At 65.1% G+C, this 41610-nt stretch carries 33 protein-coding genes (1 of these 33 cut by a window edge); 26 read left to right on the top strand and 7 right to left on the bottom strand.

Annotated features, from left to right (window positions below):
* The 12 genes from CH275_RS27770 to CH275_RS27825 all read left to right on the top strand — a co-directional run.
* Positions 1–6658, top strand: partial view of a non-ribosomal peptide synthetase gene (locus CH275_RS27770; protein WP_094681351.1) — the 3' portion only. It extends 962 nt beyond the left edge of the window; 6658 of the gene's 7620 nt are visible here — the last part of the coding sequence; the start codon falls outside the window, past its left edge; it ends in the stop codon at positions 6656–6658.
* An 80-nt stretch (positions 6659–6738) separates the two neighbouring features.
* Entirely contained in the window at positions 6739–7812 is a 1074-nt protein-coding gene (locus CH275_RS27775) for an ABC transporter substrate-binding protein (RefSeq protein ID WP_256991252.1), read from the top strand.
* A gap of 63 nt (positions 7813–7875) precedes the next feature.
* The gene (locus tag CH275_RS27780; RefSeq protein ID WP_143546900.1) at positions 7876–9768 is read left to right on the top strand and encodes a siderophore-interacting protein; all 1893 of its coding nucleotides are present in this window, start codon (positions 7876–7878) and stop codon (positions 9766–9768) included.
* A 104-nt stretch (positions 9769–9872) separates the two neighbouring features.
* Positions 9873–11216 (top strand): salicylate synthase, encoded by a 1344-nt coding sequence (locus tag CH275_RS27785; protein ID WP_094681353.1) that lies wholly within the window; start codon positions 9873–9875, stop codon positions 11214–11216.
* Positions 11216–11632: an aspartate 1-decarboxylase gene (panD, locus tag CH275_RS27790; RefSeq protein WP_094619425.1), complete on the top strand. Its 417-nt coding sequence runs from the start codon at positions 11216–11218 to the stop codon at positions 11630–11632. Before CH275_RS27785 ends, panD begins: the two co-directional genes overlap by 1 nt.
* Positions 11629–12900 (top strand): lysine N(6)-hydroxylase/L-ornithine N(5)-oxygenase family protein, encoded by a 1272-nt coding sequence (locus tag CH275_RS27795; RefSeq protein WP_094681354.1) that lies wholly within the window; start codon positions 11629–11631, stop codon positions 12898–12900. Before panD ends, CH275_RS27795 begins: the two co-directional genes overlap by 4 nt.
* 17 nt (positions 12901–12917) lie before the next feature.
* Complete coding sequence (locus tag CH275_RS27800; RefSeq protein WP_256991253.1) at positions 12918–13970, top strand: iron chelate uptake ABC transporter family permease subunit; 1053 nt, start codon at positions 12918–12920, stop codon at positions 13968–13970.
* Entirely contained in the window at positions 13967–15031 is a 1065-nt protein-coding gene (locus CH275_RS27805) for a FecCD family ABC transporter permease (RefSeq protein WP_094681355.1), read from the top strand. The genes CH275_RS27800 and CH275_RS27805 overlap by 4 nt, the downstream gene beginning before the upstream one ends.
* Positions 15028–15843: an ABC transporter ATP-binding protein gene (locus CH275_RS27810; protein ID WP_094681356.1), complete on the top strand. Its 816-nt coding sequence runs from the start codon at positions 15028–15030 to the stop codon at positions 15841–15843. Before CH275_RS27805 ends, CH275_RS27810 begins: the two co-directional genes overlap by 4 nt.
* Positions 15844–15915: 72 nt before the next feature.
* Entirely contained in the window at positions 15916–16956 is a 1041-nt protein-coding gene (locus CH275_RS27815; protein ID WP_094681357.1) for an ABC transporter substrate-binding protein, read from the top strand.
* 34 nt (positions 16957–16990) lie between these two features.
* The gene (locus CH275_RS27820; RefSeq protein ID WP_094681358.1) at positions 16991–18808 is read left to right on the top strand and encodes a siderophore-interacting protein; all 1818 of its coding nucleotides are present in this window, start codon (positions 16991–16993) and stop codon (positions 18806–18808) included.
* Positions 18809–18856: 48 nt separating this feature from the next.
* Entirely contained in the window at positions 18857–19750 is an 894-nt protein-coding gene (locus tag CH275_RS27825) for a siderophore-interacting protein (protein WP_094681359.1), read from the top strand.
* Between the two features lie 29 nt (positions 19751–19779).
* On the opposite strand, the gene CH275_RS27830 is transcribed toward CH275_RS27825, so the two are convergent.
* Positions 19780–20988: an FAD-dependent monooxygenase gene (locus CH275_RS27830; RefSeq protein ID WP_094681360.1), complete on the bottom strand. Its 1209-nt coding sequence runs from the start codon at positions 20986–20988 to the stop codon at positions 19780–19782.
* A 118-nt stretch (positions 20989–21106) separates the two neighbouring features.
* Here CH275_RS27830 and CH275_RS27835 point away from each other — a divergent pair, with 118 nt between their 5' ends.
* Genes CH275_RS27835 through CH275_RS27845 form a run of 3 tightly spaced genes read left to right on the top strand, consistent with a single transcriptional unit; the run spans position 21107 to position 24774 of the window.
* Positions 21107–22150, top strand: a complete 1044-nt coding sequence (locus CH275_RS27835) for an iron ABC transporter substrate-binding protein (protein ID WP_094681361.1) — start codon at positions 21107–21109, stop codon at positions 22148–22150.
* Between the two features lie 3 nt (positions 22151–22153).
* Positions 22154–23722, top strand: a complete 1569-nt coding sequence (locus CH275_RS27840) for an ABC transporter permease (RefSeq protein ID WP_256991254.1) — start codon at positions 22154–22156, stop codon at positions 23720–23722.
* Positions 23719–24774, top strand: coding sequence for an ABC transporter ATP-binding protein (locus CH275_RS27845; protein WP_094681362.1), 1056 nt, complete (start codon positions 23719–23721; stop codon positions 24772–24774). Before CH275_RS27840 ends, CH275_RS27845 begins: the two co-directional genes overlap by 4 nt.
* Here CH275_RS27845 and CH275_RS27850 read toward each other — a convergent pair.
* On the bottom strand, positions 24771–25337 hold the full coding sequence (locus tag CH275_RS27850; RefSeq protein ID WP_094681363.1) for a CG0192-related protein: 567 nt from the start codon (positions 25335–25337) through the stop codon (positions 24771–24773). The two genes, CH275_RS27845 and CH275_RS27850, sit on opposite strands and share 4 nt — an antisense overlap.
* Before the next feature lie 10 nt (positions 25338–25347).
* A complete protein-coding gene (locus CH275_RS27855) occupies positions 25348–26751 on the bottom strand; it encodes an MDR family MFS transporter (RefSeq protein ID WP_094681364.1) in 1404 nt (467 codons plus the stop codon).
* Between the two features lie 63 nt (positions 26752–26814).
* On the opposite strand from CH275_RS27855, the gene CH275_RS27860 reads away from it, so the two are divergent.
* Positions 26815–27699 (top strand): phosphoribosylaminoimidazolesuccinocarboxamide synthase, encoded by an 885-nt coding sequence (locus CH275_RS27860; RefSeq protein ID WP_094681411.1) that lies wholly within the window; start codon positions 26815–26817, stop codon positions 27697–27699.
* Positions 27696–29825 carry a S9 family peptidase gene (locus CH275_RS27865; RefSeq protein WP_094681365.1) on the top strand — a complete coding sequence of 710 codons (2130 nt, stop codon included), beginning with the start codon at positions 27696–27698 and terminating at the stop codon, positions 29823–29825. The genes CH275_RS27860 and CH275_RS27865 overlap by 4 nt, the downstream gene beginning before the upstream one ends.
* A gap of 48 nt (positions 29826–29873) precedes the next feature.
* Here the strand turns inward: CH275_RS27865 and CH275_RS27870 are convergent, their stop codons facing one another.
* Both CH275_RS27870 and CH275_RS27875 read right to left on the bottom strand, forming a co-directional pair.
* Complete coding sequence (locus CH275_RS27870; protein WP_094681366.1) at positions 29874–30548, bottom strand: response regulator; 675 nt, start codon at positions 30546–30548, stop codon at positions 29874–29876.
* The gene (locus CH275_RS27875) at positions 30545–32038 is read right to left on the bottom strand and encodes a sensor histidine kinase (protein ID WP_256991258.1); all 1494 of its coding nucleotides are present in this window, start codon (positions 32036–32038) and stop codon (positions 30545–30547) included. The genes CH275_RS27870 and CH275_RS27875 overlap by 4 nt, the downstream gene beginning before the upstream one ends.
* A 234-nt stretch (positions 32039–32272) precedes the next feature.
* On the opposite strand from CH275_RS27875, the gene CH275_RS27880 reads away from it, so the two are divergent.
* From CH275_RS27880 to CH275_RS27900, 5 genes are all read left to right on the top strand, one after another.
* A complete protein-coding gene (locus tag CH275_RS27880) occupies positions 32273–33667 on the top strand; it encodes a cation:dicarboxylate symporter family transporter (protein WP_094681367.1) in 1395 nt (464 codons plus the stop codon).
* A gap of 130 nt (positions 33668–33797) precedes the next feature.
* The gene (locus CH275_RS27885) at positions 33798–34307 is read left to right on the top strand and encodes a glutathione peroxidase (protein ID WP_373453752.1); all 510 of its coding nucleotides are present in this window, start codon (positions 33798–33800) and stop codon (positions 34305–34307) included.
* A 55-nt stretch (positions 34308–34362) separates the two neighbouring features.
* Positions 34363–35064 (top strand): DUF2334 domain-containing protein, encoded by a 702-nt coding sequence (locus CH275_RS27890; protein WP_094681369.1) that lies wholly within the window; start codon positions 34363–34365, stop codon positions 35062–35064.
* Between the two features lie 174 nt (positions 35065–35238).
* On the top strand, positions 35239–36042 hold the full coding sequence (gene thiM, locus CH275_RS27895; protein ID WP_094681370.1) for a hydroxyethylthiazole kinase: 804 nt from the start codon (positions 35239–35241) through the stop codon (positions 36040–36042).
* Positions 36043–36223: 181 nt separating this feature from the next.
* The gene (locus tag CH275_RS27900) at positions 36224–36892 is read left to right on the top strand and encodes an LppP/LprE family lipoprotein (protein WP_094681371.1); all 669 of its coding nucleotides are present in this window, start codon (positions 36224–36226) and stop codon (positions 36890–36892) included.
* On the opposite strand, the gene CH275_RS27905 is transcribed toward CH275_RS27900, so the two are convergent.
* A complete protein-coding gene (locus CH275_RS27905; protein WP_094681372.1) occupies positions 36889–37527 on the bottom strand; it encodes an MBL fold metallo-hydrolase in 639 nt (212 codons plus the stop codon). The two genes, CH275_RS27900 and CH275_RS27905, sit on opposite strands and share 4 nt — an antisense overlap.
* Before the next feature lie 100 nt (positions 37528–37627).
* On the opposite strand from CH275_RS27905, the gene purS reads away from it, so the two are divergent.
* From purS to CH275_RS27920, 3 genes are read left to right on the top strand one after another with little or no spacing between them, the layout of a single operon-like run.
* Entirely contained in the window at positions 37628–37879 is a 252-nt protein-coding gene (purS, locus tag CH275_RS27910) for a phosphoribosylformylglycinamidine synthase subunit PurS (RefSeq protein ID WP_094615475.1), read from the top strand.
* Complete coding sequence (gene purQ, locus CH275_RS27915) at positions 37876–38553, top strand: phosphoribosylformylglycinamidine synthase subunit PurQ (protein WP_094681373.1); 678 nt, start codon at positions 37876–37878, stop codon at positions 38551–38553. The genes purS and purQ overlap by 4 nt, the downstream gene beginning before the upstream one ends.
* Positions 38554–38589: 36 nt before the next feature.
* Positions 38590–38940, top strand: coding sequence for a VOC family protein (locus CH275_RS27920; protein WP_094681374.1), 351 nt, complete (start codon positions 38590–38592; stop codon positions 38938–38940).
* Positions 38941–39151: 211 nt separating this feature from the next.
* On the opposite strand, the gene CH275_RS27925 is transcribed toward CH275_RS27920, so the two are convergent.
* Positions 39152–40042, bottom strand: coding sequence for a hypothetical protein (locus CH275_RS27925; RefSeq protein ID WP_094681375.1), 891 nt, complete (start codon positions 40040–40042; stop codon positions 39152–39154).
* A 56-nt stretch (positions 40043–40098) separates the two neighbouring features.
* Here CH275_RS27925 and CH275_RS27930 point away from each other — a divergent pair, with 56 nt between their 5' ends.
* Entirely contained in the window at positions 40099–41439 is a 1341-nt protein-coding gene (locus CH275_RS27930; protein ID WP_094681376.1) for a M18 family aminopeptidase, read from the top strand.
* Positions 41440–41610: the final 171 nt, after the last annotated feature.

Below are 41610 nucleotides of genomic sequence, written 5' to 3' on the forward strand. Positions count from 1 at the left end.
GGACCACCGGTTCCTCGGCCTGGCCGAGATCGCCGGAACCGTCGGCGGCGGTGAACTGTTCGACACGATCGTCGTCTATCAGAACTATCCGGCACTACCCTCCGAAGCAAACGCGGCCGTCGACGAGGTCACGGTACTGGGTGCCCACATGAGTTTTCCGATGGCTCTGATCGTCGGGCCCGACCCCGCACTGTGGGCGTTCGTGCTGCACGACGACGCAGCCGTCGATCATGGTTCGGCCACGGTGTGCGCCGAGACCTTCGTCGCGATGCTGGACCGGCTGACGAGCCGTCCGGACGTCGATGTGCCGCAGCTCCTCTCGGCACCCGATGGTCAGGGACACAGCGTCGGGCCGGACCGGCAGGTGTCGACGCTGGAGGCGGCCCTCGCCGACAGGTTCGCCCAGTCGAGCGAGGACATCGCGCTGGTGGTCGGCCGTGAGACGGTCACCTACACCGAACTGCGGACTCGGGTGGCCGAGGTGTCGAGCCGGCTGCGCAGCCGGGCTATCGGCACCGAGAGCCGCGTCGCTATCGCTCTCGGCAGGGGCGTCGACATGGTGGCGGCGCTGCTGGCCACCATCGACGTGGGTGCGGTGTTCGTCCCCATCGACATTCGCTACCCGCGCGAGCGCATCGACCACGTGCTCGCAGACTCTCGCCACGACATTCTGTTGGTCGACGATGCCACCCCCACAGCGCTGACCGCCCTCGCGACCGCGACGAGAATCGATTCGAGTTCGGCGACCGGGGCGGAGGAAGGACCCTTCGCACGGACGATCCCGGGCGAGTGCGGGGCCTACCTGGTGTACACCTCGGGTTCGACCGGTACGCCCAAGGGCGTGCTGGGAACCAGAAGCGCGCTGGCCAATCGCCTGCACTGGGCGACACAGCGCTGGGGCGGTCCCACGAGTCGGATTGCCAAGAGCTCGCTGTCGTTCATCGACGGAGCAACCGAACTGCTGACCGGAATTCTCGCGGGCCAGCGCCTGGTCCTGGCGCAGGATCACGAGTATGCCGATGCGAGTGCCTTGGTCGAGCTCGTCGCGCGATTCGGGGCCGAGCAGATCACCGCCGTCGGGTCGCTCGCCGCAGCATTGGCGACGACCTCGCCGCAGGAATGCTCTTCGCTGACCAGTTGGATCCTCAGCGGAGAGCCGTTGACCGGCAACACGATCGATGCGATCGGATGCGCCACGCCCGAGGCGTCGGTGCACAACTCCTACGGTTCCTCCGAGGTGGCGGGCGACGTTGCCGTGCACAGGGTCGCAGGCCACCCGGCCGTCATCGGAACGGCGGTGGACAACACGGTCCTCGGCGTGCTCGACGAGCAGCTGCGACCGCGGAGAACAGGGATCGGCGGTGAGGTCTACGTCTCGGGGGTGCAGCTCGCCCGCGGATATTTCGGTAGACCGGCCGAGACCGCCGCACGGTTCGTCGCAGACCCGGGCGGGGACGGCGGCCGGATGTACCGCACCGGTGACCGCGCCCGCATACTCGACGACGGTGCCCTCGAATTCCTGGGACGTGCCGACCGGCAGGTCAAGGTCCGGGGCCATCGCGTCGAGCTGGGGGAGATCGAAAACCTCACTGTCGATATCGAATCCGTGGATGCGTGCGCAGTGGTCGCGGTGACCGACGACGGGGGCGCAACCATGCTCGTCGCTCACGTGACCCCCGGCGATGTCGATGTCGCCGTGGTGCGCGACGTCCTGCGGCGCAGGGTGCCCGAGTATCTGGTGCCTGCGTTCTGGGTAGCGATCGACCGCTTACCGAGTACTCCGAACGGCAAGACGGACCTGGTGACTCTGACGCAGCTCGGGATTCCCGAGAACGGACCGAGCCGGTCGCGAGCAGCTGCCACCGACGACGAGCGTTGTCTCGTCGACCTGTTCGCCGATGCGACTCGTGCGGGTGCCGACTCGATCGGGGTCGACGACGACTTCTTCGCCTTGGGCGGCGACAGCATCACCGCCATCACCATGGTTCATCACGCACGGGGTGCCGGATTGGTGATCACGACCGCCGACGTCTTCGAGTGCCGCACCGTCGCTGGACTGGTCGAACGAGCAAGACACACCGAAAGAAACAGCGCTGCAGCAGAACTGGAGAGCACTGCGCCGCTCCTGGACGAGCAGGACCTGACCGAGTTGCGCACACTCGGTATCGATACCGAGCTCGCACGTCCGGCGACTCCGCTGCAGCAAGGGCTGGCATTCCAGTCGGTCGCAGCAGGAGACGGACTGGAAGAAATCTATGTCATCGCCACCGAGTTCGAGGTACGAGGCGAGCTGCACGTCGGAAAACTCGAGGACGCGCTCGACGCACTGTTCGATCGTCACCCGGCTCTGCGCTCGCGTTTTCTCACCTTGAATTCCGGGACCACCGTCGCGGTCCGCGGCACGGAACGAGTACACGTGCGCAGGCACGCGGTCGACGATCCGGATTCGCCCTCGGCGCGCGCTCTGATCGACGAGGATCGACGCACCTTCGACATCGAGCACGGCCCCCTCGTGCGAGTTCTCCTGCTGGACTGCGGAGAACAGCTGCAGCGAGTGGTGCTGACGGTGCATCACCTTCTCGTCGACGGCTGGTCGATGGGGACCGTCGGCAGCGAGTTGTTCCTGCTCTACCGTGGCCGGGAGCTACCGGCTCCGGCGTCGTTCGACGATTATCTGCGATGGCTGTCGCGGCGAGACGGCTCGTCGATCGATGTGTGGCGTCGAGCGCTCGGTGCCGACGTGGTTCCGACCATCCTGGCCCCGACCGCGTCCCCGTCCGAGGAGCGATCCGAGGCCCGAGAAATCGAGATGCGGTGGAATGTGCAGGACACTGCCCGCCTGACCGCCTCCGCTCGTCGTCGATCGGTGACCGCGAGCGAATTGATCAACGCGGCATGGGCCGTGGTGCTCTCGGCGTTCACCGATTCCGGATCGGTGGTGTTCGGATCCACGGTGTCGGGACGCCCGACCGACCTGGACTGCGTCGGCAACATGGTGGGGCTGTTCATCAACACCATCCCGGTGCGCGTCGACATCGGGCCCGACGCCACCGTGTCGTCGGTTCTCGCGGGACTCCGGAATTTCTCCGTCGCCGTGGCCGCACATCATCACGTCGGTCTCGCAGAAGTACAGAAGGTCGTGGGAGGGGGAACGCTGTTCGACACCCTCGTGGTGTTCGAGAACTTCGCTGCCGCCGATACCTCCGGTGTCGATACCGAGAACTTCTCGGTCTCGGTCGCCGGGTTCCACACGGTGACGCACTACCCGCTGACGTTGACGGTGTTTCCGGGCGAAGAACTGCGGTTGGTGGTGGAATATCGAAGCGACGCAGTATCGGTCGAGCGTGCCCGTGCGGTGGCGTCGGCCATGACGGCGGTGCTTCGGACATTTACCGAGGCAGGGGATCCATTCATTGCGTCGGTGCCCCTCGTGGACGAGGCAACGGCGCGCCGGTTCACCGGCGAGCAGGCCGGCATCGCACGCAGCTATCCGTCCGCGACGTTGGTCGACCTCTTTTCCGAACAGGTGGCGCGGCAGCCGAATGCGATCGCCGTTCAGGACGCCGCCACGGCATTGACGTTTGCCGAATTGGACTGCCTGTCCAACAGAACCGCACGGTGGCTCATCGGATCAGGCGTGGGTGCCGAGGACCTCGTGGCCGTCGTGGCCCCGCGCACAGTGATCACGATGGCGGCGATCCTCGGCGTGATGAAGTCCGGGGCCGCATATCTGCCCATCGATCCGAACTGGCCGGCCGACCGCACCAGCCAGATTCTCGACGACGCACGGCCGGTGGTCACCGTCACCACGGATTCCGTTGCATCGCTTGCTGCTTCGCCCGCTGATTCGGTAGGAATCACCGATGCCGAACGACGGGCACCGTTGCATCCCGACCACCCCGTGTATTCGATCTACACCTCGGGCACGACAGGTGTGCCCAAGGGCGTTCTGGTCCCACACCGGGGCCTGACGAACCTGTACCACTCGCATCGCGAGAACGTGCACGAGCCGGCTGCCCGACGCGCGGGGAAGTCGACTCTGAACGTGGCGCACGCGTGGTCCATGGCCTTCGATGCGTCCTGGCAGCCACAGCTGTGGCTGTTCGGCGGCCACACACTGCATTTGATCGATCCCGAGACAGTTCTCGACCCGGTGGAACTGACTGCACGGTTGACTGCGCTGTCGGCAGACTTCATCGAGATCGTGCCGTCCTTGCTCGAGCAGATGATGAGATCGGGCTCGATCGACACACTCTCGACGGTCGGGGTCGGAGGGGAAGCGGTGTCTGCCGATCTGTGGAATCGGTTGCGGAGCAAGAAGACCCTTGCCGCCTACAACTTCTACGGGCCGACCGAAGCGACGGTCGATGCGGTGTACACCTCCACCGAACTGTCGAGTGATCCGGTGATAGGCCGGCCGGTGACCAACATGCGGGCCTATGTGCTGGACAGAAGTCTCCGACTGCTGCCGCCCGGGGTGTTCGGCGAGCTGTACCTCGCCGGGCCCGGCGTCGTGCGGGGGTACCGGAATGCGCCGGGGCGCACGGCACATCGATTCGTTGCCGATCCCTTCACGGCAGACGGCACGCGGTTGTACCGGACCGGGGACCTCGTCGCGTGGACCGACAACGGCACACTGCGGTACGGGGGCCGTTCGGACGATCAGGTGAAAATTCGCGGTCACCGCGTCGAAGTGGGCGAGGTCGAGGTAAGGCTGCGCGAGTTCGACGCCGTGGCCGACGCGCGGGTGGTGGTGCGAGGAGCCGAGAACGGCAATGCCGTGCTCGCCGGCTATGTGGTGGCAGAACAAGGACATTCGCTGGATGCCAATGTCGTTCGTGCCCGCCTGCGCGGTCTGCTGCCGTCGTACATGGTGCCGGCGTCGCTCACCGTGCTCGATGCGTTTCCCGTCCTGCCGAACGGAAAGCTCGATGCTTCTGCGTTGCCCGAACCCGAGCTCGCGACGCGCTCCGGTCGTCCCCCGAACACCGATGCGGAGCGGCAGATCGCCGCGGCCGCAGCCGCGGTGCTGCACGTGACCGAGGTCGGTGCCGACGACGACTTCTTCGACCTGGGCGGAGACAGCATCATGGCGATGGAGCTGGCCGCGAGGCTCCGGTCGGCAGGCCTTGCGGTGTCGCCGCGGCACATCGTGTCACTCCGGACACCGGAAAGCATTGCAGAAAAGATTGTTTCGGCAGGATCGCTGCCCGAGGTCGTCACGATCGATCCGTACGGAACCGTGCCGTCGACACCCATAGTGCGGTGGATGGACGCACTCGACGGGCCCATCGACGAGATCTCGCAGGCGGTGTTGCTGGAGGCTCCGGCGTCGCTCACCGAAGGCTCGCTGACGGAGCTGGTCTCGCTGCTGACCGCCCGTCATCCAATTCTGAATTCCTGCTTCGAACGCCGCCCCGGCACCGAGTCGATCTTCACGGTGTTGCCGGACGGTGCCGACGTGCGTCCGTGGATACGCATTGTCGATGTCGACGGACTGACGGAGTCCGAGCTGGCCGACCGTGTCGGTGTCGAATCACGAGCTGCGCGTACCCGATTGAACCCGGCCGACGCGAGGATGGTCGACATCGTGTGGCTGCGACACCGAACCGACCCCGAATCGTCCGGAGAGCTACTGATCACGCTGCACCACCTGGTCGTCGACGGCGTGAGCTGGCGGATCCTGTTGCCCGATCTGGTCGCGCTGTGGAATCGGACAGCCACCGAGCGAAGCCCTATCGGTCCGTCGATGCGGCAGTGGGCGCACGAGGTGCTTGCTCTGGCGACCGCACCTCGGGTTCTCGCCGATCTCGACTACTGGGCGAGCGTCGGTGACGGAGCGACATCGATCCCTCTGACGCGTCCGCTCGACCCGGCGATCGATACGGGTGCCCGCGTGCGCACCGTCGACTTCGCGCTGCGGGAGGACGAGAGCGCGCACCTGTTGTCGGCCGCCACAGTTCGCCTCGGCGTCTCCGTCGAACACCTGTTGTTGGCCACATTCGCTGCTGCGACGGCGGAGTGGATCGACAGTGAGATCACGACGACGCAGTCGTTCGTGGTGGACGTCGAAGGCCACGGACGGACGGGGGTCGCGTCGGATCGGGTGGATGGTTCGTCGGTGGTCGGCTGGCTCACGGCAGTGTTCCCGTTGCGCATCACCGCGCAGGAGGGGGGTCACCGCACATTGATCGCACACGAGGCGAATCCCGCTGCCGCGGAGTCCGTTCTGCGTGAATTGGCGGAATCGGCCAGGGCGTCGAGGGAGTCCGTGCCTGGGGATGGATCCACCTACGGAATGCTGCGGTGGATGGGCGGCGATGCCGAAGAAGTGCTGCGTAGAACTCCCGATGCAGCAATCGAATTCAATTACCTCGGTCGATTCGACGCGGCAACCGGCGGGCCGTTCGGTGCCAGCCGGCTGCGGAGCAGTCTCGACTCGACCCCCGGTGTACACACACCCTGCAGCTATGCACTGATCGTGGACAGCTACATCCACGACGAGCATGGCTCGTCGGTATTGGGGGTGACGATGACCTGGCCCGAGGAGGTGCTCGACGGCGTCGAGAAACTCGCGACGTTGTGGCACGACGCGGTGTCCGCAACGTGTCGAATTCTCGCGGCCGACGCTCCTAGTGAGGCAAGGATTACCTCATAAGTGCTACCTTGTCAGTCGCCTCACCCGGTCGGGTGTGGGACGCCGAAGTGCGTGGTCGAGTGGAGAGGTGCCGAGCAACGATGAAGGTTCGTACGAAGTGGATGAGGAGCGCCGCGTCGATTGCGCTCGCCGGAGGGCTCACCATCGCTCTCGCCGCCGGTTGCAGCAGTAGTACCGACGAGGCGCCCACAGCCGAATCCACGACTGCCGCGCAGGAATCTGCATTCCCGGTCACCATCGACTCCGCACTCGGATCCGCGACGATCCCCGAGGCACCCAAGCGGATCGCCACCTGGGGTTGGTCCAACCAGGACGCCATTCTCGCCCTCGGTGTCGTGCCCGTCGCCATGCCGACCTTCGACGGCGCACAGTACGGAGCGGACGACCGCGGCATTCTCCAGTGGGACGCGAAGGCGCTCGCCGACCTCGGCGGCGAAACACCCACGCTGCTCTCCGGTGACGGAACCGGAGCGGTACCCGTCGAACAGTTCGCCGCTGCCGCCCCCGATCTGATCTTCGCCCCGTACTCGGGATTGACCCAGGAAGAGTTCGACAAGCTCTCCGACATCGCACCGGTCGTCGCGTACCCGGACGAGCAGTGGACGACCTCCTGGGAGGACCAGCTGACCATCGCGGGCAAGGCGCTCGGCAAGGAGAAAGAGGCTGCCGATCTGGTGTCCGGCGTCGAGAGCTCCATCTCCGATGCGGCTGCGAAGTATCCAGCGCTGCAGGGCAAGACGGTCACCATCGCGCTGCCCAACGCTCCCGGCACGTTCGCCGTCAGCAAGGACGACGACGTGCGCGTCGAGTTCCTCGAACAGCTCGGCTTGGTCAACGAGCCCACCATCCAGGAGGCCGACCCGGCCAAGGATCCCGATGCCGTGTACTTCGAGCTCAGCCTCGAGCAGGCTTCGCTGCTGAAGTCGGATGTGCTGTTCGTCGTGGCCTACGACAAGGAATCACTGGGTGCCTTCCTCGTCGAACCCGCCGTGGCCTCTCAGCCGGTTTTGGCGCAGGGGCGCACTGCATCGACCGAAAACCTCAGTGCGGACAAGAACTTCGCGTTCGGTGGCCTGACCGTGCTCACCATTCCGTACATCCTCGACGACGTGGCATCGGCGCTGAACACCGCCGCCGAGAACGTCCAGGGCTGATCCGAGCGCAGGCCCACCCGACGCACCACACATCTGCATTTCCGCGAAGGAGCGTGTTTCACAGTGGCAAGGTCTCATCGACTTCAGGTCGTCTTTCCCGAAGTCATCCGTACGGCCACCGTGATCGACACGCAGCAACTCAGTTCGGGAATGCGCAGGATCGTGTTGGGTGGGCCGCAGCTGCGGGCATTCTCGCGAGACGGATTCGACTTTCCGGCGCTGCGTAGCGAGGGATTCGACGACTTCGTCCGCCTGTTCTTTCCGCTCGACGACAACGGCACGATGGCTCTACCGGTGCAGCACGAGCGCACGGTGGAGTGGCCGCGGGACCCGCGGCCGGTGACCCGCAACTACACCGTGCGTAGCGTCGATGCCCAGACTGCCGAATTGACCCTCGATTTCGTCACTCACGACACCGGCATCGCGTCGACGTGGGGACGCCGCTGCGCTGTCGGTGATTCCATCCCACTGTTGGGTCCGGTGCGCTCGGGTCATGCACCCGCCGAGGTGGATTGGGTGTTGCTCGTCGGAGACGAGACCGCGTTGCCCGCTGTTGCTCGTTATCTCGAGGAAGCCGGAGCAGGTGAGCGAATCCGAGTGTTCGTCGAGGTGGCCGACGCCGAGCGAGAACTACCGTTGCCGACGGCCGCCGACGTCGAGATCACCTGGGTCCACCGCGACGGCGCAGTCGCAGGCACCGGAGAGCTGCTGGAAACAGCCGTGCGCAATGCGCCCTGGTGGGAGGGAACCGTGTTCGCCTGGGTAGCAGGCGAATCCACAACGCTCAAAGGCATCAGGCGATACCTGCGCGAGGATCGCGCGATGCCGCCGGAGATGGTCGAGGTCACCGGCTACTGGCGGCGAGCAGAGGTTCTCACCCGCGCGGACGATCCGGAAGTTCCCGATCTGGCGGCCCGCGAGTCCGAGCCGTTCGACAGGCTCGCCGAACGAGCGGAGATGTTCTCCCCCTTCGCGATCAGGGCCGCGAACACGTTGCGTATCCCGTGGCATGTCTCCCGAGGCATCCGCACCGTCGACGAACTGGCCACTGCCACGGGCACCGATACGCGGGCATTGGCAAAATTCGTCCGCTACCTGCGGTCTGTCGACGTGCTCGCCGAGGATTCGGACGGCGGTGTGATTCTCGCCGATATCGGTGAAGCCATGCTCGGTGACGACTGGATTTCGCACTGGCTGGATTTCGACGGCATCGAGGCGAGAGTGGAATTGTCGATCACCGGACTCGTCGAGAGCCTGCGCACCGGCGCTGCCAGTGCGAGCCTGCTGACCGGCAAGACGTTGAGCGAGGACCTCGCCGGCTCGCCTCGGCTGACGGAATTGCACCACAACCACATTGCGGACGAGGCAGCATTTCTGGGGCCGGCTCTGGTACAGGATTATTCGTTCGACGGTGTGTCGACGTTGGCGGTGACCGGTGCGGCATCCGGGGTGGTGCTCGGCTCGATCCTGGCGGGTCACGACGCGATGTCGGCAACCGTTCTCGGATTGCCCAGCGAACTCGACCTGGTTCGACGCGATCTGCAGCAGTGGCCGCAGCTGCACGGGCGGGTGACCGAGTGCGCTCAGAGTGTGATGACCGAACCGCGTACGACCCCGACAGCCGGATTCGATGCGTACCTGTTGCTCGAGGTCACCGGGCATCATCGCGACGACGATCTGGCGTTGCTCCTGGCCAGCGCCGCAGCAGGCCTGTCCGAGGGCGGCAAACTGGTTGTGGTGGAACGACTGTCGGACGACGGCGCGATCAACGAGGATCAGGCGGAGTTCGATTTGTTGATGCTCTGCATGCACGGCAGTGGAGTACGAACCAGAGCCGAGTTCGAGTTGGTGGCCGCCGCAGCGGGACTGGCGGTGACGGCCTCTCGTCTCGTGGGCTGGGGTATCGCGGTCCTCGACCTGCAGCGTGCGCCCGATGCCGTTGTGCGCCCGAGCTAGTTAGGTTAGCGTTGCCTATCGAAGGCGCGCAGCAATGCTTCGAGCATGTCGGTTGCGCGCGATGCGCGGTCCAGGACCGAATCACCGTCAGGAGTGCACACACAATGACCGTTGTCGAAGAAACGGCGTCGGGCACGGCCGAGACCACCATCCTGCAGCACGGATTGCAGACGGTGGTCACATTGGCCGAGTCCGGCTTGTTCGACGAGTACGTCGTGTACGAGGACAGGGGACGCTGGGTGTTCGCGGGCGGCGTGGTCGCTCGCATCGTCCTGCAACCGGACGTCGTCACGACCACGTGGGGGAGCGGCGAGCCGACGGTGGTCCGGTGGTCCGGTGATCCGTCGACGGCGCTGCGTGAGGCCTGCGACGGCCTGACCCGCGAATCCTGGAATGCGTACGGGTTCGTCGGATTCGGGTTCGCGGCCCACCAGCACGGTGTGACGGGCTCGTGCGACTCCGACGAGGTGCTCGGCCATCTGGTCGTGCCCCGGGTCGAGGTGCGTTTCGGTGCCGACCACCACGACGTCGAGGTGACCGGGAGCGAGGAGGACCGCGCCGCGGTGCTGGCCGTACTCGCGGCCGCCTCCATCGAGGAGCCGCCGGCGGTGCATTCGCTCGATGTCGGCGGTGATCTCGACGACTATCGAGGTCGGGTGGAGCAGGCTGTTGCAGAGATTCACCGCGGCGACTACGCCAAGGTCATTCTCTCTCGCGCGGTGCGCATTCCGTTCGATCTGGACATGCCGGGCACCTACCGGGCCGGGCGAGCAGCGAACACGCCGGCCCGTTCGTTCCTGCTGCACCTGGGCGACCTGAGTGCAGCAGGCTTCAGCCCGGAACTGGTTGCGTCCGTGGACGCACACGGTGTGGTGACCACCGAACCGTTGGCAGGCACGCGGGCGTTCGGTCTCGGTTCCGAGGCAGACTGCGCAGCGAAGAACGATCTCGAGCAGGATCCCAAGGAGATCACCGAACACGCTGTGTCCGTCCGCACCTCGTTCGAGGAGCTCGAATCCATCGCGCGCCCAGGGTCGACCGCGGTCTCGGACTTCATGAGCGTGCGCGAGCGCGGAAGCGTCCAACACCTCGCCTCGACCGTGCGGGCACGCCTGCGTGAGGACCTGTCCTGCTGGGACGCCTTCGGTGCGCTGTTCCCGGCCGTCACCGCATCGGGCATCCCCAAACGCGAGGCCATCGAGGCCATCGGGAGGCTCGACGACCCTCGCGGCCTGTACTCGGGCGCCGTCGTGAAGGCGTCGTCCACGGGGGAACTCGAAGCGGCGCTGGTACTTCGAGCTGTCTACGAGCAGCGCGGATCGGCATGGCTGCGTGCCGGTGCCGGCATCGTCGGCCAGTCGACTCCCGATCGCGAATTCGACGAAACCTGCGAGAAGCTCGCCAGCGTTGCCCCATATCTCGTCCGCAAGAAGGAGGAAGACGCCTGATGCATCGCACCATGTTGGGTGGAAAGATCCACCGCGCCACAGTCACTCATGCCGATCTGCACTACGTCGGCTCGATCACCATCGACTCCACTCTGATGCACGCCGCCGATCTGATCGAGGGCGAGCAGGTCCACGTCGTCGACATCACCAACGGGGCGCGCCTGGTGACGTACGTGATCGAAGGTCACCCCGGGTCCGGTGTCATCGGAATCAACGGTGCCGCAGCGCATCTGGTGTCTCCGGGCGACCTGGTGATCATCATGTCGTTCCGGCAGGTGGAAGATTCGGAGTTGTCGGCGCACAGTCCTTCGGTGGTGCACGTCGACGCTGCCAACGAGATCGTGGCCCTCGGAGTCGACCCGTCCGAGCCGGTTCCGGGCGCACTCGATCAGATGTCGGGGGCGAGCGTCCGATGACATCGCACGAGAACTACGACATCGTCGGAGTCGGATTCGGGCCGTCCAATCTCGGTCTGGCCATCGCGATCGAGGAACACAACCGAACGTGCGTACCGGCCGAGCGGCTTACCTCGTGCTTCATCGAGTCCAAGGACGAGTTCGCCTGGCATCCCGGAATGCTGTTGCCGGGGACGACGATGCAGATCTCGTTCCTCAAGGACCTGGCCACGCAGCGCAACGCCCGCAGCGAGTACACGTTCCTGGCCTATCTGTCCGAGCAGGGCCGACTCAACCACTTCATCAATCTGCAGACATTCTTTCCGAGCCGGCTCGAGTTCCACGACTACCTGTCGTGGGCCGCAGGCAAGGTCGACGCGACAGTGCACTACGGCACCCGAGCGGTCGATGTCGTCGACACCGGTGACGGTTTCGGCGTCCGCACCGAGGGCCGACGAAGCGGCACCGTGCGAGGTCGAAACATCGTGCTTGCCGGCGGTTTGACGGCCACCCTGCCTGACGGGGTGACCGCGTCGGCGCGGCAGTTCCACAATCACGACCTGCTCGGACACCTGGACCGACTGCCGTCGCGGACGCATCGCACGTTCGTCGTCGTCGGTGCCGGGCAGAGCGCTGCCGAGGTGGTGGACTACCTGCACTCGACCTACCGTGATTCCTCGGTACACGCGGTGCTCCGCAAGTACGGGTACAGCCCGGCCGACGACAGCCCCTACGCCAATCGCATCTTCGATCCGACGGCCGTGGACGACTTCTATTCGTCGTCGCACTCGCTGCGTGATCAGTTGCTGCACTACCACCGCGGCACCAACTATTCCGCGGTCGATCTGCCGCTGATCGAAGAGCTGTATGCGCGTGAGTACGCCGAACGGGTCAGCGGGGAGCGCAGGCTGTTCGTGCACGGAGCATCTCGATTGGTGGACGCCGTCGAGGAGCCGTCCGGCGTCCGTGCCGCCGTCGAGCACGGCCCTACCGGGCTGACCGAGGACGTACTGTGCGACGCTGTCGTCTATGCCACCGGCTTCACGTCCCTCGATCTCCCCGAGATCCTCGGTCCGCTGTTCGACGCCGTCGAGTTCGACACTCGCGGTCCGCGCGTGACGCGGGACTACCGGCTCGTCATGCGTGAACCGAGCGCAGGGTCGATCTATCTGCAGGGCGGGACCGAGCACACGCACGGTCTGACCTCGTCGCTGCTGTCCAACATCGCTGTTCGCAGCGGTGAGATCGTGAAGTCCGCCGTGAGCGCGAGGGTGCGAACGGTGGTGTGAATCGGGTGCGGACGAGCGTGGGCGACGAGCCGGAACAGAGAGACGTTCCGGCCGAAGTCGTCGGTCTCGCTCGCACGAATGCGCGGCGGGCCGCGGGGTTGTTCGTCGTCGTCGGAATCCTCGCCGCGCTGTGTCTGGTGAGTATCGCGGTGGGTACCGAGTACATCCCCCTCGGTTCGGTCTGGCACGGCCTGTTCTTTCCCGACGGTTCGACCGACTCCGTGATCGTCCGTGAACTACGGCTGCCGAGAACAGTTCTCGGTCTTCTCGTCGGGGCGGCGCTCGGGGTTGCCGGTGCACTGATTCAGGCGATGACGCGAAATCCTCTGGCCGACCCGGGCATCCTGGGTGTCAACGCCGGGGCGGCATTCTTCGTCGCGATCGCCGTCGGTGTGCTGGGTTTCACCGGCGTCGACTCCTACATTTGGTTCGCGTTCGCCGGTGCCGCGCTCGCTGCGGTCGCGGTGTACGCACTGGGGTCGATGGGGCGGGCGGGCGCGACGCCGATTCGCCTGACCCTGTCCGGAATTGCGCTCGGTGCGGTACTCGGCGGAATCACCTCGGGCATGCTGCTCCTCGACCCGGACGCCTTCGACAGAATGCGGTTCTGGAGCGCGGGATCATTGGCCGGTCGCGGCCTGGACATCGTGACGGCGACCGGCCCGTTCATCGCATTGGGGCTGGTGCTGGCTGCCCTCGTCGCCCGTCCGCTCGACGCGATCGCACTCGGTGACGATCTGGCGCAGTCGTTGGGGGCACGAGTGATTCGTACGCGCATCATCGGTGTTGTCGCAGTGACTCTGCTCGCCGGTGCCGCGACCGCAGCGGCCGGGCCCATCGGGTTCGTCGGACTGATGATTCCGCACATGGTGCGGTGGTTCGTCGGGCCGGATCAGCGCTGGATTCTGATCTACACGGTGTTCGCGGCACCGGGGCTACTGCTGCTGTCGGACGTGTTGGGGCGCATCGTTGTTCGGCCGGGTGAGCTCCAGGTGGGGATAGTCACCGCATTCGTCGGCGCTCCGGTACTGATTGTGCTGGTCCGCCGGAAGAAGGCGAGCGGACTGTGACCCAGGGGCAGCGCGGCAACGTGGACTTCGGGCGGCGGCTGTGGATCGTTCGACTGCGTGATCGGGTGGACGGCCGAATCGACATCCGAACGGTGGCTGTCTGCGCTGCACTGCTGCTGCTGACTGCAGTGGTCGCCGTCGTTGCAGTCGGCACCGGCGACTACTACGTTCCGCCCAACGAGGTGCTCGACGCGGTGTTCGGCCACTCCTCGCGCATCGCCGAGATCATCGTCATGGAGTGGCGGTTTCCCCGGGTGGTCCTGGCTTTCCTGTTCGGAGCCGCCCTCGGCGTATCCGGTGCGATTTTTCAGTCGTTGACGCGCAATCCGTTGGGCAGCCCCGACATCATCGGATTCGCCACCGGCGCGTACACCGGCGCGCTCGTCGTCATCCTCACTCTCGGTGGCGGCTACTACCAGACCGGAGCGGGCGCGCTCGTGGGCGGACTGGCCACGGCCGCAGCGGTGTATCTGCTCGCCTACAAGCGCGGGGTGCAGGGCTTTCGGTTGATCATCGTCGGGATCGGCGTCAGCGCGATGTTGGCATCGATCAACACCTGGCTGGTCGTGAAGGCCGATCTGGCCGACGCGATAGCGGCCGCCGTCTGGGGCACGGGCAGTCTCAACGGGTTGGGGTGGGCGCAGGTCTGGCCCGCGCTGGTTGTATCGGCCGTCATCGCCCCGTGCCTGGCAGTGTTGTCGCGTCGGCTACCGATGCTGGAGATGGGGGACGACGCGGCACGAGCGCTCGGGGTGCGCGCCGAACCGACGCGTCTGATGCTGGTTTTTCTGGGCGTAGCGTTGATCGCACTGGTTACCGCAGCCGCGGGACCCATCTCGTTCGTTGCACTCGCCGCACCGCAACTCGCACGCAGGCTCACCGGCACGTCGGGAGTGGCGATGGTGCCGGCAGCCTGCATGGGTGCGTTGCTTCTCGTGGTCGGTGATGTTGTCGCACAGCGTGTTTTCGCGCCGACCCAGCTTCCGGTGGGTGTGGTGACGGTGTCGGTCGGAGGCGCTTACTTCGTGTGGTTGCTGGCTCGTGAAGGGAGAAAGCAATGACGGAGTCTCGGTTGAAGGCAGACGCGGTCACGGTCGGATACGACAAGAGCGTGATCATCGAGAACTTGACCGTCGCGATTCCCGACGGCAAGTTCACCGTCATCGTCGGGCCCAACGCCTGCGGTAAATCGACGCTGCTGCGGGCGCTGTCGCGACTGCTGAAGCCCTCTCAGGGGGCGGTACTGCTCGACGGGAAGAAGATCTCGTCGTATCCGGCGAAGGAGGTGGCCCGACGCCTCGGCCTGCTACCCCAGACCTCGATCGCACCCGACGGTATCTCGGTGGCCGATCTCGTTGCACGAGGCCGATATCCGCATCAGAAGTTGATTCGGCAGTGGTCGAGTGCGGACGAGGGAGCGGTGGTCGACGCCATGAACGCCACCGGCGTGACGTCGCTGTCGGCCCGGCCGGTCGACGAACTGTCCGGTGGACAGCAGCAACGAGTCTGGGTGGCAATGGTTCTCGCGCAGCAGACACCGCTGCTGCTCTTGGACGAGCCCACGACCTTCCTCGACATCGCACACCAGATCGAGCTTCTCGACTTGTTGGCCACACTGCCCCGCGAGAACGGCAACACTCTGGTCGCGGTGCTGCACGACCTCAACCACGCGTGCAGGTACGCCGACCACATCATCGCGATGAAAGACGGCGCGGTGGTCATCGAGGGCCGGCCTTCCGAGATCGTCACTGCCGAGTTGGTCGAGTCGGTGTTCGGGCTGCCGTGCCGCATCATCGACGATCCGGAATCGCACACTCCGTTGGTGATTCCTCGGGTGAGAACGACGACGATCGGCGATACCGGCGACACATAGTAGGTAAGCCTTGGTTTACACTCGGCAAAACGGACCTTCGGGTTCGCGTGGAGATCTCGAAAGGATCCATCAGTGCCGAGTTGGAAGAAGCCCGAAGCAGGCCGTCGCCGTACACATACCGAGCGACGGGCCCTTCGCGTCGTTGCACTCGCCTCGGCGGCACTCGTCGCCCTCGGCTCCGCCGCCTGCAGCTCCGAGCCCGCATCGAATGAGGGAGCGGGAACCTCTACGAGCGACACCCGGGTGATCTCGACCGACCAGGGCGAGGTGATCGTTCCGGCGGACCCGCAGCGCATTGCCGTGCTGTCCGCGGGCCTGGCGGGCTACCTGTTCACTCTCGATGCTCCCGTCACCATCGCCGACACTCGGCTGCTCGGAGTGACCAATCTCGACGGCGGTTTTCCGCCGCAGTGGGCCGAGAAGGCGCAGGCACAAGGCACTCTGGAGTTGCCGGCCGGAGATCAGCTCGACCTCGAAGCCATCGCACAGGCCGCGCCCGATCTCATTATCGGTGGAGGGCAAGGCTTCGCAGCTGTTCTGGCGCAGCAATCATATGAGCAGTTGACCCAGATCGCACCGACCGTGCTGGTGCCGTCGAGCGTCACTACCTGGCAGGGCGAGCTCGAGGAGGTCGCCGAGGCCGCCGGTGAATCCGACAAGGTCGAGGCACTGATGACGGCGTACGAAGACAGGGTTTCCGAGGTGAAGGATTCGATCGCCGTTCCCGGCGCGCCGGTGTCGTACCTGCTCTCGTTGAGCACGAACGAGCCCTCGTTCATTCCGCAGACCGCGGCATTGCCGACGTTGCTCGAGTCGGTCGGATTCGAGCCCGACGACGTCATGACCAAAGCGAACAACCCGGAGCTGTACGGTTCTGGCGATTCATTTGTGGTCAGCCCCGAACTGCTCGCGCCGATCGCGAGTGCGCCGGTGATGTTCGTGGTTCCGGTTGCCGGGCGCAGTCTGGCCGAGCTGCAAGGAGATCCGGCCTACGCCGCTCTACCTGCTTTCACGTCCGGCACGGTGTACGAGCTTCCGGCCACGAGCTACCGCCCGGACTACGACGGCGTGATGGGCACGCTCGATATCGTCCAGCAGACGTTCGCTGTGTAATCGAGATCGATACGAAACCGAAAGAGAGCACTCGATGGCGGGGACCGTCCGCGAGGTTCGAGTTTTTCCGATCTGTATGCGGGAACTCGACGTACTGGCCGTGGAAGACGTGACGCCCGGGATGCGGCGCGTCGTCGTGGGCGGTCCGTCGATGGATGCGCATGTGCGTGACGGCGTCGAGCTGCCACCGGTGCGTAGCACCGGATTCGATGACGACGTCAAAGTCCTTCCGGTGGATCCGACCACCGGGAAGCTGCCGTTTCCGGTGCCCGAGAACGCGGGTGACGGAACGGTCGACTGGCCACCGGGATCGTTCCCGTACGGCCGGACCTACACGGTGCGTCGTTTCGATGACGAGCGCCGCGAGATGGCTCTCGACTTCGCGGCCCATGAGGGTGGACTGGCAGCCGACTGGGCCAAGACGGTCCAGCCCGGCGAGAAGATTCTCGTTGCCGGACCCAAGCATTCGGCCGGACTGCCCGTCGGCGTCGACTGGATGTTGATCGCCGGCGACGAGACTGCGTTGCCCGCAATCGCGCACTGTCTGGAGAAGTTGCCCGCCGATCTACCTGCCACGGTGGTCATCGAGGTTTCCGAGCACGCCCACCGGCAAGAGCTGACAAGCGCTGCGCCGGTGGATATCACCTGGCTCTGTCGGACCGACAGTGGCGGCGAGTCACGCTTGGTGGAGACGGTGCAGCGTGCGCAGTGGCGTCCCGGACAGCCATACCTGTGGGTGGCGGGGGAGGCGTCGACGATCAAACCGCTGCGTCGCTGGGCCAAGGTGGACAAGGAAATTGCGAAGCAATTCGTCGAGATCGCCGGGTACTGGAAGCGACGCGAGATCGCAGCCGTCGGATCATCGGCGGAGTCGGATCCCGATGCCCAGCTGCACGAGTTGTCGGAGTTGTTGCCGCCGTTCGCTATTCGCACCGCCGTCACCGTCGGTATCTTCGCCGCGATCGACGGTGGGGCAGGCACGCCGTCGGACATCGCAGCCCAATGTTCGACGCATCCCGGTGCCACCGCGAAGCTACTGCGTCATCTGGTCCTGATGGGACTGTTGACCACCGACGGCACTCGTTTCGGACTCTCCGAGATGGGTGCGCTTCTCAGCGACCCGGACGCCTTCGTCACTCAGTCGTTGAATTTCGACAGGATTCATTCACGACTGGACATGGCGTTCCTCGGCCTTCTCGACACCGTACGGAGCGGGGTGCCGGCGCGGCAGCACGGCTTCGTAGACAAGATGAGCGAGGACGGGTTCGCCGCTGACTTTCACGAAGAAACAGCGTTCGGTGCCGTGTATCGAGCGCCCGCGCTGCCCGATGCAGTCGACCTGGAGGGAATTCGGACCGTTGCGATCTACGGCGAGGGCGGTGGTGTGTACGCGGATACTCTGGCGCGCACGCACCCCGACCTGACGCTACGTCTCGTCGGACTCCCCACTCAGGGCGATCGCACGGCAGCCGACGTGGCTCCGTCGCGTCGGGACCTGGTCGAACGCATCGACGCCAGTGAATTCGTTCCGTTGGCCGAGCCTGTCGATCTGGTGATCGCGGCCGACGTGCTCGATTCTCACCCCGACGCCGATGCCCTACTGCTCCTGAAGGCGCTGGGGAATTCGGGGCGTCGGGTAGTGCTGATCACCGATCTGCTCGATCCCGACACCGCCGACGACCACGACACAGAGGACGACCTGTTGCGGCTGTGTCTGTACGGCTCGGGTCGTCGCAGTGCAGCGGAAGTGGGGGAGTTGGTCGTCGGGTCCGGTTTTGCGCCGCCGCGTTTCGGATCGTTGGGTTGGGGCTCGACCATCGCCGAGTTCGGCGGACATGCCTGGCAGGGTTAGCCTGATGGTTCTCGGAAGCCAACAACGAGATATGTATCGAGGACGAAGATGAGTGAACAACCGCGTGGCTTCTACTACGCCGACGTCGTTGCGGTGGAACGACTCACGGTGCACATGGTGCGTGTGACGTTCGGCGGCGAGCATGTCGCCGGCTACCGCACGCTCGGTGTGCCCGACGAATGCGTCGGCGTCTATTTTCCTCGGGCAGGGGAAACGAAGCCGCCGCCGATGACCGAGGTCGGCGGCCTGTGGTGGTTCCACGGTCTGGACGACGCCCCGGAGGGCCGCAACTACACCATTCGCCGCCTCGACGAGGAGCGCGGTGAGCTGACCATCGACTTCTTCGCACACGAGGGCGGCGTCGCGGCCACCTGGGCGCAGCAGGCCACCCCGGGCCAGACGGTGCTGTTCACGCGTCCACGATCCTGGTATTCACCTCCAGCCGACGTCGAATGGCTGCTGCTGGTCGCCGACATGACCGGATTGCCCGCACTCGGCCGGCTCGTCGAACAGTTGCCGGCCGGGGCGAAGGCGCACGCCATCGTCGAGGTGCTCGAGCGCGGCGACATCCAATCCTTCGAAACCCCGGCCGACGTCACGTTCGATTGGCGCATCGGTTCCGGAAACGGTGACAGCGCAAGCGTTCTCGACGACGCCGCATTGGCGTATCCGTTGCCCGAAGGGCGTGGCTACGTGTGGTTCGCGGGAGAGGCGTCTTCTTCGCGTCGGGTACGTAAGTACTTCCGCAAGGAATTGGGTTACGACATAGCGTATTTCGACATCATCGGATACTGGCGGGCCGACTCCGAGAAGTGGCTGGAGAAGTACAAGCAGTATCAGGAGGAAGCGCTGGCGGTGTACAACGGCGTCATCGAATCCGGCCGCACCGAGCAGGAAGCCAGTGAGGCATTCGATGCCTTGCTGGAACGTGTCGGACTGTAGGTGAGCAGAACTTCGTAGCAGGGGTCGAATTACCGCTCACGTGGGGCCGCGTCGAACTCGTAGTTCGGCAATTCCAGCGTCGCCGCGTCGGGACCGAGGAATCTGCTGGTGACCGCTTGCACAGGCTTCGATCCGGCCAGGCGAAGTACCCCGCGGAACGCGGCAACTCCCGCAGCGGTCTTCGGGTGCGCGACGCGAGGCACGCCCGGTGGAAGCTTCTGAGCCTGCTCGACGAACGGCCGCATCCGCGCCTCGAAGGCCTCGAAGCCGGCGCGATGGTCCTCGGCCCTGGCGAGTTCGCCGGCGAGGACGTAGGCACCGGTGACCGACAGTGTGGTGCCCATCCCGCTCAACGGTGTTGCGCACCAGGCGGCGTCGCCGAGCATTCCGATTCTGCCGTTCGACCAGCGTGGGGCCTTCACCTGCGCCAGATAGTCGACATAGAGTTCCGAGTCCGGTCCCAGTGAGTCGAGAATTCGGGGCACTTCCCAGCCGACATCGGCGAACTTCGCTCGCAACGCGGCAACCACCCGTTCGGTGGACGCGCCTTCGTACCCGCCGTCGTCGGACACCCAGGACAGGCTGAAACGCGTCGTGCCGAGGTTGTCCGGGCGAAGATTGGCGACTCGGGATCCGGGGGCGTTGCACCAACGCCACCAGCCGTCGTCGCTCGGTCCCTTCGGCAACACCCCGTAGGCGGTGTACAGGCCGACCGGCGTGGTCTCCGCTTCGGCCGGAAACACCAGTTCTCTACTGCTGGAGCGGACTCCGTCGGCGAACAGGACGAGATCGAACCTCTCCGCTGCGGTCGACGCGAACGTGACGTCCACGCCGTCGGCATCCTGAGCCACGCCGACGACGCGATCGCCGTACCGGAATTCGGTTCGCGGACCGGCTGATTCGACGAGAATTCGAGCGAACTCGCCGCGCAGGATTTCCAACTCCGCCGTCGGTCCGTCGTGGGAGCCGTCACCGGCCGGGAAAGCGGCGATGGTGGCGTCGTTCTCGTCGACGAATCGGGTGCCCTTCTCGGTGGTGCCGTTGGCGAGCAATGTCGCGTCCATGCCCATCCGCCGCAGCACCTCGCGGCCCGATCCACGAACGTCGATGTTCTGGCCACCGAGCCGCAAGTGCGGAGCGCGTTCGACGACGGTGACGTCGTAACCGGCCCTGTCCAGCCAGAAGGCCACGGTGGGTCCGGCGATGCTGGCACCGGTGACGAGCACACGAGAAGTCATGAGGGCGGTAATGCCCGGGCGGGTGGCCGTTCAATCCGAAGGGGAAAGTAGCTGAGCCTCACCTTGGTGGTGTACTTTCATCGAATTGTCCGAATAACCCGTTTTCGTCAGGAGAACCGTGTTCACCGTTCGACGTCTGGCGCTGCTCTCGTGCAGCGCAACCCTCGCCCTCGGTCTCGTCGCCTGCAGCTCGGATAGCTCTTCCGACGAGGCCGCGTCCTCCTCCGAGTCCGCCACCGCAGACACCGCACTGGTGGTGTACTCCGGCCGCGGTGAAGAGCTCGTCGACCCACTGATCGAACGCATCGGCGGCGGTATCGAGGTCGACTACTCGGGCAACACCAACGCCCAGGCCGCGAAGATCCTCGAAGAGGGCGACGCGACGCCGGCCGACGTCTTCTACGGCCAGGATGCAGGCGCCCTCGGCGCACTCGACGAGGCAGGCGCACTCGCGCCACTGCCCGAGGACATCCTCTCGCTCGTCCCCGAGCAGTACCGCGGCACCGACGGCACCTGGGTCGCCACGTCCGCACGGGCCCGCGTGCTGGCCTACAACTCCGATTCGGTGCAGGCAGCAGACCTGCCGACCGGCATCGACGGACTGCTCGATCCTCGCTGGCGCGGACAGATCGGCTACGCACCGACCAACGCGTCGTTCCAGGCCTTCGTCACCGCCCTGCGCGTGCAGCGCGGCGAGGACGGAGCTCGCACCTGGCTCGAAGGATTCGTCGCCAACGAGCCCGTCGCCTTCGAGGGCAACGGCCCGCTGCTGACCGCCGTCAACGACGGACAGGTGGCCACCGGCCTGCTCAACCACTACTACTGGTACCCCTTCAAGGACGAGAACGGTGCCGACGCTCCCGTCGAGCTGCATTACTTCGAGCCCGGCGACCCCGGCGCACTGATCAACGTCGCCGGTGCCGGTGTGCTGGCCGCCTCCGACAATCAGGAAGCGGCATTCGACTTCGTGCGTGAGTTGCTCTCGACCGAATCGCAGACCTACTTCGCGAACGAGACCGCCGAATACCCCGTCATCGACGGCGTCACCTCGGACTACGACCTTCCGCCGCTGTCCGAGCTGGGCTCGACCGATCTCGATCTGGGCCGGCTGTCATCCCTCGAGGAGACCCAGACCCTTCTGACCGACGTCGGAATCATCTAGTTCGTGCTCGAGTCTGCACTCCAGCCGCTTCGGCGGCGCCACTTCGGCGGTCGTCCCGTTCTCGGGACGGCCGCGTTGTGCGTGGGAGCGCTGACGCTGACACCGTTGGTGTACCTGTTCGTTCGAGCGTTCGACGGTGGTACCGAGAAGGTCTTGGGGCTGCTCCTGCGGCAACGCACCCTCGATCTCGTCGTCCGGACGGCCACGCTCGCGCTCACCGTGGTGGTCGCATCCGTCGTGGTGGGGACGCTACTGGCCTGGTTGACCGTACGAACCGATCTGCCGGGTCGACGCGTCTTCTCGATGATCCTTGCGGCACCGTTGGCCATCCCGTCGTACGTGTCGGGCTATCTGTGGATTGCCGAATTCCCCTCACTTGCGGGGTTTTCCGGCGCAGCGCTGGTGCTCACACTGTCCTGCTTCCCGCTGGTGATGCTGCCGGTGTCCGCGGCGTTCGCCACCGCGGACCCGTCGTTGGCCGAAGTGTCCCGCACCCTCGGCCGCGGGGCCGTGCGCACCGCATTGACCGTCGAGTGTCGACGCGTCGTTCCGGCGGCAGCGGCGGGCGCGCTGCTGGTCGCGCTGTACACCATCAGTGATTTCGGGGCGGTCGCGCTGATGCGTTACGACGCCTTCACTCTCGGCATCTACAGCGCCTACCGCGGCGGGCTCGACCGTACCGCGGCTGCAGTTCTCGGCCTGGTGCTCGTGGTGGGCGCGTTGGTGCTCACCCTCCTCGAACGACGTGCCCGACGCGGGGCCACGGCGCGCGTGGGATCGGGCACCGACCGGATGGCCGAGCCTGTCGTTCTCGGCCGGTGGCGCGTGCCGGCTCTGACTGTTGTCGTTGCTGCCCTGAGTGTTTCGGTGCTGGTACCGATACTGGCATTGGCGCGGTGGCTGAGCCGATCGCTGCGCTTCACCGTCGACTGGTCGGACGTGCTGGCTGTCGGTGCCAAGACAGTTCAGTACTCGGCGACCGCCGCTCTGGTGGTGGCGGTGCTTGCGTTGCCGGTCGCGCTGTTCGCGGCCCGATCCACCTCCCGAAGTGCCCGCACCGCCGAGTTGTCCACGTACATCGCGCACGGACTCCCCGGTATCACCGTCGGGCTCGCCACGGTGTTTCTCGGCATCAGGTTCCTACCGTCGTTCTACCAGACCGCGGTACTGCTGGTGCTGGCCTACGTGGTGCTGTTCCTGCCGTTGGCCGTCGGCAGCACCAGGGCCGTCGTCGACGCCACTCCCGTTGTCCTCGAGGATGTCTCACGTACGCTGGGCGCCGGCCGGCTGCGTACCGACCTTCGAGTGACGATTCCGATCGCCGCACCGGGCATCGCCGCCGGGGCCGCTCTGGTCTTCCTGACCGTCGCCAAAGAGCTACCGGCGACGTTGATGCTGCGCCCTCGGGGAGTCGACACACTCGCGACTACGCTGTGGTCCACCACCGAGGCGTTCCGATACGGCGAGGCGGCTCCCTATGCCCTGGTCCTGATCCTGATCTCCGTGGTCCCGACGGTCGTTCTGACACGGGCGCTGGGGCGAACGACGAGGAAGCGAGTGGCACTGTCATGAGCATGGTGATGGCGGGTCTCGTTGCCTCGTACGGCAGTACGGCGGTGCTGCACGGCATCGATCTCGACCTCGGCGACGGCGAGATGCTCGCCGTTCTCGGACCCTCCGGCTGCGGCAAGACGACTCTGTTGCGATCGATCGCCGGTCTGCACCGTATCGACGCGGGCCGGATCACCTCCGACGGACGAGACCTCTCCGTTGCCGGACGAATCCAGGTACCTCCGGAGAAGCGGGGGATAGGGCTGATGCCGCAGGAAGGTGGACTCTTTCCCCACCTGACTGTGCGCAGAAACATCGAATTCGGTTTGCGCACAGGGTTCGTGCGGCAGTATCTGTCCGGCCGAGCGGAGCGGTCGCGACGCGTCGACGAGATGCTCGAGCTCGTCGGACTACCCGATGCCGGTGGGGTGAAGCCCAGCGAACTCTCGGGCGGTCAGCAGCAGCGCATCGCCCTGGCGCGTGCGTTGGCACCGGCTCCGTCGGTGGTGTTGATGGACGAGCCGTTCGCCGCTCTCGACGCGGGGCTGCGCACCTCGATCAGACAGGACGTACGAGAGTTGTTGAAGGCCAACAAGACCGCGTCGATTCTCGTCACTCATGATCGTGCCGAGGCTCTCGGGACGGCCGACCGGGTGGCGGTGCTGCTGGGCGGGCGCTGCGCTCAGGTCGACACACCGCGAGAAGTGTACGAACGGCCGGCCACGCCTGCCGTGGCGCAATTCGTCGGCGACGCGTACTTCCTCGACGCCGAGGGCCACGGCGACTGCGTCGAGACGATCCTCGGACGAATCGAGACCACCAGTCGCGCGACAGGGCACGGGCAGGTTCTGCTCCGCCCCGAACAGTTGGTGGTCTCCGATCTCGAGGACGGCGCATTCGTCGTCGAGCACGAGTTCTTCACCGGCCCCGAATCCTCGGTCACTCTGCGGCACACCGATACCGGGCTGCGGCTTCGAGTCATTGCCCGCACCTCCGATCGATTTGCCCCCGGCACCGTTGTCGCGGTCTCCGTGACAACTCCGGTGCACTGGTTCGCGGGCTCTGCGGACTAGGTTCGCAACTCCACGAGCGGGATCGGATCCTCCTGGCCGGGCCAGGTACCGAACAAGTGTGGCAGCTCGGTGGCACTGGCCTCGATCACCCGTCGGACATACAGGCGCGGTGACGTCGACGGGTGCCCACCGGTACCCCGGACCCGCGTAGTGGATTCGCGTACCGTTCGAGCACCATCGGGCGAGTGCACCACCAGTTCCGCCTGTTCAGCACCGTCGACGATGGCCGCGGTGGTCACTGTCACGTACACCGGATCGCCGACGCCGTCGTAGACCCAACGCGTGCCCAGTACCGAATGTTCCATCGTGGCAACGAGATACGCGTCGGCCCCGCCCAGTGGCGCGCTGCGGTAGGTCAGGGGTACCTGAAACACCGTGCCCGACGCTGTCCGCACGAGATGGGTTTCGATGCCGACGTCCCCGGCCGGATCGTCGAAACGATATGCGCCGACGGCCTCGAGGTCGGTGCTGCCGTGACCGGCGAACCACGTCTGCGTCGGAAGCCAGGCCGAGATCGCCTCCAATTTCGAGGGGACGAGCGTCGCGCGATGAATGATGGACATGGAGTGAAAGCTACTCGGCCGAACGCTTGGGCATCAGGACGGCGGCCGCGGTCATGATCACGGCGGCGATCATGACGCCGATGAAGACCAGATGGATGGCGTCGGACAGTTGTTCGGGTTCGGGGTTTCCGGAGACGCGGGCGTTGACGATCGCGCCGAACACCGCAACACCGACGGCGCTGCCGATGGAGCGGGCGAACATGTTGGTGGAGGTGACGACGCCGCGTTCGGCCCAGTCGACGCTCGACTGCGCGGCGATCAGCGTGGGGCTCGCGATCAGACCCATGCCGAGGCCGATGACGAAGCATGCTGCCGCCACATGCCAGATCTGAGATTCGGCGTCGAGCAGCGTCGTCAATGCAGCGCCGACGATGCCGAGCGAACCGCCGACCAGAGCCGTCGTGCGGAAGCCGAAGCGGAGATAGACCCGGCCGGATTGCGAGGCCGCAATGGGCCACCCGAGGGTGAGCGTGGACAGCGAGAAGCCGGCGACGATCGCGCCCGTACCGAACACGCCCTGCACGAACGTCGGAACATACGAGGTCAGGCCGAGGATCAGCGCACCGACGAGCAGCGAGATGACACTGCTGACCACGAGGACGCGTCGGGTGAACACCCACAGCGGCAGGATGGGCTCCTCTGCGCGCGATTCCACCCAGGCGAATACTGCGAGGAGACCGAATCCACCGACGAAGATCGCGATGCTGATCGGCGAACCCCACGCCCAGGACTGGCCACCTTCGAGGAGACCGAGCAACACCATCGTCGCGCCGACGGTGAGCAGGGCGGCCCCGAGGTAGTCGATCTTGGGCTTGGCGCGTTCGACGGCACCTTCCTCGAACTTGCGCAACATGATGAACGCGGCCAACGCGCACAGCGGAATGTTGATGAAGAAGATCCATCGCCAGGACAGAAACTCGGAGAAGATGCCGCCGAGGGCAGGCCCGAGCACCGAGGAAATGGCCCACACGCTGGCCAGATAGCCCTGGACCTTGGCGCGCTCGGCCAGGGTGTAGATGTCGCCGGCGATAGTGATGGCCATCGGCTGCACGGCACCTGCACCGAGGCCCTGCACGGCGCGGAAAGCGATCAGAGCAGGCATGCTCCACGCCAGGCCGCACAGAATGGAGCCGAGGCAGAACACCGCGATGCCGAACAGCATGATCTTCTTGCGGCCGAACAGGTCGGCCAGCTTGCCGTAGAGCGGCACCGAGACCGCCTGCGCGAGCAGGTAGATCGAGAACAACCACGGGAACTGCGCAAACCCGCCGAGGTCACCGACGATGGTGAGCACCGCAGTGGCGATGATCGTGGCGTCCAGCGCCACCAGTGACGAACTGAGCATCAGCGCGATCAGGATGGGACCGCGTTCGGAGCGGAATCCGATGTCCGGGGTCGATTCGGTCGTTGCCATTGCTACTCATTGTGATCCCTGCCTTCCGACGCGGCGGCACCGGCCCAGATAGTGTTGAACACCGTGCGACCATCACTGAGTAGCTACGAGCATCTGGCCGGCGGCAAGGTCCGCGATCTGTACACCATCGACGACGCGCATCTGCTGCTCGTCGCGAGCGATCGAATCTCGGCCTACGACCACATCCTCGAGACACCCATCCCGGACAAGGGACGTGTGCTGACGGCCATGAGCGTGTTCTTCTTCGAAGAACTGGGCGGCGTCAACCACCTTGCCGGTGATCCATTGGACGAGCGAATTCCCGCCGAACTGCTCGGCCGCGCCCTGGTGGTGAAGAAACTGAACATGGTTCCGGTCGAATGCGTCGCTCGCGGGTACCTCACCGGATCCGGATTGGCGGACTACAACGCGACCGGAGCAGTCTGCGGGGTCCAACTGCCTCCTGGACTCGTCGAATCCAGCAAGCTCGACCAGGCGATCTTCACGCCCGCCTCCAAGGCCGACATCGGCGACCACGACGAGAACATCACCTTCGAGCAGGTTGTCGATCAGGTCGGTGCCGAGCTCGCGTTCAAGCTGCGTGAAGACACCATCGAGATCTACTCCCGCGCGGCCAATTTCGCTCTGGAACGCGGAATCATTCTTGCGGACACCAAGTTCGAGTTCGGCACCGACGCCGACGGCAATCTCGTACTCGCCGACGAAGTGCTCACTCCCGATTCCTCGCGGTACTGGCCCGCCGATTCGTACCAGGAAGGTCGGGTCCAGCCCAGCTTCGACAAGCAATTCGTGCGCGACTGGTTGACCGGCGAATCCGGCTGGGACCGCAAGTCCGACACCCCGCCGCCACCGTTGCCGGACGACATCGTCGCCGCAACCCGCAGCCGCTACATCGAGGCCTACGAGCGCATCTCGGGCCTGAACTTCGACGATTGGGTCACGCCATGACGATCACTCCGCCCATTGCCAAGAAGGTGCCACTCGAACGCACCCATCACGGCGACACGTTCATCGACAACTACGAGTGGTTGCGCGCCAAGGAAGATCCCGAGGTGATCGCCTACCTCGAGGCCGAGAACGCCTACACCGAGCAGCAGACCGCAGGCCTGGAGTCGTTGCGCGGCAAGATCTTCGACGAGATCAAATCCCGAACCCAGGAGACCGACCTCTCCGTGCCGACGCGCATGGGCCAGTGGTGGTACTACTCGCGCACCGTCGAGGGAAAGTCGTACGGCCTCCAATGCCGTTGCCCCGTCGACTCTCCCGACGACTGGACTCCGCCCACCCTGTCGTCCGACGTGGACGTACCCGGTGAGCAGATCCTGCTCGACGCCAATGTCGAGGCGGAGGGACACGACTTCTTCTCCCTGGGCGCGTTCTCGATCAGCCTCGACGGCACGCTGCTGGCGTACTCGACCGATACCGAGGGCGACGAGCGGTACACACTGCGCTTCAAGAATCTCGAGACCGGTGAGCTGCTCGCCGACACCATCGAGAACGTCGCGCCGGGAGCCACCTGGACCGCCGACGCCACGCACGTCTTCTACCTGACCGTCGACGAATCCTGGCGTCCCGACACCGTGTGGCGACACACCCTCGGTAAGTCCGAGGACGTCAAGGTCTTCCACGAGCCCGACGAAAGCTACTGGGTCGGTTTCGGTTCCACCCGTAGCGAGAAGTACCTGATGATCTGGGTCGGCTCGAAGATCACTTCCGAATGCCTGGTGCTGGAATCCACCGATCCCGAGGGCGAGTTCCGCGTCGTCCTCCCACGCACGGACGGCGTCGAGTACAGCATCGAACATGCCGTGGTGGCCGGTGAGGATCGGTTCCTCATCACCCACAACGGCTCGGTGAACGGTTGGGGCACCGAGGGAGAGAAGGCCGAGAACTTCCTGCTCGCCGAGGCACCGGTCTCGGATCCACTCGATCAGCGCACCCTCGTTCCTCATCGCGACGACGTCCGCGTCGAGGACATCGACGCCTTCGCCGGCCACCTGATCTTCACCTACCGGCGAGAAGCATTGACCCGCATGGCGATCTGGCCGCTGACCGACGAGGGATACGGCGAATACCGCGAGCTCGAGTTCGACGAGGAGCTCTATTCCGTCGGAGCCGGCTCGAACCCCGAGTGGGACCAACCGTTGCTGAGGATGGTCTACACCTCGTTCATCACCCCCGGTCAGGTCTACGACCTCGACATCGCCAGTGGCGAACTGCTGCTCCGAAAATCGCAGCCGGTTCTCGGTAAGTTCGATGCCGGTGACTACGTCCAGCACCGAGAGTGGGCCACCGCGCCGGACGGCACCCAGGTTCCGCTGTCGGTCATCGCTCGCAAGGACGTCCCCGAAGGTCCCGCTCCCACACTGCTCTACGGGTACGGATCGTACGAGGCCTCGATGGATCCGTCGTTCTCGGTCGCGCGGTTGTCTCTGCTCGACCGCGGCATCGTCTTCGTCGTCGCACACGTGCGCGGCGGCGGCGAGATGGGCAGGCACTGGTACGACAACGGCAAGACGCTGAAGAAGAAGAACACGTTCACCGACTTCATCGCTGCCGCTCAGCATCTCATCGATACCGGCCGCACCTCGCCGAAGCATCTGGTCGCCGACGGCGGCAGCGCAGGTGGACTGCTCATGGGAGCGGTGGCCAACATGGCACCGGAGTTGTTCAACGGCATCCTTGCCAACGTTCCGTTCGTCGATCCGCTCACCTCCATCCTCGACCCGTCGCTGCCGCTGACGGTCATCGAATGGGACGAGTGGGGAAACCCGTTGGCGGACAAGGAGGTGTACGAGTACATGAAGTCGTACAGTCCCTACGAGAACGTCGAGGCCAACGACTACCCGTCGATCCTGGCGATCACGTCCATCAACGACACCCGCGTCCTCTACGTCGAACCCGCCAAATGGGTTGCGGCCCTTCGCGCAACCAAGACCGGTGACTCGGACCTGTTGCTCAAGACCGAAATGAGCGCCGGACACGGCGGAGTGAGCGGGCGCTACGAGAAGTGGAAGGAAGCGGCTTTCGAGTACGCGTGGATCGTGAGAGCGGCTGGCGCCGCACGTGCGTAGAACTTCGTAGCCTGCTACGAGTTTCCACTCACATGCGGCGCAGCCGCTCTAACGCCACACGTAGCGAACCTGCGGTCGCCCGGCTTTGCCGTATTCGGTGTGCCGGGTGACCAGGCCGTCGTCGGCCAGTCGTTCGAGGTAGCGCCAGGCCGTCACTCGGGACACTCCGACGACCTTCGCGGCCTCGGAGGCGTTGAGCCCGTCGGCCGACTCCTTGACGGAGGCGGTGATGCCGTCCATCGTCTGCGGGGCAATGCCTTTGGGTGTGGAGACGCGTTCGTCGGCCGTCCGCAGATGTGCCATCGCACGGTCGATGTCTCGCTGACTGGATGCGTTCTCGCCGGCGGGTAACGCATCGTGGAATTCGCGATAGCGCTCGAGCTTGTCGCGGAACGCAGCGAAGGTGAACGGCTTGAGCAGATACAGCACGATGCCGTGCGCCACGGCCGAGCGCACCACCGACAGATCCCGCTCGGAGGTGATGGCGATGACGTCGGGGCTCGGGCGCAGGCCGCCGAGGGCCGCGGCCACGTCGATGCCACTCGCGTCGGGCAGTCCGATATCGAGCAGCACCAGATCGACGGACTCGGTACTGGCGAATCTCATGGCAGCAGCACCGGTGAGTGCGACGCCGGCAACCTCGAAGCCCGGGGTGCGCTCGACGTACGTCTTGTGGGCCTCGGCGATCAGCGGTTCGTCGTCGACGATCAGTACCTTGATCACGACGAAGATCCAGGAATGGTGGCGATCATGACAGAGCCGTACGTCACCTCGGATGTCAAGGTGCCGCGGTGGCGACCGATCACCTGAGTCACCAGGGCCAAGCCCAGCCCGCGTGACCCGGACTTGGTCGAGTACCCGCGCCGCAGAGCCGCTTTCAGTGTCTCGGGCGGCATTCCGGGACCACTGTCGGCCACGCGGACGACGAGTTCGCCATCGGCATCACGGACGGTCACTTCGACCCACGGCTGATCGGATTCTTTCGAGGCATCGATGGCATTGTCTATCAGATTGCCTACCAGCGTGACCAATTCGCGAGCCGTCAATACCCCTTCGTCCTCCATCGCCGTGTCGTCGGTGATGGTGAGTTCGACGCCCTGCTCGGCAGCTTGACTGACCTTGCCCAGTAGCAGAGCCGCCAGCGCAGGCTCGCCGACGGCGTTCATCAGCCGGTCGATGAGTGATTGCGAAAGCTCCAGATCGGCCGTCGCGAACTCCACGGCTTCCTCGGGCCGGCCGAGTTCGACCATCGTGATGACCGTGTGCAGCCTGTTGGCCGATTCGTGAGCCTGCGAACGCAGCGACTCGGCGAAACTACGCACCGAGTCGAGTTCACCCATCAGTGAACGTAATTCGGTCTGATCGCGGATCGTCAGCACATTGCCCAGTCGCCTGCCCTCCCACATCACCGGATCCTGATTGACGACGAGAACACGATCCTTCGTCAGATGCAGTTCACCGCGCACGATGCCGGTGTCCATCTGCTGCATCGACTCCGGCAACGACGCGAGCGAGACCGGGCCCTCCGGTAGGTCGAGGAGGCGTCGAGCCTCGTCGTTGACCAACTCGGCCTCGTCGCCGCGGCCGAATACCAACAGCCCTTCGCCGATGGAGTGCAGGACCGCGTCGTGATGCTCGTACATGGTGCGCAGTTCCGCCGGTGCCATGCCCAGTGTCTGACGCCGGAGCCGGCGGCTGAGCAACGTCGATCCCACAGCGGCGACGACGAAGGCGGCGAGCACGACCCCGATGATGAGCGGTAGCCCCTGAAAGAACTGGTCGCTGATCTTCTGGCGAGTGACTCCCGCGGAGACGAGGCCGACGATCTCGCCGGACGAGTCGGTGACCGGGGTGACCGACCGAATCGAGGGGCCGAGGGACCCGACGTAGGTTTCGGTCAACGTCTCGCCCTGCAGCGCACGGTCGATGTTGCCGCTGAAGGGCTTACCGATCAGCTCGACGGTGGTGTGGGTGAAACGGGTGCGATCCGGAGCCATGACGACGATGAAGTCGACGCCCGTCACCTGCCTGATCTTCTCCGTCTCCGGTTGCAGACGCGAGGTCGGATCGTCGGACTCGATGGCCAGCGGCGTCGACGGTTCGTTGGCAATGCTCACGGCGATCGCCGTGACCTCGCGTCGGGTCGCGTCGTCGCTGTTGGAACGTTCGTTGAGCACTGTCAGGATGCCGCCGGCGAACACGACGACCGCCATGACGACGAGCTGCAGCACCAGCACCTGGCCGGCGACGCTCAGCGGCCGCTTCGAAGACACCACTTTCCTTTCGCGCAAGAAACATCGATGTGAACAGAATGAACGTATAGGTGACTCCAGTCACTGCGTACAGCAACATCATCTCTCAGCAGGGGTGATCCACCTCACTCCACTCTGTAGTCACGAAGTCAGCCAGTTCGACTCGCGCTTCACCTGAACCCAGAAGGAACACTCATGACAACTATCGATGCGGAGCGGTTCGACAATCCGCCCACCGAGCCCAAGAAGAAGCGCGACAAGACGCACTGGCTCTACATTGCTGTGATCATCGCCGTCGTCGCCGGCGTCATCGTAGGACTGACCGCCAAGGACTTCGCCGTCGAGCTCGCGGTCCTCGGCACGCTCTTCGTCAGCCTGATCAAGATGATGATCAGCCCGGTCATCTTCTGCACCATCGTCCTCGGTATCGGATCGGTTCGCGCCGCAGCGAGTGTCGGTCGAGTCGGCGGCCTCGCCCTGGCTTACTTCATCGCGATGTCAACCATCGCACTCGGTATCGGCATGGTCGTCGGCAACCTGATCCAGCCCGGCGAGGGGCTCAACATCGTGCCTGGCGGCGGTGATGAGTACGCCAAAACCGCGGAGGGTGCCGGCGGAACCATGGACTTCATCGCCGGCATCATCCCGGAGAGCCTGCTGTCGTCGCTGACCGCCGGATCCGTCCTGCAGACGCTGTTCGTCGCCATCCTCGTCGGCTTCGCACTGCAGGCCATGGGCAAGAGCGGTGAAGGAATTCTCAAGGGCATCGGCTCGGTGCAGAAGCTGGTCTTCCGCATCCTGACCATGATCCTGTGGCTCGCCCCGATCGGCGCTTTCGGTGCCATTGCCGGTGTCGTCGGCAAGACCGGGTTCGACGCCGTCATCCAGCTCGGCACCCTGATGCTGGCCTTCTACATCACCTGCTTCATCTTCGTCTTCTTCTTCCTCGGCCTGATCCTGCGTTTCGTCTCCGGCTTCTCCATCTTCAAGCTGGTGAAGTACCTGGCCCGTGAGTACCTGCTCATCGTCGCCACGTCGTCCTCCGAGTCGGCCCTGCCGCGTCTGATCGCCAAGATGGAGCACGTCGGAGTCGAGCGCACCACCGTCGGCATCGTCGTCCCCACCGGGTACTCGTTCAACCTCGACGGCACCGCGATCTACCTGACGATGGCCTCCATCTTCATCGCCGACGCCATGAACATGCCGCTCTCCATCGGTGAGCAGTTCTCGCTGCTGCTGTTCATGATCATCGCCTCCAAAGGCGCAGCCGGCGTCTCCGGTGCCGGTTTGGCCACGCTGGCCGGCGGCTTGCAGAGCCACCGCCCGGAACTGCTCGACGGAGTCGGCCTGATCGTCGGAATCGACCGGTTCATGTCCGAGGCCCGTGCGCTGACGAACTTCTCGGGCAACGCCGTCGCCACCCTGCTGGTCGGCACCTGGACCAAGACCATCGACAAGGACCGGGTCAACACGGTGCTCGACGGCAACCTGCCGTTCGACGAGGAGACCATGGTCGACGACCACCTCCCCGAGGACGATCGGCCTGCCGACAAGCAGGTCATCATCGAAAAGCACGCCGCGAAGGCGTAAGACCTGCCGGGCGCCGCGCATCCCCCCGTCGCCCGGTTCGGAAAAACGCAAGTACGACCCCGCCACCAGCGGTGTCGTACTTGCTTTTGTACGTCGGTTCCATTCTGTCGGTACTCACAGGTAAGTTCAGGTGATGACTGAAGTTCAGAACATCGGCATCAACACGCTGGGCGGTGCGCCCACCTCGCTCGACGAGTACGCCGGACGGGCAGTCCTCGTGGTCAATGTGGCCTCCAAGTGCGGACTGACCCCGCAGTACGAAAAGCTGGAGAAGCTCGCCAACGAGTACTCGGCCCGTGGCCTCTCGGTCGTCGGAGTGCCCTGCAACCAGTTCGGCGGCCAGGAACCCGGCACCGCAGAGGAGATCGAGACCTTCTGCTCCACCACGTACGGCATCACCTTCGCGATGACCGAGAAGGTCGACGTCAACGGTGACAACCAGCACCCGCTCTACGCCGAACTGACCAAGACCGAGGACGCCGAAGGCAAGGCCGGAGACGTCCAGTGGAACTTCGAGAAGTTCCTCATTTCGCCCGACGGTGAGGTCACCAACCGCTTCCGTCCGCGCACCGAGCCGGACGCTCCTGAGGTGCTCGCCGCGATCGACAAGATCCTGCCGAAGGAAACGATCGCCGTTTAGCTTCTGTCTGCATCGACTTCGAGCCTCGTTCACGCTGGTGTGCGAGGCTCGAGTCATGTCTGGACGCCTGATCGTGTCGGTGAGCGGAATCAAGAACGACACCTACGAGCATGCCGCAGAGTTCGCGCGGATCCTCGACGGACGGGGCGTCCCATTGTCGCTGCTCGTCGCACCGCGATTGAAAGACAAATACCGTCTTGCGGCGGATGTGCCCACCCAGGAGTGGTTGCGGGCCAGACGCGACGGCGGCGACGCGATCGTTCTGCACGGCTACGACCAGGCCGCGACGAAGCGTCGACGCTCCGAGTTCGCCGCTCTACCTCGTCACGAAGCTCGACTGCGCCTGATGGCGGCAGACCGCGTCATGGAACAGACCGGACTGCGCACCCGAGTCTTCGCCGCTCCGCGCTGGATCGCCTCACCCGGAGCCGTCGAAGCACTACCCGATGCGGGATTCCGAATGTTGGCTGCACTGAACGGCATTCACGACCTCGACCGTGACGGCGTCGTGCGTGCCCGAGTCTGGGGAATCGGCGAAGGATTCAAGGCCGAGCCCTGGTGGTTCAAAGCTCTGGTACTCGGCGCAGGTCGCACAGCCCGACGTGACGGAGTGGTGCGCCTGGCCATCAGTGCCAAACAACTCGGACGTCCCGGACCGCGACAGGCCATCCTCGACGCCATCGACCTCTCCCTCCACCACGGAGCCGAGGCCGGGGTGTACGAATGGATCCCGCGAACCAAAGCCCGCGTGGCCTAGCGGTCTGTTTCGGTCGCTCCGCTCCCGCGTCAATGGACCCTTGCACGCCCCAGACGTATGCAAAGTGCTATTCACGCGCACGGGGTCGCGGCGTGAATGAGCCTTTGCAGCGCTCAGACGTGTGCAGTGGTCCATTGACGCGAACGGGGTGGTTGCGGTCGTAGACTCGTAACAATGAGTGCCTCGACTGTGACCCTGGACGACATCGTTGCCGCGCATCGTCTTCTGCGCGATCGCAATCCGCTGGTGCAGTGCCTGACCAACACCGTCTCGGTTCAGTTCGTGGCGAATGCATTGTTGGCCGCGGGGGCGGCTCCGGCGATGGTGGACAACCCGGAGGAGGCGGCCGGTTTCGCCGAGATCGCCGACGCAGTGCTGGTCAATCTCGGGACTCCCACGGCCGCACAGGTGGAGAGTTCTCGGCTGGCGTCGGCCGCAGCGAGGGACGCGGGGAAGCCCTGGGTCCTCGACCCGGTGGGAGCGGGAGGTCTGCCGTGGCGCACCGAGGTGGCCGTCGAGCTACTTGCCAACCGGCCCAGCGTCATTCGCGCGAATGCGTCCGAGGTCATGGGTCTGGCGGGCGCTGACGGCGGATCGAGAGGGGTGGATTCGTCTGCGCGCGTGGCAGATTCCGTCGATGCGGCGCGATCGTTGTTGGACAGGGCCGAGATCGTGGCGGCCTCGGGGGAAGTCGACCACATCGTCGGGCAAGGATCCTTGGTGAAGCTCGGCGGTGGAAGTGCACTGCTGCAACGAGTTACGGCTACCGGATGCGCTTTGGGTGCCCTGACGGCGGCGTACTGCTCCGTGTCACCGAATGCGTTGATCGGTGCTGTCGCCGCGCACGCGCATGTTGCGGTGGCGTCGGAGATAGCGGCGCAGTCGACGTCGCGGCCGGGGTCCTTCGCTGTCGCGTTCCTCGACGGCCTGGACGCGGTGGACGAGTCAGCACTACGCGATTTGGTCCGGCTCGACTGACGGGTGCAACGGTTGCTCCACTGTGCGTCGATATCCGCGGAAACACCGCGGAGCGTACGACGAGTGGAGCAACAATTGCCTGCGCGGTGAATGTAACAGCACCTTGATCGAAATGTGATGTAACAGAACACGTTTGCGAGCGGACATACCTGGCGTCCCGTAAATCGAACCAGGTGGTCTTATGAAACGACTCGTTCTCGTCACCATTGCTGCGCTGATTCTCGTCGCGTGCGGAAACTCGGACGAACCGGTTGCAGCGACGGCCAGCGGTGCGCCCACCTCGAGCGCCCAGCCCCAGCCCGTCCAGCCACAGGCCCAGTCCGAGGCGACCCAGCCAGTGGTCGCGGGCGAGGATGCAGAGCCCAACGGTCCGGTCGACTCGAACACCGAGGCGCTACCGGAGAACAACTCGCTACCCGACGGCGAACAGCATGCACCGGGTTCGGAGTACCCCATCTGCCTGGGTCTGGACTCCACGAGAGTGGTGAATGCAGTTGCGTCGTTGCCCGAGTACTTCCCGGGCGAGCCATGGATCGCAACGAAGATCGGCGACACCTGCGCGCCGTTCACCTGGGTGCGAGCCGACACCGGCGGAACCGTATCGTCCCCGACCCACCTCCTCTTCTTCGCAGGCCACAACTACGACTACCTCGGTACGGCGACACTCGAGCCCACCTCGTTCACCTCGGTGGTGGGCCAGACCGCCGATACCGTGACCGTCGAGTACCGCTGGCCTCTCGCGAACGACGCCAACGCGAACCCGACCGGCGGCCCGGTGACGATCGACTATCGGTGGGACGGGACGCAGGTGACCATGATCGGCACCCTGCCGCCCGAGGTCATCGGCTAGATCGAGACGGACGATTCCTCGGGAAGCTCGCGGATTTCGGCGTCGGACATCTCTTTGAAGCGGCCGTAGTAGATGCCTCTGGCCTGTTCCGCGACGATGGCCTGGTGGATGGGAAACGCCATCTTCGGGGCCACTGCGCGTAGGAACTCGACGGTCTCGGAGAGTTTCGACCACGGCGCGGCGGCGGGAAGCGCGAGAACCTCGACCTGCTGCTCCGGGACGAACAACGAGTCGCCGGGGTGGAACAGCTGGCCTGGATTCTCCGGGGTGCCGAGCAGGTAGCCGGTGTTGTCGATCTCGGGCAGTTCGGGATGGATGACGGCGTGGGTTCCGCCGACGCCGGTGACCGTGATGCCTCCGACTGTGAAGGCCTTGCCTGCGGGAGCCGCTGACCACTTGCCGCCTAATTGGCCCGCGGTCATTGGATCGGCGTGCAGTGCCGCTCGCGGATTTGCCTCGACCAGAGCGGGAAGTCGTTGCAGATCCACGTGATCCGGATGCTGATGGGTGACGAGGATGGCATCGAGTCCGGTGATGCCCTCGAACCCGTGGGAGAACGTGCCGGGATCGAACAACACGGTGGTGCCGTTCAGTTCGACGAGAACGCAGGAATGTCCGAAGTGTGTCAGCCGCATGCACTCCACAGTAAGCGCGGTTTCGCGCCTCCCGCCAGGGCTGCGTAGACTCCCACCTGCCGGTAACTGTCTTGCTGTACGTATTTCAAGGAGCGCTTTCGTGGCCCGAGTCGTTGTCGATGTCATGCCCAAGGCCGAGATTCTCGATCCGCAGGGTCAAGCGATCGCGGGCGCGCTGGGCCGTCTGGGCATCTCCGGTGTATCCGACGTGCGACAGGGCAAGCGCTTCGAGCTCGAGGTCGACGACACCGTGGACGACGCCGAGCTCGAGAAGATCGCGGAATCACTGCTGGCCAATACGGTCATCGAGGACTGGACGGTCACTCGGGTGTCGGTCGAGCCCGTCGCATGAGCGCCCGCGTAGGTGTCATCACCTTCCCCGGAACCCTCGACGACGTCGACGCCTCTCGCGCGGTCACCCTCGCAGGTGGCGAGGCGGTCAGCCTGTGGCACGCCGATGCGGACCTGAAGAACGTCGACGCCATCGTCGTCCCCGGCGGATTCTCCTACGGCGACTACCTGCGGGCCGGCGCTATCGCGCGCTTCGCCCCCGTGATGGAGTCCGTCGTGAAGGCCGCCGAGGGCGGCATGCCGGTCCTGGGGATCTGCAACGGCTTCCAGGTGCTGTGCGAGGTGGGACTGCTGCCCGGTGCGCTCACCCGTAACGAGGGTCTGCACTTCGTCTGCCGCGATCAGTGGCTGGCGGTGGAGAACACCGACACGGCATGGTCGTCGCGATACGAGCCCGGTGCCGAGATCCTGATCCCGGTCAAGAACGCCGAGGGACGATTCCAGGCACCGCAGAACGTGCTCGACGAGCTCGAAGGCGAGGGACGCGTCATCTTCCGCTACAGCGGCACCAACCCGAACGGATCGCAACGCGGGATCGCCGGTATCTCCTCGGCCAACGGTCGGGTCGTCGGTCTGATGCCGCACCCCGAGCACGCCACCGAGCCGCTGACCGGGCCTAGCGACGACGGCTTGGGAATCTTCTACTCGGCACTGGACACGATCGTCAACGCCTGACCCGAACCTGTCGGTGGTCGAGGCTACTGTGCCGCCATGACACTGACACTGGGCATGATCACGTTCGACACCACCGATCCCGGACCACTCGCACACTGGTGGGCGGCGCAGGTCGACGGCACGATCGTGGAGGAGAACGACGGCTGGTTCTACGTTGTCGCTCTTGCTGCGGCCCCGTACCGGATGGCCTTCCAGAAGATCGACGATCCGACGTCAGGCAAGAATCGCGTCCACCTCGACATGACCACCGGTGACCTCGACGGTGAGGTCGCGCGATTGGTCGAGGCGGGTGCACGTGAAGTTGAGCAACACACCATGGGCGACTTTCGCTGGGTGACGCTGAGCGACCCCGACGGCAACGTGTTCTGTGTGTCCGGTTCGCACTGAGCATCGAATGCCGGCCCAGGTCAGCGCACCGTTGCCGACAAACGGGCCCAGGCTTGGCAGCGGATCGCCTGGTGCCTCGACCGCACCGTCAGCGACATTGATGACGAAGCTGAGCTCGGCTGGGATGTCTTTGCGGGTGCATTCGTGATGCTGCAGCGGGACGGCCCACCACCCCGCCGCCCGAATGGCGGGTACCGGCACGTGATCGCGGTCAGGCCGCGCACGCTCGCAACTCCGTCAAGGTAGAGGCGAAAACGCCCGTTGGCCCGTGCGATACGTCGCAGTACTCGCCGTCTCGCCAGAAGAACACCGAGCGCGACAGTGGGCTCGGTGTGTCACAACTGAACATGTCGGCCAGTTCAGCGAGTGCGGCAGCTGCCTCGAGTGCGTCGTCAGCGTTGCTCGGCCGGTGGACGGCCAGTTCGTAGGCGCTGGGAACGGCAAACAGTAGGCCGTACAAGCACTCCCCGAGGTGCGTCGATATCAAGGTGGGCATGTCTGCGACCTTCGATGCGAGGTAGATCGAATCGCCGCTCAGAACATGAACGTCGATGCCATCCCTGCTGAGGATCCGAGCGTCCTCGAACTGCATCGCAGCCGTATTGTTCCGGCCCGCAGCCCAGGCTGCTTGCATGTCCCGGCCGGCGAGATGCCGATCGGCCAGCGTCAGCGCTCGATTGGGAGACGACAGATTCAGCACACGCATCGGCGATCCGGGTGCGTCGACCAGGGGGACTGCGTACTCGTATTCGGCCAGCGTCTCGAGGGCGGTCGGTGCGACGACGCGCTCGCGCAACCTCGTGTGGAACTCGTTGTCCGACAACGAGGTGATGAACGTCGGGTCGGCTTCGCGCATCACCTCGAGCATGACATCGACATGGCTGTCGATGATGCTGTCCCACGCCGATCTGCCTGCCTTCGAGCAGCGAGCAAAAAGGTTCTCCAGCGGAAAGTGCACCCCTGATCCCGTCGCCAGGGTTGTCGAATCCACGCGGTGAACCACCACCCCGCGCCTGCGGAACACCTCGATGGTCTTCATCCGCACGATTGCGAATGTGGTGGCGTGAACTGCGCCGTAGTTCGGCAAAGTCTGAAATTTCATGATGCTCCCCCGAGTCCGTGTGTGCTCTTGATGCGTTCGACGCGGCGGCTGCCACAATGGTTCCCATGTCGTCCAACGCTTCTGCAATCGGTCTCTGCAACTTCGTCGACGTCTCGCCGTCGCCGTTCCACGTCTGCAACACGGTCTCGGTGCAGCTCGAGGAGGCCGGTTTCGCGCGGCTCGACGAGACCGATGCCTGGCCGACGGAGCCCGGCCGCTACTACTTGATCCGCGGCGGTTCTCTCGTCGCGTGGAGTACCGAGCGTGACGGTTCGGGTCGTTCCACAGGCTCCACTCCTGGATCCTCGGGTCGTTCCACAGGCTCCACTCCTGATCGCCCCTTCCGCATCGTCGGCGGGCACACAGACAGCCCGAACCTTCGGGTGAAGCAACATCCCGATCTCGAATCGGCGGGCTGGCAGATGGTGGGTCTCGAACCGTACGGCGGCGCGTGGCTCAACTCCTGGCTCGACCGCGATCTGGGCATCTCCGGCCGGCTGAGCGTGCGCGACGGCAACGCTGCGCGCGAGGTACTGGTGAAGGTGGACGAGCCGATCCTGCGAGTTCCGCAGCTGGCGATCCACCTGTCCGAGGACCGCAAGGGCGTCACCCTGGACCCGCAACGACACGTCAATGCCATTTGGGGCGTAGGCAATTCGCCGAAATCCTTCATCGCGTACGTCGCCGAGCGAGAAGGCGTCGACCCGCATTCGGTGTTGGGTTGGGAGTTGATGACGCACGATCTCGCGCCCAGTGCCGTCGTTGGCGTCGAGTCGGAGTTGGTCAGCGCGCCGCGTCTGGACAATCAAGGTACCTGTTACGCCGGAACTCAGGCTTTGCTTGCGGCAGTGGAGAATCCGACCGATGTCACTCCGGTGCTGGCCCTGTTCGATCACGAGGAAGTGGGCAGCATGTCCGATCGCGGTGCGTTCTCGGATCTGCTGAACACCGTGCTCGAGCGCATCGTGTTGGGACGCGGCGGCGGCCGTGAGGAATTCCTGCGCACGATGGCCGGATCCATCTGTGCTTCAGGCGATATGGCGCACGCGACGCACCCGAACTACCCTGACCGGCACGAGCCCGCACACCGCATCGAACTCGGTGGTGGACCGGTACTCAAGGTCAACCAGAACCTTCGCTACGCAACGGATTCCGCAGGTGCCGGTGCCTTCGCGCTCGCCTGCGATCAGGCCGGAGTTCCCTTGCAGCGATACGTGCATCGCGCTGACCTTCCCTGCGGATCGACCATCGGGCCGATCACCGCGTCGCGTACCGGCCTGTCGACAGTGGACGTGGGAGCAGCGCAGCTGGCCATGCACTCCTCACGAGAGTTGATGGGAGCCAGCGACGTGAAGTCCTACGCCGACGCGTTGGCGGCGTTCCTCGCCCCTGCCTGAGCCTGATCGGCGGCGCAAACGCGCGCGCATTCGTCAGGTGCGCGCGGATTCGTGCCCGATTCCGGGGCTATTCCGCGCGCGTCTCGCAAACGCGCGCGCGTTTGCGGGATCCGGGGGTGAGGCGGGATCCGGGGGTGAGGCGGGATCCGGGGGTGAGGCGGGATCCGGCCG

The organism is Rhodococcus sp. 06-235-1A (assembly GCF_002258785.1).
Taxonomy (GTDB): domain Bacteria; phylum Actinomycetota; class Actinomycetes; order Mycobacteriales; family Mycobacteriaceae; genus Rhodococcoides.

What these genes read in the sequence shown, in the direction of transcription:
- CH275_RS27775 (WP_256991252.1), top strand. Translation starts at nt 6,739, where the DNA reads ATGAAGGTTCGTACGAAGTGGATGAGGAGCGCCGCGTCGATTGCGCTC.
- CH275_RS27785 (WP_094681353.1), top strand. Translation starts at nt 9,873, where the DNA reads ATGACCGTTGTCGAAGAAACGGCGTCGGGCACGGCCGAGACCACCATC.
- panD (WP_094619425.1), top strand. Translation starts at nt 11,216, where the DNA reads ATGCATCGCACCATGTTGGGTGGAAAGATCCACCGCGCCACAGTCACT.
- CH275_RS27795 (WP_094681354.1), top strand. Translation starts at nt 11,629, where the DNA reads ATGACATCGCACGAGAACTACGACATCGTCGGAGTCGGATTCGGGCCG.
- CH275_RS27810 (WP_094681356.1), top strand. Translation starts at nt 15,028, where the DNA reads ATGACGGAGTCTCGGTTGAAGGCAGACGCGGTCACGGTCGGATACGAC.
- CH275_RS27820 (WP_094681358.1), top strand. Translation starts at nt 16,991, where the DNA reads ATGGCGGGGACCGTCCGCGAGGTTCGAGTTTTTCCGATCTGTATGCGG.
- CH275_RS27825 (WP_094681359.1), top strand. Translation starts at nt 18,857, where the DNA reads ATGAGTGAACAACCGCGTGGCTTCTACTACGCCGACGTCGTTGCGGTG.
- CH275_RS27830 (WP_094681360.1), bottom strand. Translation starts at nt 20,988, where the DNA reads ATGACTTCTCGTGTGCTCGTCACCGGTGCCAGCATCGCCGGACCCACC.
- CH275_RS27845 (WP_094681362.1), top strand. Translation starts at nt 23,719, where the DNA reads ATGAGCATGGTGATGGCGGGTCTCGTTGCCTCGTACGGCAGTACGGCG.
- CH275_RS27850 (WP_094681363.1), bottom strand. Translation starts at nt 25,337, where the DNA reads ATGTCCATCATTCATCGCGCGACGCTCGTCCCCTCGAAATTGGAGGCG.
- CH275_RS27855 (WP_094681364.1), bottom strand. Translation starts at nt 26,751, where the DNA reads ATGGCAACGACCGAATCGACCCCGGACATCGGATTCCGCTCCGAACGC.
- CH275_RS27865 (WP_094681365.1), top strand. Translation starts at nt 27,696, where the DNA reads ATGACGATCACTCCGCCCATTGCCAAGAAGGTGCCACTCGAACGCACC.
- CH275_RS27875 (WP_256991258.1), bottom strand. Translation starts at nt 32,038, where the DNA reads ATGGCGGTCGTCGTGTTCGCCGGCGGCATCCTGACAGTGCTCAACGAA.
- CH275_RS27880 (WP_094681367.1), top strand. Translation starts at nt 32,273, where the DNA reads ATGACAACTATCGATGCGGAGCGGTTCGACAATCCGCCCACCGAGCCC.
- CH275_RS27890 (WP_094681369.1), top strand. Translation starts at nt 34,363, where the DNA reads ATGTCTGGACGCCTGATCGTGTCGGTGAGCGGAATCAAGAACGACACC.
- thiM (WP_094681370.1), top strand. Translation starts at nt 35,239, where the DNA reads ATGAGTGCCTCGACTGTGACCCTGGACGACATCGTTGCCGCGCATCGT.
- CH275_RS27900 (WP_094681371.1), top strand. Translation starts at nt 36,224, where the DNA reads ATGAAACGACTCGTTCTCGTCACCATTGCTGCGCTGATTCTCGTCGCG.
- CH275_RS27905 (WP_094681372.1), bottom strand. Translation starts at nt 37,527, where the DNA reads ATGCGGCTGACACACTTCGGACATTCCTGCGTTCTCGTCGAACTGAAC.
- purQ (WP_094681373.1), top strand. Translation starts at nt 37,876, where the DNA reads ATGAGCGCCCGCGTAGGTGTCATCACCTTCCCCGGAACCCTCGACGAC.
- CH275_RS27920 (WP_094681374.1), top strand. Translation starts at nt 38,590, where the DNA reads ATGACACTGACACTGGGCATGATCACGTTCGACACCACCGATCCCGGA.
- CH275_RS27925 (WP_094681375.1), bottom strand. Translation starts at nt 40,042, where the DNA reads ATGAAATTTCAGACTTTGCCGAACTACGGCGCAGTTCACGCCACCACA.
- CH275_RS27930 (WP_094681376.1), top strand. Translation starts at nt 40,099, where the DNA reads ATGGTTCCCATGTCGTCCAACGCTTCTGCAATCGGTCTCTGCAACTTC.